Annotated in this window: 62 protein-coding genes and 1 other annotated feature (2 of these 63 only partly in view); of the genes, 8 read left to right on the top strand and 54 right to left on the bottom strand. The window is 42.8% G+C overall.

What is annotated here, in order from left to right; all coding sequences use genetic code 11:
- Together AC6IZR_RS04915 and AC6IZR_RS04910 are read right to left on the bottom strand one after the other, a co-directional pair.
- Positions 1-191, bottom strand: partial view of a pyridoxal phosphate-dependent aminotransferase gene (locus AC6IZR_RS04915; RefSeq protein WP_254726764.1) — the start only. The gene continues 988 nt to the left of window position 1, outside the view; only the first 191 of its 1,179 coding nucleotides appear in the window; it begins with the start codon at positions 189-191; the stop codon falls past the left edge of the window.
- A gap of 16 nt (positions 192-207) precedes the next feature.
- Positions 208-621, bottom strand: a complete 414-nt coding sequence (locus tag AC6IZR_RS04910) for a cell wall elongation regulator TseB-like domain-containing protein (RefSeq protein ID WP_368397512.1) — start codon at positions 619-621, stop codon at positions 208-210.
- 291 nt (positions 622-912) lie between these two features.
- Here AC6IZR_RS04910 and AC6IZR_RS04905 point away from each other — a divergent pair, with 291 nt between their 5' ends.
- On the top strand, positions 913-1,359 hold the full coding sequence (locus AC6IZR_RS04905; RefSeq protein ID WP_497848911.1) for a MarR family winged helix-turn-helix transcriptional regulator: 447 nt from the start codon (positions 913-915) through the stop codon (positions 1,357-1,359).
- Positions 1,360-1,477: 118 nt separating this feature from the next.
- On the opposite strand, the gene yaaA is transcribed toward AC6IZR_RS04905, so the two are convergent.
- Positions 1,478-2,203, bottom strand: a complete 726-nt coding sequence (gene yaaA, locus AC6IZR_RS04900) for a peroxide stress protein YaaA (RefSeq protein WP_497848910.1) — start codon at positions 2,201-2,203, stop codon at positions 1,478-1,480.
- Positions 2,204-2,269: 66 nt separating this feature from the next.
- Between yaaA and AC6IZR_RS04895 the strand changes: the two genes are divergently transcribed.
- The 3 genes from AC6IZR_RS04895 to AC6IZR_RS04885 all read left to right on the top strand — a co-directional run bounded on the left by AC6IZR_RS04895 (position 2,270) and on the right by AC6IZR_RS04885 (position 4,760).
- A complete protein-coding gene (locus tag AC6IZR_RS04895) occupies positions 2,270-2,770 on the top strand; it encodes a DUF1836 domain-containing protein (protein ID WP_013903686.1) in 501 nt (166 codons plus the stop codon).
- Positions 2,745-3,392, top strand: coding sequence for a PAQR family membrane homeostasis protein TrhA (gene trhA, locus AC6IZR_RS04890; protein ID WP_003011253.1), 648 nt, complete (start codon positions 2,745-2,747; stop codon positions 3,390-3,392). Before AC6IZR_RS04895 ends, trhA begins: the two co-directional genes overlap by 26 nt.
- 63 nt (positions 3,393-3,455) lie before the next feature.
- Positions 3,456-4,760: an aminotransferase-like domain-containing protein gene (locus AC6IZR_RS04885; RefSeq protein ID WP_497848909.1), complete on the top strand. Its 1,305-nt coding sequence runs from the start codon at positions 3,456-3,458 to the stop codon at positions 4,758-4,760.
- Between the two features lie 18 nt (positions 4,761-4,778).
- On the opposite strand, the gene AC6IZR_RS04880 is transcribed toward AC6IZR_RS04885, so the two are convergent.
- From AC6IZR_RS04880 to AC6IZR_RS04815, 14 genes are all read right to left on the bottom strand, one after another.
- Positions 4,779-5,027, bottom strand: a complete 249-nt coding sequence (locus tag AC6IZR_RS04880; protein ID WP_003001593.1) for a hypothetical protein — start codon at positions 5,025-5,027, stop codon at positions 4,779-4,781.
- Between the two features lie 91 nt (positions 5,028-5,118).
- Complete coding sequence (locus AC6IZR_RS04875; RefSeq protein ID WP_497848908.1) at positions 5,119-6,873, bottom strand: ABC transporter ATP-binding protein; 1,755 nt, start codon at positions 6,871-6,873, stop codon at positions 5,119-5,121.
- Positions 6,860-8,614, bottom strand: a complete 1,755-nt coding sequence (locus AC6IZR_RS04870) for an ABC transporter ATP-binding protein (protein ID WP_480992898.1) — start codon at positions 8,612-8,614, stop codon at positions 6,860-6,862. The genes AC6IZR_RS04875 and AC6IZR_RS04870 overlap by 14 nt, the downstream gene beginning before the upstream one ends.
- Before the next feature lies 1 nt (position 8,615).
- Positions 8,616-9,281, bottom strand: coding sequence for an MmcQ/YjbR family DNA-binding protein (locus AC6IZR_RS04865; RefSeq protein ID WP_155167682.1), 666 nt, complete (start codon positions 9,279-9,281; stop codon positions 8,616-8,618).
- A gap of 103 nt (positions 9,282-9,384) precedes the next feature.
- Positions 9,385-10,020, bottom strand: coding sequence for a copper homeostasis protein CutC (locus AC6IZR_RS04860; RefSeq protein ID WP_021153351.1), 636 nt, complete (start codon positions 10,018-10,020; stop codon positions 9,385-9,387).
- 21 nt (positions 10,021-10,041) lie between these two features.
- Positions 10,042-10,644 carry a hypothetical protein gene (locus AC6IZR_RS04855; protein ID WP_497848907.1) on the bottom strand — a complete coding sequence of 201 codons (603 nt, stop codon included), beginning with the start codon at positions 10,642-10,644 and terminating at the stop codon, positions 10,042-10,044.
- 275 nt (positions 10,645-10,919) lie between these two features.
- Positions 10,920-11,876, bottom strand: a complete 957-nt coding sequence (locus AC6IZR_RS04850; protein WP_021153355.1) for an ABC transporter permease — start codon at positions 11,874-11,876, stop codon at positions 10,920-10,922.
- Positions 11,876-12,937 carry an ABC transporter permease gene (locus tag AC6IZR_RS04845; protein ID WP_049489017.1) on the bottom strand — a complete coding sequence of 354 codons (1,062 nt, stop codon included), beginning with the start codon at positions 12,935-12,937 and terminating at the stop codon, positions 11,876-11,878. The genes AC6IZR_RS04850 and AC6IZR_RS04845 overlap by 1 nt, the downstream gene beginning before the upstream one ends.
- A complete protein-coding gene (locus AC6IZR_RS04840; protein ID WP_497848906.1) occupies positions 12,930-14,465 on the bottom strand; it encodes an ABC transporter ATP-binding protein in 1,536 nt (511 codons plus the stop codon). Before AC6IZR_RS04840 ends, AC6IZR_RS04845 begins: the two co-directional genes overlap by 8 nt.
- 128 nt (positions 14,466-14,593) lie before the next feature.
- Positions 14,594-15,655, bottom strand: a complete 1,062-nt coding sequence (locus tag AC6IZR_RS04835) for a BMP family lipoprotein (RefSeq protein ID WP_023918305.1) — start codon at positions 15,653-15,655, stop codon at positions 14,594-14,596.
- A 75-nt stretch (positions 15,656-15,730) separates the two neighbouring features.
- Positions 15,731-16,120 (bottom strand): cytidine deaminase, encoded by a 390-nt coding sequence (locus AC6IZR_RS04830; protein ID WP_497848905.1) that lies wholly within the window; start codon positions 16,118-16,120, stop codon positions 15,731-15,733.
- Positions 16,107-16,769 carry a deoxyribose-phosphate aldolase gene (deoC, locus tag AC6IZR_RS04825; protein WP_021153359.1) on the bottom strand — a complete coding sequence of 221 codons (663 nt, stop codon included), beginning with the start codon at positions 16,767-16,769 and terminating at the stop codon, positions 16,107-16,109. The genes AC6IZR_RS04830 and deoC overlap by 14 nt, the downstream gene beginning before the upstream one ends.
- Before the next feature lie 17 nt (positions 16,770-16,786).
- A complete protein-coding gene (locus AC6IZR_RS04820) occupies positions 16,787-18,064 on the bottom strand; it encodes a pyrimidine-nucleoside phosphorylase (RefSeq protein WP_497848904.1) in 1,278 nt (425 codons plus the stop codon).
- A complete protein-coding gene (locus AC6IZR_RS04815; RefSeq protein WP_497848903.1) occupies positions 18,061-18,654 on the bottom strand; it encodes a class I SAM-dependent methyltransferase in 594 nt (197 codons plus the stop codon). The genes AC6IZR_RS04820 and AC6IZR_RS04815 overlap by 4 nt, the downstream gene beginning before the upstream one ends.
- Positions 18,655-18,744: 90 nt before the next feature.
- Here AC6IZR_RS04815 and coaA point away from each other — a divergent pair, with 90 nt between their 5' ends.
- The 3 genes from coaA to AC6IZR_RS04800 all read left to right on the top strand — a co-directional run bounded on the left by coaA (position 18,745) and on the right by AC6IZR_RS04800 (position 20,586).
- Complete coding sequence (gene coaA / locus AC6IZR_RS04810) at positions 18,745-19,665, top strand: type I pantothenate kinase (protein WP_497848902.1); 921 nt, start codon at positions 18,745-18,747, stop codon at positions 19,663-19,665.
- A 96-nt stretch (positions 19,666-19,761) separates the two neighbouring features.
- The gene (rpsT, locus tag AC6IZR_RS04805; protein WP_003007640.1) at positions 19,762-20,010 is read left to right on the top strand and encodes a 30S ribosomal protein S20; all 249 of its coding nucleotides are present in this window, start codon (positions 19,762-19,764) and stop codon (positions 20,008-20,010) included.
- Between the two features lie 66 nt (positions 20,011-20,076).
- Positions 20,077-20,586, top strand: a complete 510-nt coding sequence (locus AC6IZR_RS04800; RefSeq protein ID WP_497848901.1) for a DNA topology modulation protein — start codon at positions 20,077-20,079, stop codon at positions 20,584-20,586.
- A gap of 479 nt (positions 20,587-21,065) precedes the next feature.
- Here AC6IZR_RS04800 and ldcB read toward each other — a convergent pair whose 3' ends face one another.
- The 16 genes from ldcB to hemW form a co-directional block, all read right to left on the bottom strand.
- The gene (ldcB, locus tag AC6IZR_RS04795) at positions 21,066-21,845 is read right to left on the bottom strand and encodes an LD-carboxypeptidase LdcB/DacB (protein ID WP_003001687.1); all 780 of its coding nucleotides are present in this window, start codon (positions 21,843-21,845) and stop codon (positions 21,066-21,068) included.
- Between the two features lie 10 nt (positions 21,846-21,855).
- Positions 21,856-23,643 (bottom strand): TcaA second domain-containing protein, encoded by a 1,788-nt coding sequence (locus AC6IZR_RS04790; RefSeq protein WP_497848900.1) that lies wholly within the window; start codon positions 23,641-23,643, stop codon positions 21,856-21,858.
- 66 nt (positions 23,644-23,709) lie between these two features.
- The gene (locus tag AC6IZR_RS04785; RefSeq protein ID WP_497848899.1) at positions 23,710-24,897 is read right to left on the bottom strand and encodes a DUF6574 domain-containing protein; all 1,188 of its coding nucleotides are present in this window, start codon (positions 24,895-24,897) and stop codon (positions 23,710-23,712) included.
- Positions 24,898-25,288: 391 nt separating this feature from the next.
- Positions 25,289-25,573 carry a rhodanese-like domain-containing protein gene (locus AC6IZR_RS04780; protein WP_497848898.1) on the bottom strand — a complete coding sequence of 95 codons (285 nt, stop codon included), beginning with the start codon at positions 25,571-25,573 and terminating at the stop codon, positions 25,289-25,291.
- Positions 25,574-25,593: 20 nt separating this feature from the next.
- Positions 25,594-26,085, bottom strand: a complete 492-nt coding sequence (locus tag AC6IZR_RS04775; protein ID WP_414323406.1) for a prolyl-tRNA synthetase associated domain-containing protein — start codon at positions 26,083-26,085, stop codon at positions 25,594-25,596.
- Positions 26,086-26,097: 12 nt separating this feature from the next.
- The gene (locus AC6IZR_RS04770; protein WP_045759544.1) at positions 26,098-26,682 is read right to left on the bottom strand and encodes a uracil-DNA glycosylase family protein; all 585 of its coding nucleotides are present in this window, start codon (positions 26,680-26,682) and stop codon (positions 26,098-26,100) included.
- 52 nt (positions 26,683-26,734) lie between these two features.
- Complete coding sequence (gene pepV / locus AC6IZR_RS04765) at positions 26,735-28,141, bottom strand: dipeptidase PepV (RefSeq protein ID WP_031573670.1); 1,407 nt, start codon at positions 28,139-28,141, stop codon at positions 26,735-26,737.
- 34 nt (positions 28,142-28,175) lie between these two features.
- Positions 28,176-28,781: a nitroreductase family protein gene (locus AC6IZR_RS04760; protein WP_003001591.1), complete on the bottom strand. Its 606-nt coding sequence runs from the start codon at positions 28,779-28,781 to the stop codon at positions 28,176-28,178.
- A 149-nt stretch (positions 28,782-28,930) separates the two neighbouring features.
- Entirely contained in the window at positions 28,931-29,773 is an 843-nt protein-coding gene (locus tag AC6IZR_RS04755; protein WP_497848897.1) for a metallophosphoesterase family protein, read from the bottom strand.
- Positions 29,774-29,783: 10 nt separating this feature from the next.
- On the bottom strand, positions 29,784-31,619 hold the full coding sequence (gene uvrC / locus AC6IZR_RS04750; RefSeq protein WP_497848896.1) for an excinuclease ABC subunit UvrC: 1,836 nt from the start codon (positions 31,617-31,619) through the stop codon (positions 29,784-29,786).
- 198 nt (positions 31,620-31,817) lie between these two features.
- Positions 31,818-32,801 carry a CPBP family intramembrane glutamic endopeptidase gene (locus AC6IZR_RS04745; protein WP_497848895.1) on the bottom strand — a complete coding sequence of 328 codons (984 nt, stop codon included), beginning with the start codon at positions 32,799-32,801 and terminating at the stop codon, positions 31,818-31,820.
- A complete protein-coding gene (locus AC6IZR_RS04740; RefSeq protein WP_497848894.1) occupies positions 32,798-33,418 on the bottom strand; it encodes a TIGR01906 family membrane protein in 621 nt (206 codons plus the stop codon). Before AC6IZR_RS04740 ends, AC6IZR_RS04745 begins: the two co-directional genes overlap by 4 nt.
- Positions 33,411-34,181, bottom strand: a complete 771-nt coding sequence (locus tag AC6IZR_RS04735) for a TIGR01457 family HAD-type hydrolase (protein ID WP_497848893.1) — start codon at positions 34,179-34,181, stop codon at positions 33,411-33,413. The genes AC6IZR_RS04740 and AC6IZR_RS04735 overlap by 8 nt, the downstream gene beginning before the upstream one ends.
- Positions 34,182-34,868 (bottom strand): hypothetical protein, encoded by a 687-nt coding sequence (locus AC6IZR_RS04730; protein WP_003007694.1) that lies wholly within the window; start codon positions 34,866-34,868, stop codon positions 34,182-34,184.
- The gene (locus AC6IZR_RS04725) at positions 34,858-35,613 is read right to left on the bottom strand and encodes an acyl-ACP thioesterase domain-containing protein (RefSeq protein ID WP_497848892.1); all 756 of its coding nucleotides are present in this window, start codon (positions 35,611-35,613) and stop codon (positions 34,858-34,860) included. Before AC6IZR_RS04725 ends, AC6IZR_RS04730 begins: the two co-directional genes overlap by 11 nt.
- Before the next feature lie 3 nt (positions 35,614-35,616).
- Positions 35,617-36,747 (bottom strand): radical SAM family heme chaperone HemW, encoded by a 1,131-nt coding sequence (gene hemW / locus AC6IZR_RS04720; protein WP_497848891.1) that lies wholly within the window; start codon positions 36,745-36,747, stop codon positions 35,617-35,619.
- Between the two features lie 319 nt (positions 36,748-37,066).
- Here hemW and AC6IZR_RS04715 point away from each other — a divergent pair, with 319 nt between their 5' ends.
- Positions 37,067-38,590, top strand: coding sequence for an ATP-binding cassette domain-containing protein (locus AC6IZR_RS04715; protein WP_497848890.1), 1,524 nt, complete (start codon positions 37,067-37,069; stop codon positions 38,588-38,590).
- A 36-nt stretch (positions 38,591-38,626) separates the two neighbouring features.
- Here the strand turns inward: AC6IZR_RS04715 and proC are convergent, their stop codons facing one another.
- The 21 genes from proC to rplU form a co-directional block, all read right to left on the bottom strand.
- Positions 38,627-39,442 carry a pyrroline-5-carboxylate reductase gene (gene proC / locus AC6IZR_RS04710; protein WP_497848889.1) on the bottom strand — a complete coding sequence of 272 codons (816 nt, stop codon included), beginning with the start codon at positions 39,440-39,442 and terminating at the stop codon, positions 38,627-38,629.
- A 3-nt stretch (positions 39,443-39,445) separates the two neighbouring features.
- A complete protein-coding gene (locus AC6IZR_RS04705; RefSeq protein WP_497848888.1) occupies positions 39,446-40,693 on the bottom strand; it encodes a glutamate-5-semialdehyde dehydrogenase in 1,248 nt (415 codons plus the stop codon).
- 10 nt (positions 40,694-40,703) lie between these two features.
- The gene (proB, locus tag AC6IZR_RS04700) at positions 40,704-41,813 is read right to left on the bottom strand and encodes a glutamate 5-kinase (RefSeq protein WP_497848887.1); all 1,110 of its coding nucleotides are present in this window, start codon (positions 41,811-41,813) and stop codon (positions 40,704-40,706) included.
- Between the two features lie 74 nt (positions 41,814-41,887).
- Entirely contained in the window at positions 41,888-42,778 is an 891-nt protein-coding gene (locus tag AC6IZR_RS04695; protein ID WP_003001835.1) for an RluA family pseudouridine synthase, read from the bottom strand.
- Positions 42,768-43,229, bottom strand: coding sequence for a signal peptidase II (gene lspA, locus AC6IZR_RS04690; RefSeq protein WP_003001852.1), 462 nt, complete (start codon positions 43,227-43,229; stop codon positions 42,768-42,770). Before lspA ends, AC6IZR_RS04695 begins: the two co-directional genes overlap by 11 nt.
- Positions 43,230-43,232: 3 nt before the next feature.
- Positions 43,233-44,135 (bottom strand): LysR family transcriptional regulator, encoded by a 903-nt coding sequence (locus AC6IZR_RS04685; RefSeq protein ID WP_003001728.1) that lies wholly within the window; start codon positions 44,133-44,135, stop codon positions 43,233-43,235.
- Positions 44,136-44,262: 127 nt separating this feature from the next.
- A complete protein-coding gene (lacG, locus tag AC6IZR_RS04680) occupies positions 44,263-45,669 on the bottom strand; it encodes a 6-phospho-beta-galactosidase (protein WP_485783348.1) in 1,407 nt (468 codons plus the stop codon).
- A 213-nt stretch (positions 45,670-45,882) separates the two neighbouring features.
- Positions 45,883-47,583 (bottom strand): lactose-specific PTS transporter subunit EIIC, encoded by a 1,701-nt coding sequence (locus AC6IZR_RS04675; protein ID WP_485783347.1) that lies wholly within the window; start codon positions 47,581-47,583, stop codon positions 45,883-45,885.
- The gene (locus tag AC6IZR_RS04670; protein ID WP_003007713.1) at positions 47,583-47,900 is read right to left on the bottom strand and encodes a PTS lactose/cellobiose transporter subunit IIA; all 318 of its coding nucleotides are present in this window, start codon (positions 47,898-47,900) and stop codon (positions 47,583-47,585) included. The genes AC6IZR_RS04675 and AC6IZR_RS04670 overlap by 1 nt, the downstream gene beginning before the upstream one ends.
- 34 nt (positions 47,901-47,934) lie before the next feature.
- On the bottom strand, positions 47,935-48,768 hold the full coding sequence (locus tag AC6IZR_RS04665) for a PRD domain-containing protein (RefSeq protein ID WP_070506210.1): 834 nt from the start codon (positions 48,766-48,768) through the stop codon (positions 47,935-47,937).
- Between the two features lie 451 nt (positions 48,769-49,219).
- Positions 49,220-50,200 (bottom strand): tagatose-bisphosphate aldolase, encoded by a 981-nt coding sequence (gene lacD / locus AC6IZR_RS04660; RefSeq protein ID WP_070506214.1) that lies wholly within the window; start codon positions 50,198-50,200, stop codon positions 49,220-49,222.
- A 1-nt stretch (position 50,201) separates the two neighbouring features.
- Complete coding sequence (locus AC6IZR_RS04655; RefSeq protein WP_061455172.1) at positions 50,202-51,131, bottom strand: tagatose-6-phosphate kinase; 930 nt, start codon at positions 51,129-51,131, stop codon at positions 50,202-50,204.
- A gap of 10 nt (positions 51,132-51,141) precedes the next feature.
- Complete coding sequence (gene lacB / locus AC6IZR_RS04650) at positions 51,142-51,657, bottom strand: galactose-6-phosphate isomerase subunit LacB (protein WP_003002763.1); 516 nt, start codon at positions 51,655-51,657, stop codon at positions 51,142-51,144.
- A 16-nt stretch (positions 51,658-51,673) separates the two neighbouring features.
- Entirely contained in the window at positions 51,674-52,099 is a 426-nt protein-coding gene (lacA, locus tag AC6IZR_RS04645; protein WP_003007724.1) for a galactose-6-phosphate isomerase subunit LacA, read from the bottom strand.
- Positions 52,100-52,301: 202 nt separating this feature from the next.
- Positions 52,302-53,777, bottom strand: coding sequence for a PTS galactitol transporter subunit IIC (locus AC6IZR_RS04640; RefSeq protein WP_049498245.1), 1,476 nt, complete (start codon positions 53,775-53,777; stop codon positions 52,302-52,304).
- Positions 53,778-53,875: 98 nt separating this feature from the next.
- Positions 53,876-54,181: a PTS sugar transporter subunit IIB gene (locus AC6IZR_RS04635; protein WP_003002828.1), complete on the bottom strand. Its 306-nt coding sequence runs from the start codon at positions 54,179-54,181 to the stop codon at positions 53,876-53,878.
- Positions 54,182-54,216: 35 nt separating this feature from the next.
- The gene (locus tag AC6IZR_RS04630; protein ID WP_023918370.1) at positions 54,217-54,693 is read right to left on the bottom strand and encodes a PTS sugar transporter subunit IIA; all 477 of its coding nucleotides are present in this window, start codon (positions 54,691-54,693) and stop codon (positions 54,217-54,219) included.
- A 342-nt stretch (positions 54,694-55,035) separates the two neighbouring features.
- Positions 55,036-55,782 (bottom strand): DeoR/GlpR family DNA-binding transcription regulator, encoded by a 747-nt coding sequence (locus AC6IZR_RS04625; protein WP_371610871.1) that lies wholly within the window; start codon positions 55,780-55,782, stop codon positions 55,036-55,038.
- A gap of 213 nt (positions 55,783-55,995) precedes the next feature.
- Positions 55,996-56,289: a 50S ribosomal protein L27 gene (rpmA, locus tag AC6IZR_RS04620; RefSeq protein WP_003002805.1), complete on the bottom strand. Its 294-nt coding sequence runs from the start codon at positions 56,287-56,289 to the stop codon at positions 55,996-55,998.
- Positions 56,290-56,306: 17 nt separating this feature from the next.
- A complete protein-coding gene (locus AC6IZR_RS04615) occupies positions 56,307-56,651 on the bottom strand; it encodes a ribosomal-processing cysteine protease Prp (protein WP_003002581.1) in 345 nt (114 codons plus the stop codon).
- 15 nt (positions 56,652-56,666) lie between these two features.
- A complete protein-coding gene (gene rplU, locus AC6IZR_RS04610; protein WP_003007734.1) occupies positions 56,667-56,981 on the bottom strand; it encodes a 50S ribosomal protein L21 in 315 nt (104 codons plus the stop codon).
- A 34-nt stretch (positions 56,982-57,015) separates the two neighbouring features.
- Positions 57,016-57,049 (bottom strand) — a sequence feature (ribosomal protein L21 leader region); it runs 54 nt beyond the window's last position.

Below are 57,049 nucleotides of genomic sequence, written 5' to 3'. Positions count from 1 at the left end.
TAAAAGCTAGCACGGCCATCCTCGATGGATGCGACTGCTGCTTCTTGAATATTTTTTGGAGTCGCAAAGTCAGGTTGACCAAGGGTCAAACTTAAGATATCACGACCTTCTGCCGCCAAAGCTTTGGCACGCGCATTTGCAGCCAAGGTCACACTTTCTTCCATTTCCAATACACGATTTGATAATTTCATATTTCCTCCTCAAATCTTAAAAAACACCGGTGACTTTCCCAGTCTTGAAATCCACCACATAATAGGAACTCCCGGCCTTGACTTCCCAGATCGGTTTTCCTTTAAAGCGTCCAAAAGTGACACGATCAATCGCGTCCTGACTCTTCTCTTTGACGACAGAAGCTGCCTCTTTGGAACTAACTCCTTCTTTCAAAGGGTAAGTATAGACTGCATCATCCGCCTGCGCCACCAAGACCGCTAATTCTTGTCCTTCTTGGTCCTTGCCAATAAAGGAAAGATAGGCTTCTTTGCCATGATAGAAACTCTCCGACTCAATAGTAGCAATAGAAGAGTGAGACAGAGCTATTTTTCTTGCTTGCGCCATTTGATCCTGCAAGCGATCAGAAGTTTTTTCAGCAAGAAATAGCCAAGAAAAAAGGATCGTCAACACTAAGATACAGATTCCTATTATATGTTGCCATATGATAAAAAGATAATTTTTCTGTTTCACTCCCTCATTATACACCAAAGCCACCTAGAATTCTATAGATTTTCAAGAAAGAATTGTTACTAATATTTCATACCTGTTACAATGTTTTAGTATAAAATTGTTTGATAACCAAAGTAAAATTAACATCTATGCTATCATTTGTTCATAGTTTAATAAATTTGTCACAATTTTGTAACTAATTTGAAAATAAAATTAAACGACAGAAATACTATTTATTGATAAAATATAGATATGGAAAATTTAAAGAGATTATTCAAAGATGCAAACGTAGATTTAAAAACCATGATCGTCTTCCACAAGGCAGAACGATTGATCCGTGCCTCTGAGGCTCATATCTTTAAAAAGCACCAGTTGACACCAACTCAATTCTCTGTACTTGAAACCTTGTACAGTAAAGGCGATCTTCGCATTCAAGATCTGATTGACAGCATTCTTGCGACCTCTGGAAATATGACTGTGGTTATTCGCAATATGGTCCGCGATGGTTGGATTACACGCGAAACCGATCCAGAAGACCGCCGTGCTTATCTTGTATCTATTACAGATGCCGGTCGTAAAAAGATCGAAGAAGCTCTTCCAGATCATATCAAGAATATTCAACGCTTGATGCAAGTCTTTAATAGTGGCGAGCAAGCTGAGTTGACAGAACTCTTGAAGAAATTCAAACATATCGCCTAAGCCTACTGCTCAAGACGATTCTGACTCCAAAATCCTCCATTTTGGAGTTTTCATCGTGCATTCTCTTTATCTAACAGATCAAAAAAATATTCCTGACGCTTCTCAGGAATATTTTTATTTATTCTTTCACAAAGACCCATTCCTTCTCTTGCGATAAATCCCCACGATAAAAGAAACCTGCTACTTCTAATGATTTCAGATCTTCTAGATGGATGATTTCTTCCTTCATCATAGCTGTCACCATGGCCCCACGTGCTTTCTTTGAAATCGTCGAGTGAATCTTTAGGGTTCCACCACGATTCTCCATGAATTTGATCCGAATCATTCGCTCACGAATGGCTTTTGAAAAGACCTGTTCAAACTCAGAGGACAAAAGGGATAAGATCTGCTCCTCACCTTCTACTGCCTGATCATAGTCCTCTTTCCAGAGTACCTTTAGAGATTTTCCAGCTGGTTTTAACTTCATCATAAAATCCAAGCGATGGGGAGCAATCCCTTCATAGGCAGGTAGTACACCGTATAAAGCAGTCGTGATCAACAAATGCTCCTGCAGATAAGCCTGCTCTTTTTCGGATAAGTCTTGACGCTCGATACTACGGTACATAAGGCCATCAAACAGTTCCAAAGCAGGATAGGTTTTAGCACTCCCAGCTAACAAAGCCTCAATTCTTTCTTTTTCTACTTGAGCTCTTTCCTCTGAGATCCCATAAAAGGTCGCTAATTCTTCTAGGGAGAATGCCTTCAAAGCTTGGAGGATGGTTTTTGTGTTCTCTGACAAGGGTTGGGGCTCGACGATACGAGCCTGTTCGTTCAGTTCTTTGGCGGATGGAATTAATAGTTTCATAGGTCTATTGTACCATATTTTTCAAATTTTCTTGACAGGAGTTTTTATTAATGTTATTATCTAGTTATGAAAACTAGATTAAAGAAAGGTGAAGATTTAGTGTCCACTTTTTCCTATCCAACGTGGGAGCAACTGCCTGAGCTAGACCTCTATCTCGATCAGGTCCTTCTTTATGTCAATAAAACCTGTGCACCTGTTCTCTCTTCTTCAGACAAGGGCTTGACGGCTGCCATGATCAACAATTACGTAAAACATGGCTATGTCGAAAAACCAGATAAGAAGAAATACCAGCGTAGACAGGTAGCTCGCTTGATCGCTATTACAACCTTAAAAACGGTCTTTTCTATTCAGGAGATCGCTTCTACCTTAAATTTCTTGCAGGACCAGGCGAGTTCAGATCTTCTCTATAATAGCTTTGTCGCTTATCTCAATGAGCAAAAAGAGCCGATCGCTCCCATCATTCGCTCTGCCTGTCAGACAGTTCAACTTTATCTTGAAACCCTATCTTATATTCAACCAGTAAAAACGGAGGAAGAAACTGATGAATTACACCATGAAACTAAGTAAAAAATTATCCTTTGGAGAAGAGATCGCCAATAGCGTAACCCACGCTGTTGGAGCCCTCCTCATGTTGATTTTACTTCCGATCTCAGCAGTCTATAGCTTTGAGCAACACGGTCTGCTTAGTGCTTTTGGAACTTCTATCTTTGTGATCAGTCTATTTTTGATGTTTCTGTCTTCGACCGTCTACCATGCTATGTCTTACGATTCACCTCAAAAGTATGTGCTTCGTATTATCGACCATTCCATGATCTACATTGCGATCGCAGGTAGTTACACACCAGTTGTCCTCACCTTGATGAACAACTGGATGGGCTACAGCATTATCTTGATCCAATGGGGGACCACCATCTTTGGTATTCTCTACAAAATCTTTGCCAAAAAAGTCAATGAAAAGTTCAGTCTCGCTCTTTACTTGATCATGGGCTGGTTGGTTATCTTTATTATTCCCCAAATCGTCAGCCAAACCAATCCGATCTTCTGGGGTCTCATGCTCATGGGCGGCCTGTGCTACACGGTTGGAGCTGGCTTTTATGCTAAGAAAAAACCTTACTTCCACATGATTTGGCACCTCTTCATCCTAGCAGCTTCTGCTCTTCAGTATTTAGCCATCGTTTACTTTATGTGATACGCTCACCACTCTTGGGAGTGGTTTTTTTGTGATTTTTTCTGTACAATAGTAAAAAACTGTATGGGGACAGTCAGGATGAAGACAAGCAAATACAAAGAAATCATTCATGTACTAAAAAAAGCCATTCAAGATGGAGAACTGGAAACCGGAGAGAAAATTCCCTCTGTTCGTCAATTAGCCAGTCAATTTTCTTGTAGTAAGGACACGGTGCAACGAGCCTTGCTGGACTTGACTTACCAGCACTTCCTCTATGCTAAGCCTCAAAGTGGCTACTATGTTTTGGAGCAAGCACCTGATCAACATGAAGATCTTCCACTAAAATTAGAGAAAGACCGCAACCAGGCTTTCGAGGACTTCCGGACCTGTATCAATGAAACCTTGATTGGACGGGAGAATTATCTCTTCAATAACTTTTCGGACCAAGCAGGCTTACTAGAAGTACGCCAATCCATTCAAGGCTTATTGAAGGAAGAAGGGATTTATACGACTTCAGATCAGATTGTTTTGACTGCTGGTACCCAGCAGGCGCTCAATATCCTCAGCCAGATTGACTTTCCCAATAAAAAGTCTCAGATCTTGATCGAGCAACCGACTTATCATCGGATGAACCAACTCTTAGATTCGCAGCATCTTGCTTACCGTACCATTCAACGTAATTTAACGGGGATTGATCTCGAAGAACTTGAAGAGATTTTCAAAAGTGGCCATATCAAATTCTTCTACACGATCCCTCGTTTTCACTATCCGCTTGGTCATAGCTATTCGACCAAGCAGAAAGAAGCGATCTTGCAACTAGCTGACCAATATGATGTATACCTTGTTGAGGACGACTATTTGGGAGATCTTGATAGCAGCAATGCTCCATCTTTTCATTATTTGGATCAAAAGGACCGGGTTATCTACATCAAATCTTTTTCGACCAATCTCTTTTCTGCTCTTCGCATCACTTCCATGATTCTTCCCCAAGACCTTCTAAAGCCAGTCTTGACCTATAAGACGATTCTGGACTATGATAGCAATCTCATCATGCAAAAGGCCTTGAGTCTCTACATTGATAATGGTATGTATCTGACCAATAAAAAACGACTCCTAGCCAGAAAAAAAGAGGAAGAAGAAAGATTGAAGACCTTGATGGATCAGTCTTCTCTTCTCCCTCATCTGACCCTGACCCACGATGGGATCCTTTTAGAACTCAGCCAAGTTCAATCTCTTGCTGCCTTAAAACACAGTGGACTCCCGCTTGATTTCTTTGAAGCAGCCTACATTACTTCTTGTCCTTATCAACTCGTTAAGATCAAATCGGCAGATGTGGCCAATGTTTTACCAAAGCTGACGACTTTTTTTGAAAGAGAAACCCTCGTATAGACTATACGAGGGTCTTTCTTATTTCTTCAATTGCTCATAGATCAGTTTGGCATTTTGAAGGCCGATCCGATAATCGAGACGAATCAGGCGAATCGCTTCCATCTCTGGTTCTTTGAGGTACTTCTCTCTTTGTTCCTTGGAAATACTACCTGGTTTTAGAAGATAGTGGGTGAATTGATTTCTGACTTTATTAAGCTCGACTTGAAGAGTGAAATAGAGTCCAAATAAGACAATGACAACTCCCATCAGGATCAGATCGTTTGACATGGTGTATGCTCCCTTTTTCTGTTCTTTTCTTTATTTTACAGCTTTCAAGAAAGAAAAACAAGGTTAAATTTGCATTTAGATCTTGTTTTCCTTATTTCATCATACCGGCCTGAAGGTCATACATTTTCTTATACGTTCCTCCTAGAGCAATGAGTTGGTCGTGATTGCCCGATTCGATGATTTTTCCTTTATCGAGAACATAGATGCAATCGGCATCTTGGATGGTAGAAAGGCGATGGGCAATGGCAATGGTTGTCCGCCCTTGGCGCATCTTCTTCAGAGAATTTTGGATCATCTCTTCCGTCTCTTGGTCGATATTGGCAGTGGCCTCATCCAAAATGAGGATCTTAGGCTGGGCAGCAATGGTTCGGGCAAAAGCCAGAAGCTGACGCTGACCGGTCGACAAGGTAGAACCCCGCTCTGTTACCGGATGATCATAGCCACCAGGTAGACTCTCAATAAAGTCTGCTACATCCACAAATGCGGCTGCTTGTCGGATTTCCTCATCTGTCAGTTCTTCATGGTACATTCGGATATTAGAAGCAATGGTTCCATGATAGAGGAAGGGTTCCTGCAACACTAAACCGATGGACTTGCGCAAGGCTTCCTGGCTATAGTCCTTGATATCCTGTCCATCAATCAAGATCCGGCCACGATCAAATTCATAAAAGCGCATGAAGAGATTGATAATAGAGGATTTACCAGACCCAGTATGGCCAACAAAAGCGATGGTTTGTCCGTTTTTGACCTCAAAGGAGATCTCTTTTAGGACATCCCGTTTGCCATCATAAGAAAAAGATACATGGTCAAAGCGAATATCCCCCCGCTCAATTTCTTTCAGGCTACCAGCTTGCTTGGGCTCATAGTCGTCTCGATCCATCATTTCAAAGACACGACCTGCAGAAATGGTTGAGGTCTGCAAGGTTGCAAAATTTTGAGTGACATCAATCAAGGGCTGGAAAAGCTGGCTAACATACTGGATAAAGGCATAGATAAGACCTGCTGTAAAGCCAGAGGACTGCCAATTTAGGCCGAAAAAGGTTAGAATAACCGCATAAGCCAGAACCTGTAACAGGGTCATAGCTGGCCTCAAAAAGAGGGAATTGACATCCACAGATCGGTTGGCGTAATCCAAATGTTCCCCATTAATCTGTTCGAATTCATCCGTCAAGCGTTTTTCTTGACGAAAGGCCTGGACGATCCGCATTCCTTCAATGGATTCCGATAATTTCACATTGATATCTGATAATTTTTGTCGGGTCATCTTGACCAAGCGATTGGATAACTTGCGATAGAGACGGATGGAAAACCAAATGATGGGAAGAAAAGGCAGGATCCAAATGGTCAAATGCCAGTCCAAGCTAAACATAGTTACTAGAGTGACTAAAAAGAGTAAAAAGGATGAAACCAGGCTTGAAAAGACAGTAGAAAACATATCTGCGACTGCCTGGGTATCATTGGTCACCCGCGAAACAATCGAACCTGCTGCTGTCTGGTCATAAAAGGACATGCCCAGCCTTTGTAGATTTTTGAAAATATCTAGACGAATGTCTCTTACGATAGAATTGGATACACGCGCAAAGGTTAATTGGCTCAGGTAGGTCGCCAGCACGCGCCCAATGAATAACCCATAGTAGAGAATGAGAAACTGAAAAGCTGTCAGAACTGGAGAGCCTGCTTCTGTTGGATCCACTAGGTGGTCAATATACCAGCGAGCTGCAAGAGGGATCGCCGTCAATAAAAGACTCGTCAGGAAGGTAAAGGCCAAGGCTAGAGCTGTTAACCATTTATAACGCCACATGTAAGTTAAGAGCCGCTTCATCACATGAGCTTCAGATGTTTTCATTCAGCTTTCCCTCCATTTCATCTGATAATTGTTGGGCTTGGTAGGTTTCATAGTACCAACCTTTTTGAGCCATTAATTCCTCGTGATTTCCTCGCTCCTTGATCTGTCCATTCTCCATTACCAGAATCAAATCCGCATGAACGATCGCTGATAGGCGATGGGCTGTGATGATGGTTGTTTTCCCCTTGCGTTCCTGCTTCATATTTTCAATGATTTGGTGCTCCGTCTTAGCATCTACTGCAGACAGGGAATCATCCAAGATTAAGATCTCAGGATTCATGACCAAAGCACGACTCATGGCAATCCGTTGCTTTTGCCCGCCAGAAAGAGAGACCCCTCGCTCTCCCAGCACTGTCTCCATCTGGTCTGGCATGGCCAGAATATCCTCATAGACTCCACAAGTTCTAAGAGCCTTCATCACCTCTTCTTCCTTGATCTGTGGATCTGAAAAAGCGACATTCTCGCGAATGGTCATGGCAAAGAGGATCTGATCTTGAGGGACATAGCCGATCAAGCTTCGAAGATCTTCTAAACGATAGTCTTTGATAGAGATTCCATTGAGCAAGATATCTCCCTGCTCCAAGTCATGCTCTCTAAGCAAGAGACGCAACAAGGTGGTTTTTCCAGATCCAGTTGGTCCTACAATTCCAAGGGTTTGCCCTTTTTCTAAATGAAAGGCAACCTTTTCAAGGACAGGCTCTTTCTCATAGGCGAATTCTTCAATGTCATATTCCAGATCGCCGTTTTGGATTTCTCTGACTGGTTGACTCGGATCTTGGATATCCGGTGTTTCTGCTAAAAGTGTCTCAATCCGATCATAGGAGACGCTAGCCCGCTGACTAATATTAAACAAGAAGCCCATGGCTTGAAGGGGCCAGACGAGCATATTGAGATAGGTAATAAAGGTTACAATTTGTCCAACCGTCAGGCTCCCTTCCTGAACAAATAGCCCCCCGAAGTAGAGCGTCAAAACATAGGAGAGACCTACAAAAAGAAGAGTGGTCGGATCAAACAAAGCATTGTAACCGGCGGAAGTCATATTTTTTCGAAAGACCATTTGATTGGTTTTTTCAAAAGCCTGAATCTCATCTGCCTGAAAGCCAAAGGATTTGGTCACCTTGACTCCTGATACTGATTCCTGAACAAAGTTGTTCAGCTCTGAGAAGCCTTCTTGGGCCTCTTTGAAGGCTTTGTGGTTTTTGCGGCCAATAGCTGAAGTCACTACCACCATAACCGGTAGGGGCAAAATAGCCAAGAGGGTTAAGCGCCAATCAATCATGAAAAACATGCTGACTAGAGTCACCAAGGCCGTCACGGAAGCATCCACTGCAGACATAACGCCGCCACCAGCAAACATGGTTACCGCATTGATATCATTAGTAGCATGGGCCATGAGATTCCCTGTCCGATAACGCTGATAAAAAGACGGAGACATGAGCGTAAATTGCTTAAACAAACGGTAACGCAAGATCCGAGCCAACTTATTAGCCGTCCCAAAAATATAGCGTCTCCAGACAAAACGAAGACCATACATGGCTAGAGCTGCGAGGACCAAAAGGGCGATATCCACAACTAACTGCCCCAGTGTCAGCCTTCTTTTATCGATCAAATCGATCACAAGTCCCATGATTCTTGGAGGAATGAGGTTTAAAAAACTAACCAAGATCAAGGACCCTATCCCGATCAAGTATCGCTTCTTCTCTAAATTAAAAAACCAAGATAATTTCCTCAACAGATTCATCTTATTTCCCCTTTTTGGTGAGTTGCCAGCTACTATCCACCAGAGCAAACAAGTCCTCATCAGCAATTGTTCCATCTAAGGGGATACTCACCCAATATTTTTTATTCATATGAAAAGCTGGATAAATCCCTTTCTGCTGGATGAAATGGGCTACTTGATCAGACTTAACATTCAAAACTTCTATTTTCCCAGACTTGCCAGCATCCAGTTTTTTCCAATCAATGGTCATAAAGACACCATACCACTTGAGGGTGTCTCGGTGGCGAATAGCGCCGGATTCCGGAGATCTTTCCCACAAATACTCAATCGTTCCCTGATAGTGCAGGGAGATATAGGCCATGAGACGCTTGGCTTGAGGATAGAGAAATTCTTCTACCTCAAAACAAGCTTGGCGGATCCTTGCAAGACTTTCCTGACAAGCTTCTCTGACTTGGCCAACGAAATTTCCTTGTAGCTGTTCCAGATGGATCTGGATATACTCGTCCCCTGTATCCTGATCATAGACCTGAAAAGAAATCTTCCGGTCGCAGACCTGGACATTTAAGAGAAAAGTGTCCGATAAGACGGGACACTGGTACTCATAGCCTGCCCCTTTCTTCTCAAATCCGTAAGCCAATCCCTTTTCTGGCTGAAAGGTGTACCGGTCAAAATAATGCTCTAAAAACATTTCCTCTCCCTTATTCATTTTTACACTAGAAGAGGCTGGAAACAACGTCCCCAACCTTGATAACGGATCTTCAAAACTACTTCAAGCAGTGATCGTTTCTTTTTTAAAACACAATGCGCGTGCCATGCAGTTGACAAACGCCCAATTGCTCCAAAAAGAGCTGACGATTGTCAAGGGTCACACCTCCACCTGGCAGGATCTGAATCTTTCCCTTAGCCGCATCTAATAAACGATGATAGTGGGCAAAACGTTGCTCTAGTGGGTCACCTGGACTTCCGGCTCGTGTTAAAATGCGGGCTACACCCTGATCAGAAAGCCACTCAATCGCTTCTAGCTGATCTGTATGAGCTAACTCATCAAAGGCCATATGAAAGACCACCTCTGCCTCTCCACAGGCTGCTAGTAAAAGCTGCATGACCTTCTGGTCCAACTTTCGATCGCTCGTCAGCGCACCCAGAACAAAACAAGTAACCCCTATTTCTTTCGCAGCACGAATATCCGTCAGCATAGCTTCGACTTCCAGATCAGTGTAGACAAAATCTCCACCACGGGGCCGAATGATCACACATAGATCCACAGACTTCGCTCTTGTCAGTTTGATTGCTTCATTGATCACACCTATACTCGGTGTGGTCCCGCCTACTGCCAGATTGTCGCACAGTTCAATGCGACCTGCCCCAGCAGCAATCGCCTTATCAATATAAGTTAAATTCTCTGCACAAAATTCAAAGACAAGCATGACAACTCCAATTACAAAGACTTAAAACAAGGATATACTAACAGTTACCTTAGCATTGCCATTTTCCACTCTCGCTTTTGAGATACTATAGCCTGCTTGAGGGATCTCAAGGGTGATTTGATCACCATTCACTGTGAAGTCGCCTCCATTTTGATTGGATTGATCCTTCAAATAGTTGAGAACCAAGAATTTTGGAATAGGCATTTTCCCTAATTTAGCACCGGTCACGGTCAAATTCATGACATTGTTTTCGACTTGACCGGTCATGGTTAAATCTAGATAGCTATCAACTGGTCCTAAGGAAACAGGAACTTTGACGTGAAGGTCATTGCCATCCATTCCTAGTGCCATCTTTTGATAGTCAGAATTGTCAAGGGCGGTTCCAGCACTTGTTTTTACGACCTGACTTAATTGTACAGAATTGAGACTTAGCTCAGTTGAGAGCCCTTCAGTGCTCACAGAAGCGTTTGAAACTGCATTTTGAGCCAGCTCAATCAAAGAACTCCCTGCCTGCACATTTCTCAGTTGCTCCCCATCAGGAATAGATCCAGGGACCAACAAGATCACTAATAACATAAATAAAACGATCACCATGCCAATCAGGCGTCTCATCCACTTAAACATCTGCTCCTCCAATACGTGTAAAGTTGTATTCTTATTGTACCCTAAATCTAAAGAAATTGCGACTATGAGGGGCCTTTAGAAAGCAAAAGAGAGCGTGGGACAGAAATCGGTAATTCGTTAGAATTCGATTTCGTCGTCCCACCTCCGCACAGTTGAGTAGGGCTGTAAAAGCTGATAAAATCAGCGTAGTAGAGCCCACTCAACCACTGCGTCTTACTCGACAATCCAAAAACAATTGAGAGGCTAGGACTTTTGTCCCAACCTCTCTCTGTGCATTATTTCGATTTAATATAGTTAACACCATCTGCTTTTGGCGCAACTGCTTGTCCGAAGAAGGCTGCCAAGACAACCATGGTCAAGACGTAAGGCGCAATTTGCAAGTAGATGGATGGGATCCCTTTAAGCAAAGGCAATTGATTCCCGATAACAGCCAAACTTTGTGAAGCTCCAAAGAAGAGACTAGCAAGCATGGCCCCGATTGGGTTCCATTTCCCGAAAATCATAGCCGCAAGGGCGATAAATCCAGGACCTACAATAGTAGTTACCGCGAAGTTAACAGAAACTGACTGAGCGTAAATGGCTCCTCCGATTCCTGCTAGGGCACCTGAGATCATCACTCCTAAGTAGCGCATTCTATATACATTGATTCCCAATGTATCTGCTGCTTGTGGGTGTTCCCCAACTGAACGAAGACGCAATCCAAACTTCGTCTTGAACATGATAAACCAAGCAAAGAATGAAAAGAGAATCGCAACCCAACCGATGATGCTGGCATTGTTGAAGAAAATATCCCCAATCACCGGAATTTTAGATAAGACTGGAATCGATGTTTTCCCGAAGGCAACTTTGATATTATCAGTTTGTCCCTTGTTATACATCGCTTTAACAAGGAAGACGGCCAATGGAGGTGCCATCAAGTTCAATACCGTACCTGAGACGATATGGTCAGCACGGAAATGAATGGTTGCCACCGCGTGAATCAAGGAGAAGAGTACTCCAATCCCTGCAGCAACGATCAAGGACAACCATGGTGTCAAACTTCCTAACTCAGGCTCAAAAGTCAAGTTAAAGATAATACCTGAGAAGGCTCCCATAACCATGATTCCTTCTAGACCAACGTTAACAACCCCAGCGTGTTCTGAGTATGCTCCTCCGATACTTGTGAAGATCAGCGGCGCCGCATACACAATCATAGAGGAAACAAGAATACTTAAAATCGTTACAATACTCATTAGTTTGCTCCTCCTTTTTTAGCTGAACGCATCGAGATCATCTTTTCAATAATGTAGTGGGCACATACGAAGAAGATAATGGATGCTGTCACAATTTGAACGACTTCTTCAGGGATTGCAGCTGGCTTCATACCAACTCCCCCAATTTGAAGTGCTCCAAACAAGAAGGCAGCAAATGGAATACCAATTGGTGAATTCATCGCAAGAAGGGCAACGGCCATTCCGTTAAATCCAACACTCATTGAGCTGGTTTGAACGTAGACATTTGAGTAAATACCTAGACCTTCTGCTACCCCACCGATACCAGCAAGAGCACCAGAAATGATCATAGAAAGGATAATGGTCCGTTTTGCAGACATCCCTGCGTATTCCGCTGCATTCGCATTGAGACCAACGGCACGGATTTCAAAACCGAGTGTTGTTTTCTTCATCAAGAACCAGATGACCACCACTGCGATGATGGCAAAGAAAATCCCGATGTTCATTTGAGATTTATCCGTCAAATTACGCAACCACTCCGTCTGGTAGACAGCATTGGCTCCCACATCAATAGTTGAGTCCTTGTTTTTCATCAAGGAAGCTGGGAAGCTATGGATCAGGGCATTCCCACCATAGAGAACAATGTAGTTCATCATAATGGTGATGATGACCTCACTGGTTCCGAGATAGGCACGAAGGAAACCAGGAATCGCTCCAATAAATCCACCTGCAACAGCCGCAATCAAAACAGTCATCGGAATCATCAGTAAGCGAGGCATATTTGGGAAGGAAAGGGCAAACCAAGTCGCCATGATCCATCCTGCAAAAGCTTGACCAGGAAGTCCAACGTTAAAGAAGCCGGCCCGGCTAGCCACCGAAAATCCAAGAGCAACTAAAATCAGCGGCCCCATAGCACGGGAAATATTACCCCAACTCTTAATCGAACCAAAGGCTTTCTTAAACAGCAATTCATATCCCCAAAGGGCATCATAGCTGAAGGCCCACATAATAATGGCACCCAGGACCAATCCTAAAAGGACAGACACCAATGGAACAGCAATTTGTTTTAAATTCTTATTCATTTGATGCTCCCTCCTTTACTTTTCCTCCTGCCATGAGGATTCCAAGTTCTTGCTTATTCGTCGTTTCTGGGGTTACGATCCCTTGGATCTTCCCATCATGAATAACCGCAATACGGTCAGAAACATTCAAAATTTCATCTAATTCAAAGCTGACAACCAGAACGGCTTTTCCATTATCCCGTTCTTGAATCAAACGTTTGTGGATATATTCAATCGCTCCGACGTCCAAACCACGAGTTGGCTGGCTGACGATCATGAGATCTGGATCGCGATCGATTTCCCGAGCGATAATGGCTTTTTGCTGGTTTCCTCCAGAAAGAGCCTTAGCTGGTACCACTTCACTAGCTGCACGAACGTCAAACTCTTCCATCAACTTCTTGGCATAAGAGGTAATATTTGGATAATTCAAAATACCATTCTTGCTAAGAGGTTCTTTATAGTAAGTTTGAAGAGCAATGTTTTCAGAGATCATCATATCAAGGACCAAACCATCCCGGTGACGGTCTTCAGGGACGTGTCCTACCTTCATTTCTGTGATTTGACGTGGGCGAAGTCCTACAACATCCTTGCCTTTAATCTTGATTGAACCGGATTTTACCTTCCGTAGACCTGTAATGGCTTGGATCAACTCAGATTGACCATTTCCATCAATCCCTGCGATCCCAACGATTTCACCAGCACGAAGTTCTAAGGAAAGATTCTTAACAGCTGGGACTCCCCGATTTTCATTCACGACCAAGTTTTCGATCGATAAGACCACTTCTTTTGGTTGAGAAGGACCTTTTTCAGTCTTAAAGGAAACAGAACGACCGACCATCATTTCGGCCAAATCTTGGTTGGTTGCTCCACCAATCTCGACTGTTTCAATAGATTTCCCACGACGGATAACCGTTACGCGGTCAGAAACAGCACGGATTTCATCCAACTTGTGCGTAATCAAGATGATTGATTTTCCTTCATTCGCCAAGTTCTTCATGATTGTCATCAATTCTTCGATTTCAGCTGGTGTCAACACTGCAGTTGGTTCATCGAAGATTAGGATGTCGGCTCCACGATAAAGCGTCTTTAAGATTTCCACACGTTGTTGCGCACCAACGGAAATATCCTCAACTTTAGCATTTGGATCTACTGCCAAGCCATATTTTTTAGACAATTCAAGGATATCTTGACCGGCTTTTTTAAGGTCCAAAATACCATGCTTCGTGGTTTCAGAACCAAGGATGATATTTTCAGCAACAGTGAAGGCTTCAACCAACATAAAGTGTTGGTGCACCATTCCAATTCCTAAAGAAGCTGCTTTTGAAGGTGAGTCTAGGTTAACAGTATTTCCATTTACCACGATGTCTCCGCTTGTTGGTTCCAACAAACCAGCCAGCATATTCATCAGGGTAGATTTTCCCGCACCATTTTCTCCAAGAAGTGCATGGATTTCACCTTTGCGCAACTGAAGATTAATCTTGTCATTTGCTACAAAGTCACCAAATTTTTTGGTAATCTCACGCATTTCGATGACATATTCATGTGTCATGTAGGTGTTTCCTTTCAAAAATTTTTTATTTCAATAAAATCTGTTAGACAACTAACAGATTTTATTGAGACAAAAATGTCTCACTTTAAAAGAAACGGCCCTTATAGGGAGGGCCGCCCAATCAAATGTTATTTTTCAGGAACTTTAAGTGACCCGTCAAGGATCTTAGCTTTAGCGTCTTCGACAGCTTTTTTAGCTTCTGCAGAAAGATTGTCAGTTGTCAAGTCAACTCCACCATCTTTCAAGCTATAAGTAATCACTTTACCGCCAGGGAATTTACCATCAGCAGTTTTCTTAGCCAAGTCTTTTACAGATTCTCCGACTTTCTTCAAGCTTGAAGCCAATACAAAGTTAGATTTTTTACCATCTTTAGAAGTGTATTCACCTTCAGCTTTTTGGTCACGGTCAACACCAAGAACCCAAACTTTTTCGTCTTCATTTTTCTTCTCGTTCAAGTCTTTAGCTTCAGAGAAGACACCTGCACCAGTACCACCAGCTACTTGGTAGATAACGTCTGCACCTGCAGCATATTGTGCAGCAGCAATTGTTTTACCTTTCGCAGAGTCACCGAATGAACCAGCGTAGTCTACTTGAACTTTGATAGATGGGTCAACAGATTTAACACCAGCTTCAAATCCAGCGCGGAAACGAGTGATAACTTCACTTTCCATACCACCTACAAAACCAACTTGTTTAGTTTTTGTAGTTTTCGCAGCAGCGATACCAGCAAGGTAACCAGCTTCGTTATCGGCATAAACAGCAGATGCTACGTTCTTTTGTCCTTCAATACGGTCATCGATGATGACATAGTTCACATCTTGGTTGTCTTTTGCAGCTTTTTTAACAGAGTCGCTCAAGGCAAAACCAACACCAAAGATCAATTTGTAGTCGTTAGAAACAGCTTCATCAAGGTTTGTCGCATATTGAGATTCATCTGTTGATTGGAAGTAGTCAAATCCGTTCCCTTTAGAAAGACCGTTTTCTTTACCCCAAGCTTGCAAACCTTCCCAAGCAGATTGGTTGAATGATTTGTCATCCACACCACCAGTATCGGTAATGATAGCAGCTTTCAAATCTGTTTTAGATTCTGAGTTTGCGCTATCTTTTTTAGACGCACGATTTCCACATGCTGCAAGTCCGATAGCAGCGACAGTTACTAGACCAAGGCCTAGCCATTGTTTCTTGTTCATTACTGAACCTCCTAAATTATTGTGCAACATTGTTGCGAAGTATTGAAAGGGTCAAAAGACCGCCTCACAGACCTATTAAGTCAGGTCTGTAAAGGAATATGGAAGTAATTCCTTGACCGTCATCACGACCGTCGATTTATCTTTAGATACTAAGGTTACAGGAAGGTCTGGCTCAAAAAATTCAGCCATGACCTGGCGACAAGCACCACATGGAGAGATGGGCTTTTCTGTTTGCCCATAGACAATCAGCTCTTTGAACTCACGAGCTCCTTCAGAAACTGCTTTAAAAATAGCTGTCCGTTCCCCACAGTTGGTTAACCCAAAACTGGCATTTTCGATATTGACACCTGTATAGATCTGGTCATCCTTGGTCACAAGGACTGCACTAACTGGGAAATGAGAATAGGGCACATAAGCCTGCTGGCTCACTTCTACTGCTAAATTGATCAACTCAGTAGTCGCCATGAGCCACTTTTCCTTCCATGATGGCTACACCAGAGGAAGTTCCGATACGGGTCGCACCAGCTTCGATAAATGCAAGAGCATCTTCATAAGAGCGAGCTCCACCAGAAGCTTTAACACCCATGTCTGGTCCAACTGTTTGACGCATTAAGGCTACATCTTCTACCGTCGCTCCTCCAGTTGAGAAACCAGTTGAAGTCTTCACAAAGTCAGCTCCAGCTGACTTAGCAATCTGACAAGCAACGATCTTTTCATCGTCTGTTAAGAGACACGTCTCAATGATGACTTTGACCAGCTTATCACCGCTTGCTTCGACAACAGCTTGGATATCTTCTTCAACTAGTGCTAAATTCTTAGACTTCAAAGCACCGATATTAATGACCATGTCAATTTCATCGGCACCATTTTGAATAGCATTTTTTGTTTCACACGCTTTGACAAAAGGGGTATTTGCTCCCAAAGGAAAACCAATGACGGTACAAACTTTTACATCTGAATCGCGCAAGCCCTCAGCTGCAAAATTCACCCATGTCGGATTCACACAGACACTCGCAAAATCATATGCCTTAGCTTCTTCGATCAATTTTTCGATCTGTTCTTGTTGCGCATCTGGTTTTAAAAGAGTGTGATCGATATATTTATTTAACTTCATACAATCTCCTGAGCTACTTAAGATATTATTTCAATAATTTCTTTAACGCTTTCAGCCCCTTCTAGTATTTTAACATTTTTTTTGAATTCTGTAACGCTTTCTTGTGAATTTTTTTCATTCACGAAAATACGAGCAATGCGTTCCCCTTGTTTAACCTGCTCTCCCACTTTTTTGTCAAATACAATCCCTGTTTCATAATCAAGCGGATCCGATTTGACAGCACGACCAGCACCAAGTCGCATGGCTAACAGGCCAAATTCCATGGCAGGTAAAGCCGCAATGACGCCATCTTGATCTGCTGTTACTTCAAGGACCTGATCTACCTTGACGGGACGATGCAAATCCTCTAAGTCTCCACCTTGTGCCACGACCATTTCTTCAAACTTGGCTAAGGCTTGTCCATTGCTCAAGTGTTCATGAATGGCTTCAATCGATTGATCTAAATTGGCCAATTTCAACATGATTTGTGCTAATTCACAAATAAACTCTGTGACATCAGCACGCCCCTGTCCTTTTAGAATATCCAGGGCTTCCAAAATCTCTAAACGATTGCCAATACTGGTTCCCAAAGGTTGGCTCATATCTGTAATGACAGCGATTGTCTTGCGCCCTACGGCATTACCGAGATCCACCATGGTACGAGCTAGTTCACGCGCCTCTTCAATGGTCTTCATAAAGGCCCCTTCTCCAACGGTGACATCGAGAAGAATGGCATCAGCCCCAGCAGCAATTTTCTTACTCATGACGGAGCTAGCAATCAAAGGAATGGTATCCACTGTCGCCGTCACGTCCCGAAGAGCATACAAGAGTTTATCTGCTTTCACAAGTTGATCAGATTGACCAATAACCGATAAGCCGATCTCCTGCACCTGCTGGATAAATTCCTCTTGAGTCCGCTCAATTTGGAATCCTTTAATCGATTCTAATTTATCAATCGTTCCTCCCGTGTGGCCTAAGCCACGACCGCTCATTTTAGCAACTGGCACTCCGAAACTTGCAACCAGAGGTACCAAGACTAGGGTTACCTTGTCTCCCACACCACCAGTTGAATGTTTGTCCACCTTGATTCTTGGAATTGCTGACAGGTCAAACTGTTGCCCTGTTTGGACCATCTTCATGGTCATATGAGAGATTTCTTCTGTCGTCATCCCTTTAAAATAAACAGCCATAGCAAAAGCAGACATTTGGTAATCTGGAACTGTTCCAGCCACATATCCCTCAATCAGCCATTCAATTTCTTCTTTGTTTAAGGCAAGACCATCTCTTTTTTTCTGAATGATATCTACTGCTCTCATGATTCTTTCTCACTTCTTAAAATATAATAGCCTTTGTCTTTTTTTACGATCTCACAATTGCCAAACGTCTCTTCCATCTTGGCCTTAGCACTTGGAGCCCCTTGCTTTTTCTGAATGACAATGGTCAAGTCTCCACCTGGCTTCAAATGATCAAAACTACCCGTAATCACCTGATGCACCACTTTCTTACCGGCTCGGATCGGCGGATTACTGATCACATGGTCAAAGACCCCTTCAACCACTTCATAGACATCCGAAGAAAAGATCTGAGCTTCCACGCCATTTCGGCTGGCATTTTTCTTAGCCAAGTCTAGCGCCCGCTCATTGACATCCACCATGGTCACGGCGACTCCCTGTGCTTTAGCTAGAGAGAGGCCAATTGGACCATAGCCACAACCGACATCAAGAACGCTTTCCCCTCCTTGGAAATCCAGGGTTGATAAGAGCACCTGGCTTCCATAATCTATCATTTTTTTACTAAAGACGCCCGCATCTGTATAGAAATTCATCTTTTGTCCCAATAAAACAACAGCCAGATCATGAATATCATGGGCTGCATCTGGGTTTATATCGAAATACATTTTACTCATAAGGTTATTTTATCATAATTCATTCGTTTTTTAAATCGTTTACACGACCTCTAAAAATTGGTATACTAAAGACTACAATAGGAGTGACATATGGACAAAGAATTTTTACATTTTGAAAAAATCAATCGGGAAACCTGGCAAAATTTGCATCGCAAAACCACCCCACCTCTCTCTCAAACAGAGCTTAATTCTATTAAAAGCTTTAACGACCGCATCAACCTCCAGGATGTGCGTGACGTCTACCTGCCTTTGACAAACTTGATCGGAATCTACAAGCGTTCCAAAGAAGATTTGGCCTTCTCAAAGGGGATTTTTCTTCAAAAAACCAGTGAACGCCAACCCTTTATCATTGGAGTTTCTGGGAGTGTCGCTGTTGGGAAATCGACTACTAGCCGTCTTCTCCAAATCCTACTTTCGCGGACCTTCGAAGGCAAGACCGTAGAATTGGTGACAACAGATGGCTTTCTCTATCCAAATGCTATCTTAAAAGAACAAGAGCTCCTCAATCGAAAAGGATTTCCTGAAAGCTATGACATGGAATTGCTTCTTGATTTTCTCAATCAAATCAAAAACAACAAAAGTGTAGAAATCCCTGTCTATTCCCACGAAATTTACGATATTGTCCCAGATGAGAAGCAAACGATTTTACCGGCTGATTTTGTCATTGTAGAAGGAATCAATGTCTTTCAAAATCCACAAAATGACAGTCTCTATATGACCGATTTCTTTGATTTTTCAATCTATGTGGATGCCGCAGTCGATGATATCGAATCTTGGTATATCGATCGCTTCCAAAAACTCCTTGCATTAGCTCAGAATGATCCCAATAACTACTACTATCGATTTACAGAGCAACCCCTAGATGAAGTTTTAAGCATGGCCCATCAGGTCTGGGAATCCATTAATTTAGTCAACTTGCAACATTACATTCAACCAACCCGTAACCGAGCTGATCTGATTCTCCATAAGGCAACCAACCATGAAATCGACGAAATTTATCTCAAACGCTAGAGAAAATGGCCTTTTACCGGTACTTTTTTAAGGAAAAGCTATTTTAGGCTTGTCAAATCATAACTTTTCATATATAATGAGATAGTTAGATTATCAATGGAGGTGAATAACTTGGCAAACATTAAATCAGCTATCAAACGCGCTGAATTGAACGTTAAACAAAACGAAAAAAACTCAGCTCAAAAATCAGCTATGCGTACTGCAATCAAAGCTTTTGAAGCAAACCCATCTGAAGAACTTTACCGCGCTGCTAGCTCAGCTATCGATAAAGCAGAAACTAAAGGTTTGATCCACAAGAACAAAGCTAGCCGTGATAAAGCACGTCTTGCAGCGAAACTTGGTTAATCAAGAACAGCATAAAAATCAAGCTCTCCGGAGCTTTTTTTGTTCCTAAATTTTTGAGAGGTGCTTATGAAAATTGTTATTATCGGCTATTCAGGTTCTGGCAAGTCAACTTTGGCTGAAACCTTAGCTCGCTACTACTCCATCCCTAAGCTTCATATGGATACCATCCAATTTCAACCGGGATGGATAGACAGTGACCGGGATTGGATGGAGGGACAGATGAAACAGTTTCTTAGCCAACATAAAGACTGGGTCATTGATGGAAATTATTCATGGTGTTGCTATGAGGAAAGAATGGAGCAAGCAGACCACATTATCTTTCTCAATTTCTCTCGTTGGAACTGCCTCTATAGAGCCTGGAAACGATACCGTCGTTATAAGGGACGCGTTCGTGAGAGTATGGCAGAAGGCTGCCCTGAGCGCTTTGACTGGGAATTCATCCGTTGGATTCTTTGGGACGGACGAACAAAAACTGCCAGAGAAAGGTATCAAAACATCCACTCCACCTATCCCGAAAAATTTATCTCTCTCAAGAATCAAAAAGAGCTGGATGCGTTTCTAAAAAACATACAATAAAAAGGTTGGAGATTTTAACCCAAACCTCAGATTGTAGACAAAGTCATATTAAAAACTTTCCTTAGGTGAGTACGGACGTCAGCGAACTTCTACGAAGTTCCATGACTAAATCAAGATACAAAGGGCGTCTGCGGATAAAGTCAAAATAGGAAGTTTGACGCAGAATCTTTCGATTCTAGGAGAACTTATCTTTTTGACACAATCCGCAGCCCGTATTCAATTTGTATTGAGCCCCCTCGCTCTTTAATTTCTGGGCTCAGGCTAAAACAGTTTCCCAAACTGTTTTACTCTCAATAATTCCGAGTGCCTGAAACTGTATTGTTTCAGGCACTTTTCTCACAGCGGAAAGTTTCAATATTTTCTTAATCCAATCTAAAAATTGGAACTCAATTTTATTTCTTAGCAGGATCGCTTAATTTATTTTACTTTAAAGTAGTTTGTCTACATTTTAAGGTTGGGATATCTATCCCAACCTTTTCTTATTTATCAACGTAATCGCCACCGGTGAAGCCATAGTATTCTTCTAGACTCAAACCTGAGTCCGCGATATCTTGCGCTTCTTTTCCGATATAGCGGAGATGCCAGCTTTCTGGCATGTAGCCTGTTACTTTTTCTTTACCTTCCTGGTAACGAACCACAAAGCCATATTTAGCAGCATTCTTGAGCAACCACTTACTTGGTCCAGGTTCGGTCACCAGATTCCCACTGGTATCGATCAAATCAAAGGTCAAACCTGTCTGGTGTTCACTATAACCCGGTCTTGCAGAATACCGATCGGCGGCTTCCTGACCATCTTGATTGACATAGTTTTGATAGAGGCCAACTTGGGTATCGTAGCTACGAAAACCACTATATTGATCACTGATCGGATAACCTTCTGCCTGCATAGCCGCGATCAATTCATGAAGGGCTGAAACAGCTTCAGGATCTTCACCTGGGTTAAAGTCAGGCGACAAGGGATAATGTTTGTTGGCGATCATGACCTCACCATATTTCCCTTTGACACTATAGTAGGAACCATTATAGCTGACACCAGAGTCCACTTTCACATCTGACTTCCCAGCTTTTGACGACTCTTCTTTTCCTGTCTCTTTTGACGTATCCTTTGCAGAAGACGTTTCTTTGGAAGACTTGGTTTGCGTTTGCTTGGTCTCTTCTTTTGCAGAAGATTTAGAACTAGTGGATTGAGATTGGGAGCAAGCTGTCAGGGTTAACAAGGCAACTGTCACCAAAGTGAATTTGGAAAATCTTGCTTTCATGAGAAATCTCCTATGATTCTTTTGTTACGACAATATCCGTAATCACATAACTTGCACCTACTTTTTTCAAGGTGTAGGTCTTGTACTTGCGGTTTTGTGAATCTGGATGACTATCTGTATAATGCACGGTAAAGTCTTCATAAGTCTTAATCGTCACCACACCATTTTCTTCCGTGACACTTTGAATGTCCAAAGCTCCTGGAGTATAGTAGTCAATTTTTGCCTTTCGAACACCATCACCAGTTGTGAATTCAACCATGTCCTTGTAGGCTTGACTTTGTGTGTCATAGTATTTAGAGTAGGTGTTGTTTCGATTTGAAACTGAGCTAAAGACAGCGTCGCGGTACTCTTTCAAGAATTCTTCCGCCAAGGTCCGATTTTGTTCCTCTTTGGCTGCTTGCGCTTTCTTAGCATCTTGCGCACTCTTGATGCGTTTCAGGGTATCTTTGGCTAGTTTAAGTTCGATCGGATCGTTCTCCCCCTCTTCAATCGTCACCTTAGCCTTCTCAGTTGTATAGGTTTCCCCATTCATGTTGAAGACAGCATGTACTTCAATTTCTTGATAAGGGATGCTATCTACTTCAAAGGTCGTGCTGGTTCCGACTTCTTTGCCGTTAACCACAACCTTCACATCCGTTGGGTTTTCAACTTCATCTGGGAACTCAACTTCTAAATTGCGTTTTTCAGAATTCAACTGCAATTCTAAGTTATTCTTGGTTGCTTTTTTAGGATTGAGATGGATCTTAGAAGTAACATTTCCGACCTCTGTTTTAGCAGTCAATTCCATTTCTTTTGTATTGTAATGGAAAGAACCAAGATCTGTCACTGCATCTTTTTTCAAGGTCACCGTTTTATTGGCAGCCACTTTGAGTTTGGCTTGGTCCAAATTGGTCTTGACCTTCACTTGTACTGGATAGCTGGCTACACGGTATTCTTGGAAGATCCCAAATTTCTTGTCCGCTTTTTCCAAACCAAAGATCTTGTTTCCCGATTTATCCGTATAGCTACCTTCTCCACCATTATCAATGATCTTATTCAACTCTGTGCCGATATCGACCCCTTGATCTTCCATGCTGGTAATAAAGCTTTCGGCTTCATCCTTTGTCCATTTATCGTTATCGGTTGAAAGCAGGTCTGCTGCTTCGCGATAATCCTTGGTGTCCACTGCTTTAATAAATTTATCTGCAGTCACTTCGACACGCGTTGTTGACTGGAAGTAAAAGAAGGCTGCTACCAAAGCGATCACAAGGACTGAAATAGCAGAAATAATCCCAATTTTCTTCTTGGAAAGTTTCTTTTCACCCTTCGTTTTCGGGGCCTTTTGTTTTTTCTGAGCTGGACCTGCTTCTGTGACATTTGGACCAGCAAAGACCTGCGTTTGCTCAGCAGCAAGTGGAGTCGTATACTCTTGAGTCGGCTGTTGAGGCACATATTCCTGTGTTACTTCTGTTGAATCTGGGTTCGCAAATTCTGCTTCAGGCACAGGTCCTACAAAAAACTCGAAGTTTTGACTTTTTGCAGCGGTAAATTCTTCTGCACTTGGCTTGCGGCCATAGGTTTCTTCAAAATGTTGCAACCAAGCCTGACGAGCTGCTAGAAGTGGATCAACATTCTTCACTTCTTCAACTGGTTCAACCACTGGTTCCTCAACAGGAGCGACTTCCTCTGCTGGGGCATTTCCTGCGATAGACTGAATTTGTTTCAAATCAAATCCACAAGCTTTCCCAGCCATAAACTCTTCTGGTGACGGTTTGCGACCGATCACTTTTTCAAATAATTCAACCCATTTCTTTTGCATGGATCTCTTCTCCCTCATTATAAAATAGGGAAAGTGGGTTCCCCCACCTTCCGTTTTGTGATATTGTTAGAATCCAAAGTTAGAGAAATTTGGAGCACTTGGAATAAATCCTACGGCTACTTGTTCTAAAATACGAGCATTCACATAAATGACAAAGATGGCAATGAGAAGCAAGACAACAGATGATGCTACTAGAAGCAAGAATTTATCTGCTTTAAAGCTTGTCTTGTTCAATCCTTGATGAACGACATAGCATGTTCCAACAAAGAACAAGAAGAAAATAAGGAAGTTTACAAAGCCATAAAATTCATAAACTTTTACAAGACCTACTAAGAAAGCAAGAAGGGCAAGTGGCAAAGTGTAAACAGACAAACGTCCAAACTCTTCAAATGAACGACCGTAACTGTATTCCTTATCTTGAAGAACCACACGACGAACAAAGAATCCAGCTACTTGGAAGGCGTAAAGGCTAAAGAATAGGGAAATCAATGTCAACATAAAGGCACGGAAATCCATTCCATAACCACCTGTAGCTCCACTAGCTGTGAAGAATGTCCCCAAGGTCAAGACAAAGGCAGTCAAGACATACTGTAAAATTCCGTTAAGTGCTTTTGGATTTTCTACAGCCGTTGGACGTTTCAAAGCTGAAAGGAACCAATTCCAGTAACCACCAACGGCTACACCAAATTGACTTGGTTGGGCAGGATAAGGTTGTCCTGGTTGACCTTGGTAAGGAGCTTGTTGATAAGCTGCTTGAGTCGGTTGTTGGTAGGCTTGTTGGAAAGCTGGCCCATTCGCTGGAGCAGCTTGAGGAGCCGGTTCTTGAACTGGAGCTGCAACTGGTTCTTCAACAGGTGCAGTTGGTGCTGCGACAAACTCTGGAGCTTGAGGAGCTGCTACTGGTTCTTCTGTAGGGGCAGTTGGTGCTGCGACAAATTCTGGAGCTTGAGGAGCTGAGACTGGTTCTTCAATAGGTGCAGTTGGTGCTGCGACAAACTCTGGAGCTTGAGGAGCTGCTACTGGTTCTTCCACAGGTGCAGTTGGCGCTGCAACAAACTCTGGGGCTTGTGGAGCAGCAACTGGTTCTTCCACAGGTGCAGTTGGTGCTGCGACAAATTCTGGGGCTTGTGGGGTTTCTGGAACCACTACTTCTTCTTGAAATTCTCCTGCAGCCAGTGCTTGAGCAATTTCTTCTGCACTAGCAGAACGACCATTTACGGCTTCGAAATAATCCAGCCAATCTTGTTTTGACATAATGAATCTCCTTAACTATTGTTTATACTAGGGTATTATACAAAATTTCTGAACCATTTTCAATGAAAGACTGGAAAATCCCTGTAATATCTTTTGAAAAACATGCAAATTCTACTCATTTTTAGAAATTAGTAAAGAAAGAGGCTAGGCAAAAACTGTCCAGCCTTTGATGTTTGATAGGAATAAGTGCAAGACGCAGTGGTTGATTGGCATCTTTGTTCGCCTTTTAAGCTCCAAAGATGACCTAATGAGGGAAACAAAGTTTCCTTTATCCACAACCTTCAACAGTCTCCCAGACTGTTGAAGCTATGCGGGGGCGGGAAGATTGAAAAGGTTTGGGGAACCTTTTCAACTTTTTTTATTTTACGGAGTTCTTTCCCACTCCCGTTTCTTAGGATTCAAATGCATCCATGCCACCTTGGACGTTGGTCACATCATAGCCTTGCTCTTCTAGAAATTGGCAAGCTCGTGCTGAGCGTCGACCTGACTTGCAGATGACATAATAGAGATGATCCTTCTCTAATTCCTGGTAGCGATCTGCTAACTCAGATAAGGGAAGAAGACGAACTCCGTCTAAGTGAAGGGCATCATATTCCTCCTGCTCGCGTACATCAAGAACGTGTAAGTCTCCTTTTTGATAAGCTTGGTAAAAGCTTGAAAATGGAATTTCTTTCATGATTTCTCCTATCAGGTATGTTATGGGAGGGTTAGAATTTCATAATGAAAGCCAACAGCCTCTAAAAATCGTAACAAGTCTTGGGTTTTAATAAAGATCGTCTTTTCATTGGTATTGGGATGGAAAGTCATGATCTCCTCTGACACAATGTCTTTATCGAAATAGACTCGAATATCTTTTTCTCCATTGTTCAATAAACCAAATGGAGAAACCGTACCTGCCGGTAATTGCATTTTTTCAGCTAAAGAATCTGCTGAAGCCATGCGGATCCGGTTGGCTTCCACTTGCTCTTTGAAATCCTCCATATCCAATGGTTTCTGGTCGTCCATGATGAGCAGATAGAATTGGGTTTTCTTCTTATTGGTCAAAAACATGGACTTGGTCCGAACACCTTCTAAGCCTTCAATGTAAGAATCGGCCTGCTCAGTTGTGAATGCAGGTGGGTGTTCCACCACGTCAAATGAAATGCCTAACTCGTCTAATTTCTCTTTAACTTGTTGATAAGGATCCATCGTCGCTCTCCTTTATTTTTGAATGATCTCTTGTACTAAGGTTTGCAATTCTGGAACCACCTCTGCCTCAAACCAAGGATTTTTAGCCATCCAGATTTGATTGCGAGGGGAAGGGTGAACGAGTGGAAAATAGGTTGGCAAATAATCTTTAAAATGGTGAACCCGTTCGGTTACCTTGCCACTAACCTTTTCATGAAGGTAGTATGCTTGGGCATATTGTCCAATTAAGAGGGTTAACTCAATATCCGGACACTCCTTGAGAAGTTGAGGGTGCCACTTTTCCGCAAAGCCTTTGCGAGGTGGAAGGTCACCAGATTTCCCATGCCCTGGGAAATAAAAGTCCATGGGGATGACCGCAAACAAACCAGAATTATAAAAGGTGTCTTCGTCAACTCCTAACCATTCGCGCAGGCGGTCACCACTCTTATCCTTCCAGTAAATACCAGCTTCTTCCGTCTTCATCCCTGGAGCTTGTCCGATAATATTGATACGAGCTGTCTTTGGGGCTGCAAAGAGTGGCTCTATCCCTTTCTCTGTATATTCTTTATTTTGAGGATCTGCCATAATGGCTTGTTTAATGCTTTCAATCGTTGACATAAGTCCTCCTTCTATGGAAAAACTCAGCCAGAAAAACTGGCCGAGTAGTGGATTATTTGATTAGTTCATAGATGGCTTCTGCGTAAATAGCTGCTGCACGATAGAGATCTTCAACATCTGCGAACTCATTAGCTTGGTGCATAGTATTGACATAGTCTGGGAACATAGCACCAAAGGCAACGCCACGTTTCAAGAGACGACCAAAGGTACCACCACCGATCACTTGTTCATGTCCTTTGAGGCCAGTTTGTTTTTCGTAAACACGCAAGAGGGTGGATACCAATTCATCATCCATCGGAACATAGTGAGGTGTGTGACCATGGGCTGACAAGCTTACTGTAGCCACTCCTTCGATCTTTTCAAGGATAGCTTTGATAGTTTCAGGATCTGTACCTTGAGGGTAACGGATATTGAGGGCAATAGTGTTGTCTGCTTGGCTGTCATCAAAATGGAAGACACCTGCATTCATACTCAATGGTCCCATTTTGGCATCTGTATGGGCAATTCCTAATTTTTCACCTGCAAAATCTTCGTGAAGAAGTGAAGCTGTCACATGAAGGTAAGCCTTAGCAGCACCACCAAAATCAAATTGGTTCAACAAGAGAGCCAAGTAGGTTGCACCATTGATCCCATCTTCAGGAGTTGATCCATGAGCAGATTTCCCGACAATGGTAACGGTATAGGTTTTTTCGTCAACAGTTGAGATTTCATACTTGAGCTGGTGTTCCTTGGCAAAGGCATCTAAGAGGCCAGCAAGATCTGGTAGTTGTCCAGAAACGACTGCAGTCGCTGACTCTGGTACCATGTTTTCACGAAGGCCGCCTGTAAAGCTATGAAGATGGGCACTTCCTGTGTTGTCATTTCCAAAATGAAGGTACTCAGTGATGTTTCCTTTTTCCCCATTGATGATTGGGAATTCCGCATCTGGTGAGAAGCCAAAATCTGGCTCAGGAAGTCCGACGTGTTTGAAATAGTAATCCATGTCGCCCCAGCCTGATTCTTCATCCGTACCGACAACAAAGCGCACGCGCTTAGAAACAGGGAGTCCTAGGTCTTTAATGATCTTCAAACCATAGTAGCAGGCCATTGTAGGCCCTTTATCATCAGACGAACCACGCGCATAGAGCTTGCCATCGATAATTTCTGGTTTGTAGGGATCCGTCTTCCAACCACTACCTGCAGGCACGACGTCCATATGAGCAAAGATCCCAAGCTCTTCTTCTCCTTCACCAAAGGTAAAGTGACCGGCATAATTATCGACATTCTTGGTTTCATAGCCATCACGTTTGGCAATTTCCAAGAATTTTTCAAGAGCTTTTACAGGACCAGGTCCAAAAGGATGCTCTGCATCTGCCTTGCTGTCATCGCGTTCAGAATTGATTTCCAAGAGGCTGTATAAGTCAGCCATCATCTCATCGCGACGTTTTTCTACTTCTGCTTTAAAGTCAACTGTTGTCATGAATTCCTCCTCGATCTTCTATTTGCTAATTGGCTTAGCGTTTATCAATGATTTCGTCTACTGGTAAGCGATAGCTTGGCTCTACTTTTTCAGCCGCATAGCCAACCGTAATCAAGACTTCCGGACGGAAACGCTCTTCGATATCCAAGACTTCATTGATTTTCGATTTATCAAATCCCAAGATAATATTGGTTCCAATGCCTTGGTCTGTCAAAGCAAGTACCAAGTTCATGGCCACAAGACCAGCATTCAAAGCCAAGTAATCACTTGTTTGTTGGGCATCATAGCGCGCAAATTCAGCAGGAAGATTTTGCATAAAGTATTGCAACTGTTCGTCTGTGAAGTTTTTCACCCCACCGACACGCGCAATCTTGCGAGCCCGTTTTTGCAAATCAGTATCTGTAAAGAGGGCGATGGTCACAGGTGCTTCCATGACTTGATCGTAGTTTGCACCATAGGCTAATTTTGCCAATTCAGCATTTTTTTGACGAACGACCACAAATTTCCAAGGCTGGCTATTGTGGGCACTAGGGGCCAAGGTTGCGATCTCAATAGCAGTCCGTACATCCTTTGGATCGACCGGTTGGTCAGTGAAATGCTTGATCGCATGGCGTTTTTTATTGAGCTCTAGAAATTTCATAAGCTTCTTCCTTTTCTATTTCTGTTACCTCTATTTTAACACAAAATGAAAGAGCTTGCAGGGTTTTACAGCTGGAGATTGTGAAAAAAGAAGCGGACATTTTTAACATCCGCCTCTTTTGGGATAGGTTGAATACACAAGAGATCCACCTATGATTCATTGGAGAGATTGAAATAGGCAGCTACTTCTTTGGTATAGCCGTATTTCTCAATTAAGGTAGTTAGCAACTCGATGTTATGGCCCCGATAGTTATCCTCGCGTCTCAATTCTTCGTACATCTCAATAAAGGGAAGGCCCTTGTCCTTGGCATCTTGGAGCTCTGCTTCATAGTCATAGGCCACCTTACGAAATTGCAGGTTGGTCACTCCATCTTCTTCGACATCGATCAGCGCATACTGAGCTCTGTGGTTTTGAATTTGTTCCCAGTCGAAATATGGCATGCCAATAGTCCCTGGATTGAGAATCTGCTGGCCCTGGTTGCCATAGCGAAGCAACTGCTTGTGAACATGACCGTAGATGGCCATATCCGTCTGGTCATCCAGCAGTTGGTCAAAGTTCTCCGTCACATTAGCTGGACGCAAGTCACCACCATAATTCTTTTCTGGCAAGTTGTGGGTCAGTGAAAAGCGAATGCCATTGACCTCCTTCTTCTCTACCAATGGAAGGGATCGAAGCCAATCAATTCGCTTAGGATCCAGTCCTTCCATAAGGTACTGAGTGAGGCGAAGGAGTTGGATCTCCTGCGGATCCTCAAGTCCGTACTCGCCATCCAAGGCTTCTAAGAGACAATCGTCCCAATTTCCCCGAACAGCCGCTGTGATCGGAATCGCATCCAGCAATTCAAAAAGGTCCTCTCTTCCAGGCCCCGGTAGCAAAATATCTCCCAAAAGCCAGTATTCCGTTGCGCCTAGAGCACGCGCATCCGCAATCACTGCCTCCAGGGCTGTCGTATCTCCGTGGATATCAGATAAAATAGCGATTCGATGGTTCATTTTAAACTCCTTATGATTGGTATGATTCAGAATCCTCCGCAACTTCCATCAAGAGACTTGCTTCTTCTTGCTTTCCTTGATGGAGCTTAGCTTGCACCGCTTCAGCCACTGCTCGTGGGATGCCAACTGTGACGATCTCATCTACAGTAGCTTCTTTGATTTTGGTCAGTGACTTGAAGTGTTTCATCAGCAACTGCTTGCGTTTTGGTCCCAAGCCTTCGATGCCGTCCAGCTGGGAAGAGAAGGAATTCTTAGAACGAAGCTGGCGGTGGAAGGTGATGGCAAAACGGTGGACTTCATCCTGGATCCGTTGCAGGAGGAAAAATTCCTGCGAGGTCCGAGAGAGTTCAATGACTTGGAGAGGATCACCAAAGAGCAATTCATGGGTTTGGTGCTTGTCATTTTTTTGTAGGCCTGCAATGGGAATATCCAGCCCTAACTCCTCTTGAATGACTTGCTTAGCGATATTAACCTGGCCCTGACCACCATCGATAACGATCAGATCAGGTGGCGTCAGGCCATCCCGCATGACACGGCTGTAGCGTCTGCGAATGACCTCCCGCATGCTGGCATAGTCATCTGGTCCGACAACGGTCTTGATCTTGTACTTGCGATAGTCCTTTTTGCTTGGCTTCCCATTGACAAAGACCACCATGGCTGAAACTGGACTGGTCCCCATGATGTTGGAGTTGTCAAAGGACTCAATGCGCACAGGAGTTGGAATTTGCAGGAGTTTTCCAAGATTTTCAATGGCACCTTGGGTCTTTTCCATCGATTTTTCAAGGAGATTGAACTTCTGCTCCAGACTGACACGTGCATTCTTAATGGCCAGATTGACCAACTGCTTCTTCTCCCCACGCTGGGGCTTGAGGACCTTGGTATCTACTAAGGCCTTGACTGCTTCCTCGTCGATATCCTGAGGAATCAGGATTTCATTAGGAATCAGGTGAGATTTCTCCTGGTAAAACTGCCCCACATAGGTCAAGAAATCCTCGTCTGGATCATTGTAGTATGGAAAGAGATTGACATCACGCTCAATCAGCTTGCCCTGACGGACAAAGAATACCTGCACACACATCCAGCCCTTGTCCACGTAGTAGCCAAAGACATCCCGGTTCTGCAAATCCTTGGCCATGACCCGCTGTTTGGTCCGCAGGGTCCCGATGGCCTGGATCAGATCCCGATACTCGGCTGCCCGCTCAAATTCCATGTTTTGCGCAGCGGTATTCATTTTGAGCTTGAGCTCATCGATAATCTTATCATCCTGCCCCTTGAGGAAATCAGAAACCTCCTGTGCCATGCCCCTGAAATAGGCCTCGTTTTTATGGCAGACCGTGTGGGCCATACATTGCCCTAAATGGTAGTAAAAGCAGACCTTGGAAGGCGGATTGGTACACTTTCGGAATGGGAAAATTCGATCCAAGAGTCGCTTGATCTCATTGGCCGCTCCTACATCTGGATAGGGGCCGAAATAGAGACCACCATCCTTTTTGACCTGGCGCGTAATGATGAGGCGTGGATAGCGCTCATTGGTAATCTTGATGAAGGGATAGGACTTATCATCCTTGAGCATGATATTGTATTTTGGCTTGTTCTCCTTGATGAGGTTGATCTCAAGAAGCAAGGCCTCAATATTGGACTCAGTGACGATAAATTCAAAATCCACAATCTCAGATACCAGCGCTTCCGTCTTGGTATCGTGGCTCCCTCTGAAATAGGACCGCACCCGGTTGCGAAGATTCTTGGCCTTCCCCACATAGATGATGGTACCGTTCTTGTCTTTGTGAATGTAACAGCCCGGACTCGTCGGCAAGAGCTCGAGCTTGGATTTAATCAAGTTATTCATACTCTCTATTATAGCAAAAAAGGGAGGGGTTAGCCTCTCTCTAATATGTTTGTATTATTATCCACCTTCACCAAGTTAAAAATAATTTTTAAATTATATATCAGACCCTCATCCTCAATCCTTTATCTTCACTTGCCCTTTTTCATAGCAAAAAAGAGAGATCTAAAAGGATCCCCCTTTACTAGCAATCGATAATCTTTATCCTTTGAGATTAGCCATCTGGAAGAGCGGAATCACATAAGGAACAATAGACATCAGGATAGTGAATAGCACGAAGAACCAGAACCAGAAGGAAGCGAGGGCACGCTGGAAAACTCCTGGCTGTGGTTTATTGGCCTGAATATAAGCCTTGATAGCTGGCCATTTGGTCGCAAGAACCACTATCATGACAATGGAACCAATGGCTAAAACACCGATTTGGAGCCAATTCGCTAGTCCCTCGTCCACATGATAAGCTACATAATGCAAGCCTTGGGAAATGACAAAGTTATTGAAAATGTGATAGAAAATTGCCCACCAGATATTGTATTCAAAGGCAATGTAGCCGAATCCTAGACCAATGATACCTGCGAAAAAGAGCTGGTCAAAATTAGCATGGAAGAGGCCGAATAAAATAGCCGTCATGACAATGGCAAAGATTTTGCCATACCGTTCCAAGCCTCGCAAGCCTGCCCCACGGAAGAAGAATTCCTCTGTGATAGGACCAAAAAATCCAGCATACAAGAGCATGGTCCATGATCGCTCAATCGTATCACCTAGATCGGGTGTTGGAGAATGAAGGCCAATGGTCTCAAACATGCGCTCAATCACTTGTGTCATCACAGATGAAAAGACTTGAGAAAAGCCAAGAAAGGCGAGAAGAATAAAGAAGACTGAAAGAGTCATCTTACGTCCCTTGTGCTTAAGATCATATTTATAAAGGGCCTTCTTGCGATAGGCATTAAAGAGAAAGAGTCCAATGGAAATAGAGATAAGATAGGGAATACCTGCCCAAACATTCAGGGCATTGAGTTTCTCCGTTACTTGACTTGGATCTTTTCTGATAGAGCCTGCTAGGGTTAAGCCTAAGAGGACTTCCCACAGGACGGTTACCAAGGTCATTACCAAGAGATAAATGGCAAGTGTCCCGGAATACCTTCCTATATCTTTTTTAGGGTCTAATAATCGGTTGTATTGGTTCATTTCTTCCTCCTAGAAAATAGATAAAAACTCGCACATATTCCTTCGTATAAGACAAAGAAAATCAAAAAGGCATGCATAAAGTAGTCTTCTGGTAATGCAAGAATAATCGAATCCACGCGCGGATCAAAGAGCCAAGTATTGTCCCCAGCAAATAAGACCTGATGAAAGAGCGTAAAGAATTGATCAAAGCCAATCATAACAGCCACCACTGCAATCACCACTGGTAAAACCATCATCCAAAAGAAGAGACTACGGTACAAGGTAAGGTAGCCTTTTTTGACAACTGTCCGCATAAACTGGATAAAACCAGGGAGTGTGACCACAAAAACGACCGTCACTAAGTGAAATAGATACTTGACGGCCTCAAAATGGTGCAAGCCATTTTTTGAAGAGGGGAATTGAGGCATCTTCAACACCCATTGAAAAGGATTGGTCAAGTAGTTCATCAAGACATTAAAATTCTTCATGATGACTGAAGCCGAAAAACCAGTTCGGCTTTGAATCCCCAACCAATGAATCTCCATGGGATAGAGGACCCAAGCCAGAGAAATGGTGAGAAGGATCGTAGCTGACAAGATAAAGAAAAATTGGTTGATTGATTTCAGACTTTTAAGCATCAAAATCCCACTCCGCTAGACTGGCAACAACATGTGTCGGTGCAATTGGTAAGGTCGGCACTTCTTCTGGTTTGGTAAAACCTGTCGTCACCAAAAGGGTTGGAATCCCATTGTCAATACCTGCACGTATATCTGTTAGATAATTGTCCCCGACCATAACGACTTCTTCTCTTTCAAGACCCAAATGTTCAATAGCCTTATCCATGATGATGGCCTTTGGTTTTCCAATGATGACAGGCTCGACCCGTGTCGCTGCTTCGACAAGGGCAATCAGGGATCCCGCTCCTGGCATCAAGCCACGCTCTGTTGGAATGTTCAGGTCCGGATTGGTTCCAATAAAGTGCGCTCCCTTTTGAATCGCCAAGGTCGCAAGAGCAAACTTCTCATAATCCACTTGCCAATCCAGTCCAATCACCACATAATCAGGTGCTTCTTCATTCATGATATAGCCAGCTTCTTCAATAGCATCTTTGAGCCCCGCTTCTCCGATCACATAGACCTTTTTGCCCAAATTTTGGTCATTCATGTAGTCAATGGTCGCAAGGGTAGCTGTATAGATAGTCGAAACTGGGGTTTCAATATTGAAATGAGTGGCCAGCATATCCCGAACAGTCTCTGGTGTGCGGGTTGTATTGTTGGTCACAAAGAGATAGGGAATCTCACGCGCCTGCAGTTCATGAACAAAAGCTTCTCCTGCAGGAATTCGTGATTTTCCTTTGTAAATAGTGCCATCCAAATCAATCAAATAGCCCTTATAGTGCATTTATTCTTCCCTTTCTGTGTCAGCTTCTTCATGAAACTTCTCTGCATCGACTCGTCCACCAGAACCATATAAGAGCAATGCTCCAGCATAGAGGACAAATTGTAACACCAAACCTGTAAAATTAATCCCTTGACTTCCCGATTGGGTGAACAAGAAGGATGCTACCATGAGGATCACAATGGTCAATAACAAGCCTATCACGGTTGCCTGATCCACACTGATTTGATAAACCGTGCGTTTAGTGCTCCGATTTTTCCCGTCAGACTTAGTTTCTGGTTGCAAATTCTCCACAAAATCCGTCACCAAGGTCGCAGCGAGGCTGACTGTCGTGCTAAAGAGCACGCCTTGGGACAAGCGGTGATAGAAATTGGACCAGAAGGATCCTGATTGGCTAGTAATCCCAATCGAGAAGATCATGACCGGTAAAAGAAAGGCCAAGGTGAAATGGATCCAGACCCGGTACCAGCGTATATCTTCTCTTAAAAAGCGACTAAAACTATCTAAATTCAAGCGATAGCGGAAAAATTTATAAATTTCCTCTACCAGGATGATGCCCAAAGCACAAAGAGTCAAGAGCCAATCTCCCAACATGTACAAAGGGTTCTTTTGACGCTTGGCATAGGCCACAACCCGTTTTTGATAGCTTTCAAGTTCCTGTTTTTTATTTTTTAATCTTCTACTTTCCATAAGTCCAACCCTTTTCTTCTACTTCTTCCCACTCAATTTCAGCTTGGGCATTGATCTGACCATCTGAAGTAATTTGGTGCTGGGTCTTCAAGCCCTCTTGTTCATATTGAGAGGTGATGAGACCTCCTGCTAGCACTTCTTTGACATATTTTAGATGAACTTTTTTAGGGACATGATGGGTCAAGAAGTCTGCTCCCATCACCTCAAAAACCCAGTCCAAGTACTTGCTATTGTTGACATGTCCGTTCATATCCAAGTCGTAAAACCGAACTCGGTATTCTTGTTCCACGCCACCTTCTAATTCTTTGAAACGGGGACCACGGAGCATGGTTTTTGAAAATTCAGAGTCAAAGGCATCCGTGATTTCGCTCATAACTGGATGGACCTTGCGCGTATCACGATCCATCAAGACAAAGGTCGCGACCATCTCAATGATAGTATTTCCTGCTTCATCCTTGATATTAAAGGCCCGGTAGCAGAAAAGTCGATTGTGACTCTTGGCATAGGTTTCGATAGTGATTTTCTCATCAAAAACAGGGAGACGCTCGATCTTCATATTGTAATCCGTGATAATCCAGACTAGATTGTAGTTCTCTAAAATGTACATATCACTCATACCCAGCTCAATCGATTGCATGCCCGATACCTGTAAAGACAGCAAGATCAATTGGGGAATCTTAATATAACTATTGACATCGCTCATATCAAACGGAATTTTCATGCTGTATTCAAATGTTTTTGCCATTTTCTACTCCAAAATAAACTTCTCTGCTACAGTGTCTCCTAAAAAGAGACCTTTCTTGGTCATTCGTACAATGTCCTTGTCAGGTACCAAAAGGCCCTGCTGGATCAATTTCTCAACCACTGATCCATATTGTTGGTCAAAATTCACACCAAACTTTTCTTCAAAACGCTTCTTGGAAACGCCTGTTTTCTTACGTAGTCCTAGAAACATCTCTTCCTCCATCATTTCTGTCTGAGTCAGATGCTCTTCTTGGACACGCGCATTTCCCTCTTCGACAGCCTGCATATAGTGACGAATGGGGCCATAATTCTTGTAGCGAATCCCATCGACATAGCCGGATGCTCCAGCTCCCAAACCATAATACTCGGCATTGTCCCAATACATGAGATTGTGCCGACTTTCAAAACCAGGCTTGGAGAAATTAGAAATTTCGTAATGCTCAAAGCCCGCACGCTCCATCTCCTGAATGATGTATTCAAACATCTCCGCTTCTAACTCCTCTTTTGGTAGAGGAAGCTTGCCCCGTCTCATGCGATTCATAAAGACCGTGTGATTCTCCAGAATCAAGCTATAGAGGCTCATATGAGGAATGTCGAGGGCAAGAGCCTTAGCGACATTTTCCTGGACCTGCTCCATGGTTTGCGTCGGAAGGGCATAGATGAGGTCGATCGAAATATTGTCAAAACCAGCCAGCTTTAGACGATCGATATTGTCATAGATATCCTGCTCCTGATGGCTCCGACCAATCTTTTTGAGCAAGCGATTATCAAAGGTCTGTACGCCTAAAGAAACCCGATTAACCGGTGAATCCTTTAAGACAGCAATCTTATCCGGATCCAAATCACCAGGATTGGCCTCGATGGTCAACTCCTCCATCTGAGAAAGATCAAGTGACTTGGTCAGCTCCTTGAGCAGATACTCTAGCTGATCCGCATTTAAGGCTGTCGGTGTCCCACCCCCAATATAGAGAGTCCGTAAATTTGTGATTTCTTCCCGACGAAATTCTTGGATCAAATGATCCAAATAAGCATCGACCGGTTGGTTCTTAATAAAAACCTTCGAAAAATCACAATAAAAACAAATCTGGGTACAAAATGGGATGTGGACATAAGCGGACGTTGGTTTTGTATGCATACCTTTAATTATACCATAAAATTCCCCTAAGTCCGAGAAGAAAAGGGTGGATGACGCAAGGATTTCCTTGACAAGAAGGAATGAAAGAAATAGAATAAAGCTAATCACATTCGGAGGTAAGGAGATATGAACAACTAAGTTTCGTTAAATAAAATACTTTATTTAGTGGACTGCTTGTTCTATCTCTTTTTGTGTACCCTCTTGCCTATTCTCCAACTTTTTGTTGGCTTAATAAGGTCTTTTTCTGCCTGGGTTCCACCTGAATACAGCTCTACTAAATAGGTAGAGCTGTTTTTTTGCCCCAGTAGAAAGGAATCTTATGCTAAAACTATCCCACCTCACCATCCGCCATACAAAAGATTTACGCGATTTGGTTCGCGATCTGTCCCTAACTATTCATGAAGGGGAAAAAGTTGCCATTATTGGCGAAGAAGGAAATGGAAAGTCTTCTTTGCTTCATGTCCTCATGGCCCCAAAATCCCTACCAGATTATCTGACTATAGAAGGAGAAATCACCACTTCTTTTCACTCCTATGCCTATATTCCCCAGTCTTTGCCGGAAGCCTTGAAAGGAAAAACCTTGGAAGAATATTTTTTTGGAGAAGACGAGTTAGACTATGCCACCCTCTACAGACTGGCTGATCAATTGCAATTTGATAGCGCCCGCTTTGCAAGCGACCAAGCTATTGGAAGTCTATCTGGAGGAGAAGCCCTTAAAGTCCAACTGCTTCACGAACTTTGCCGTCCTCATGAATTGTTATTTTTAGATGAACCTTCAAATGATCTGGATTTGGAAACCCTGGACTGGCTCCAGCAGATGATCCAAACGAGCCCCCAAACCATTCTATTTATTTCCCATCATGAGGATTTTTTGACGCAGACGGCGGATACGATCATCCATCTAAGACAGATCAAACACCGCAAGGAGGCTGAAACCATTGTAGAGCACCTAGGCTATCAAGACTACAGTAGCCAGAGGGAGCAACAATTCAAGCAGCAGTCCCAGCAAGCTGCCAACGATCAACGAACCTACAAGAAAACAATGGAGAAGCATCGCCGCGTCCGTCAGCAAGTTGAAACATCCTTACGAAACACTAAGGATAGCACTGCTGGACGTCTCCTGGCAAAGAAAATGAAGTCCCTCCTCTCACAAGAAAAGCGCTACGAGCGAGAATTCCAATCCATGACTCCCCAACCCTATGATGAGGAAGTCATCAATCTGCATTTCCCTCCCCTCACTCCCTTGTCTCCTCAAAAACGAGTCCTTCTATTAGATCAGGAAGAACTCGCAATTGGTGACCGATTCCTGGTCAAGAACCTCTCCCTCACTCTTCAAGGCCAGGATAAGATAGGGATTATCGGTTCTAACGGTGTAGGGAAATCCACTTTCCTAAAAATGATATGGAAAAGTCTACAGAAGAATGAAAGTATCCGCACTGCCTATATGCCACAAGATTACACTGAACTTCTCCCTTTGACTCAGACACCCGTTCAATTTCTACAGCATTCAGGCGATCGCGAAGAAATCAACACCATTCAATTGCATTTAGCCTCCCTCAACTTTACCTATTCTGAAATGCACCATCCGATCTCTGAACTTTCTGGTGGCCAGCAAGGAAAACTCTATCTCCTTCAACTAGTGCTCACAAGTCCCCAATTTCTACTCTTGGACGAGCCTACTCGCAATTTTTCCCCCACTTCCCAACCAGAAATTCGACGCCTATTCGCAGACTACCCAGGTGGACTAGTCACGGTCTCCCACGACCGGACCTTCCTCAAAGAAGTCTGCCAAAAAATCTATCGCCTGACCGAAAATGGTTTGGTAGAAATAGAGTCGCTCTAATGCAAAAAAAAGATTGGCGAAAACCAATCTTTTCTTCTATTCCTTCGCTGCCTCTTGTCCTAATTCTTGAGTGCGTTTGTAGGCTGCTTCCACTCCTGCAATGATGTCGCCCCGTAAGCCGACTTGCTCTAAACGGTTGACTCCTGCGATGGTAGAGCCACCCGGGCTACAAACTGCATCTCGCAAGCGGGCTGGATGCTCGCCTGTCTCTAGGACCATTTGACTAGCTCCTTGGAAGGTCTGGGCAGCCATCTGCAAGGCTTGCTCTCGTGTAAGTCCTAATCCTACTCCTGCATCTGCCATGGCTTCAATCATCTGATAGACAAAGGCTGGCCCACAGCCTGCGACAGCCGTTGCAGGATCCATTAATTTTTCCTCGATCTCGTAGAGAGCCCCCGGTCCTGCTAAGAGCTGCTTGACCTGGGCTATCTGCTGGTCTGTCACTGCTTGGGAGCGGGCCAGACTAATAACACCTTGACCAATGGCCACAGGCGTATTGGGCATGATGCGAACGAGACCCACCTGGTCGTTCTGGATCACGTCAGCCATCTTTTCTAATTCCAGGCCTGCGGCCATGGACACTAGCAGGAGATTAGAGTGTTGAGCCAAGATTCCTTGATACTCTTCTAAGAGAGGACAAATCTGATAAGGTTTGACCCCTAAAAAGATTACTTCAGCCTCTTGAAAGACTTGTTCAAGATCAGACGCCGTTCCCCCATACTGGCTGATAAACTCTTGCACCTTTTGAGGAGAACGATTGACCAAGAGCAGGTCTTGCGCGTCTAATTCTTTTGCTACTGCTTTGGCTAAACTAGCCCCCATGTTTCCAAGACCGATAAATGCAACTTTCATTTCTTACCTCACTTGACCATTTCCACTGACGATATATTTATAACTGGTCATTTCCCGGAGTCCCATGGGTCCACGCGCATGGAGTTTTTGGGTCGAGATCCCCATTTCACAACCTAGGCCAAATTGACCCCCATCTGTAAAGCGTGTAGAAGCATTGACATAAACCGCTGCTGAATCTACTTGCTGGGTGAAATAAGCGGCTGTCTCAGGATTTTCAGTCACAATAGCATCCGAATGATGGGTGCTATGAGCTTCAATGTGGTCCACCGCTTCCTCGACTCCATCAACGACCTTGACTGCTAAAATATAATCTAAAAATTCGGTATCAAAATCCTGTTCCTGTGCCGCTGTCCCAGAAATGATTGCTTGTGCTTGCTCATCTAGGCGCAACTCAACGGATCTTTCCCGATCATCCACTAAACGCTCTTTGACCAAAGGCAAGAAGTCAGACGCGATCGCTCGATCGACCAACAAGACCTCCATGGCATTGCAGACGGATGGGCGACTGGTCTTAGCATTTTCAATAATGGCGAGGGCTTTCTGGAAGTCAGCCTTCTTGTCCACATAGACATGGACGATCCCAGTTCCCGTCTCTATCACAGGGACAATGGCATTTTCAACTACTGCTTGGATCAATCCAGCACCACCCCGTGGAATGAGCAAATCTAAATAGCCCTTAGCCTTCATCATTGCTAGGCTAGAAGCACGACTTGTATCTTGGATCAGTTGGAGAAGATCTGGATTGAGTCCAGCTTCTTCCAAACCAACTTTGAGGGCTGTCACGATCGCTTGGGCAGAATGAAAGGCATCCTTTCCAGTACGAAGGACCACTGCATTTCCACTCTTGATGGCAAGGGCTGCAGCATCAGACGTCACATTTGGCCGGCTTTCATAAATGATGCCAATGACACCCATGGCGACTCGGACTTTCTGAATTTCAAGACCATTTTCCAAGACTTCAGTATCCAGCAACTCCCCAATCGGATCTGGCAGGTCTATTAAAGCACGAATTCCTTGTGCCATCCCTGCAATCCGTTCTTGATCAAGAAAGAGGCGATCCAGCATGACGTCAGAGATCTTCCCGCGTGCCGCTTCCATATCGATTTGATTGGCTGCTAAAATGACTTCCGTCGCTTTCAAAAGCTGGCTGGCCATGGCTTCCAAGGCCTGATTTTTAAGAGCTGTACTGGCTGTATTGATACTTTTCTTAGCTGATCTCGCTAAGCTTAATTGTTCTTGTGTTGTTCCCATACGTTTTCCTCTAGAATTCTGTAAAGAGTAGGTCAATTTCAGGAGTTACTGAGATCCAATCATCCCGGTGGATAAGGATTCCCTTAGCTTTTTTAGATTGGAGTAGATCGCGCACAGCTGATTGGCCCAGACGGACCTTACCTTTTCCTAATAATTGACCAGTCTCTTGATGATAGACGCTGACGATGTCGTGATAAGAAAAATCGCCTTCTGCCTTGGTCACACCAGAAATCAATAGACTTTTTCCATGATCCAACAGCGCTTCCGCTGCTCCAGCATCCACCCAAACAGCACCTTTGCTTGCTGCGTAAAAGGCTAGCCATTTCTTCTGGGTTTTTAAGCCCTTATCCTCTGCAAGGAAGTAACTGCCATCCGCTTGCTCTTCTGCTGCTTCGATCAAGGCATCAGACTTAAGAGACGAGCATATATAGACAGGAACCCCTGACTCGGTCGCAAGGGTGGCTGCCTTGAGTTTGGTCAGCATTCCACCAGTTCCGTTGCTACTGCCAGCACCACCCGCCATCTCGATCATCTCACGAGAAATGTGTTCGATTCGATCCAAGCGCTTAGCTGTTGGATCCTGAGAAGGATTGGCTGTATAGAGACCATCGACATCTGTTAAAAGCACCAAAAGATCAGCTTGAACCATGGCTGCAACCTGCGCACTCAAGGTATCATTGTCTCCTACTTTTAACTCAGCAATCGAGACTGTATCGTTTTCATTGATAATCGGGATGGCCCCACGATTAAGCAAGACAGAAAGGGCCTGGTGGGCATTCTTATAGCGGCGCTGATCCGCAAAGTCATCCTGGGTCAACAAAATCTGCGCAGAAACAATGTTGCGCAAGAGCAGGTTAGCTGTGTATTCTTCCATCAGTAAGCCTTGCCCAACTGCCGCAGAAGCTTGCTTGTCTGCCACCTTGGTCGGCCGTTTCTTAAAACCAAGGGCACCAAATCCAGCAGCAACCGCCCCTGATGAGACCAAGATCAACTCATGGCCCGATTCGTGTAAGAGAGCCAACTGCTGCGTAATGACCTTGACCTTCTGTCTGGAGAGACTCCCATCGGGATTGGTCAAAGACGAGGTCCCTACTTTAAAGACGATTCGTTTTGCTTTCATCGCTATGATTCTTTCTAATACTATTTATTTCGTATCTAATGAAAGTGACTGAATCTCCATTCAGCCATTCTTCATTATCCTTTTCGAAGGTCTTCCAGCGTTTTCTCAAAAATCGCTGGTACTTCTGCTGTAAATTCCAGGGTCTCGCCTGTACGGGGATGGGTAAAGCCGAGTGTCCGCGCATGAAGAAACTGTCCTTGTCCTTTAAGTGTCTTCTTAGGACCATAAGCAGGATCTCCAGCCACGGGATGGCCAATATAGGCCATGTGGACCCGAATTTGGTGGGTCCGACCAGTCTCCAGTTGCAACTCTACCAAGGTGTAATTCCCAAAACGTTCCAAAACTTGAAAACGGGTCACTGCAGGTTTTCCTTTAGCCGTCACCGCCTGTTTTTTCCGGTCCTTTTCACTACGACCAATTGGTGCTTCAATCATGCCCCGATCGTTGGGAAGGTTGCCATGGACAATAGCCCAATACTTCCGTAGTGATTTTTTGTCTTTTAGTTCTTCTGCTAAGGCGACGTGAGCTTGGTCATTTTTTGCGACCATCAAGAGGCCTGACGTGTCTTTATCGATCCGATGAACGATCCCTGGACGCAATTCCCCATTGATCCCCGAAAGGTCCTTAACATGGTATAAGAGCGCATTGACCAAGGTCCCACTAGTATGACCCGCACTTGGGTGAACAACCATGCCTTGAGGTTTATTGACCACCACAACATCTTGGTCCTCATAAACGATGTCTAAGGGCAAATCTTCTGCTTCATAACTGACCTCTTCCACTTCTGGGACTTCATACTGGATGATGTCCCCTTCTTTGACCGTGTACTTGGCTTTTTTCACAGTCCCATTGACCAGAACTTTTCCTTCTTTGATCTGCTCATTGGCCACAGCTCGTGACAAGGGAGTCAAATCCGCCAAAGCCTTATCCAGTCGCGCACCGGCTACTTCAATTTTAATTTCCATGCGTTTCCTCTTTCAACATCAGGATCAGGAGCAAGAAAACTCCAACTGTCAAATAGCTATCTGCTACATTAAAAATGGCAAAATTCATAAAGTCCAAGTGGAACATATCGACCACGAAGCCCTGACGCAGGCGATCGATAAAATTCCCCAACCCACCTGCAATAACCAAGGTCAAGCCTGTCACCATCCAAAGCGACCCCTTGAGATGCTTATAGAGATAGTAAAAGGCCCCCACCATCACGACTAGAGTGATGAGGGTAAAGAACCATTGCTGATTTTCAAGAAGCGAAAAAGCTGCACCTGTGTTTTGAAGATAAGTCAGACTGACCACATGGGGGATAAAAGACTTGACGACACCCAGTGGAATGTTCTTCACCACATACCATTTGACCAGCTGATCTAGTAGGACCAAAAGGACGATCGCTACTGGGACCATTGTTTTTCTCTTCATTTCTTACCTCTTTTGATCAAAATATTCTACCATGACCTCGACAAACTTCTCTGCTACAGGAGAGAGATCCATCTCTTCGCGTTTGACATAGACCATTTTATTGTCTAAGTTATCTTCTAAAGGAATCACGGTAATGCCATTCACTGACTGGCTATCTAAAAAGCCTGATCCTGTCGCATAAGCATCCGTCCTCTCCAAGATTCCATTCAAGGTAGCCCGGTCGGTCACATTGAACATTTGGGAGCTCGAACTGGTATCGACAAAGTTCTCTGAATAATAGAGGTACTCATCTTTTTCTTGGGTAAAGCGAACAGTTGGCAACTGAGCTAGATCTTCCATAACCAGTTTTTTCTTCTTAGCCAAAGGGTGTCCCTTACGAAGGTAAATATGAGTCTGAAAAGGAATCAAATCCACTACTTCAAGCCCTAATTTATCAACCCGTTGCATAATCCCCTTGGTATTTTGACGGTTGAGATAAATAATCCCCAACTCACTATGCCCTTGAGCCACTTCATCTAAAATTTGGACCGTCGTTGACTCAAAGATGCGGAAGTTTTTATTTTCCGGATAGCGGATCGAGAATTCCGTCATCAAAGGCGGCAAGAAGTCATAGTGTTGACTAGAAATAGAGAATTCTTTCTTCTCTTCTTCAGGACTGGCATATTGATTTTGAAAAATATCAAACCCTTTGACCACATCCTGCGCTTTTTCATAAAATTCCATTCCCCGACGGGTCAAAAAAGTCCCCGAACTGGTCCGACGAAAAATCTTAAAGCCCAGTTCCTTTTCCAGATCGCGTACTGAAATAGACAGGCTCGGCTGACTCACATACATTTTTTCAGCAGCCTCACGAAAAGTACCACTATTGGCAATCGCCACTACATATCGTAATTGTTGTATATTCATTCTATTTTCCTTATTACAGTATCGATCTATTATACCATAAATTAGGGGCTGAAAGAAGAGATGCGTTTAAGAGACCTTCATCAAGTGAAAATAAAAAAACTGGAACTAAAACAGTTCCAGTTGATCCTTATTCAATCACTTGAGTTTCAGCTACTTTCTTGTACCAATGAGCCGATTTCTTCGGATAGCGCTCTTGGGTTTCAAAGTCTACATAGAAGAGACCATAACGTTTTTCATAACCATTAGACCATGAGAAGACGTCCATCAATGACCAGATGAAGTATCCTTTGACGTTTGCACCATCGGCAATCGCATCCGACAAGACTTCCAAGTGTTGTTTCACATAATCGATCCGGCCATCATCGTAAACAGTGTTGTCCACAAATTCATCTTTGTATCCCAGTCCGTTTTCAGTGATGTAGATCTTCTTGTAGTTTGGATAATCTTTCTTGACACGCATGATTTGATCATACAAACCTTGAGGGTAGATGATCCAATCCCAATCCGTCCGAGGGACATAGTCAGGAGCTACACGACGTCCAACACCTTTGATTTGGTATTTAGAGCTTCCTTTCTCCCCTTTACCATTGTGGATGATTTCAGTTTCGCCATCAAAGGCTTCCATCCAGTCACTCATGTAGTAATTAATTCCAAGGAAGTCGTTTAGGTCTTTAGCTGCTTCAAGCGCTGCAAAGTCTTCGTCCCGAAGATCCAGACTACCACCATTAACAGACAAAATGTGGTTTACCCCTTCCATGGTTGCATCTGAATAGTGTCCAAGGTAGGTTGCATCCAAGATAAATTTGTTGTGGATGATATCTTCCAACTCAGCAGCACGTACGTCTGCAGGATTTTTAGGATCCAATGGATACTTAGTTGGAAGGGCGTGAACAACCCCGATTTCACCTTTGTAGCCTTTGTCTTTGTACAATTTCACAGCACGTGCATGAGAAACCATCATATTGTGGTGTGATTGGAAGACTTTGGCAAGGTCATATTGAATACCTGGTGGGAATTTACCTACTAAGTATTGACCATCACCGATTGGGCCAATTTCATTGAAGGTTGTCCAGTAGTTGACTTCTGGGAACTCTTCAAAACAGAAGGCAGCATAATCTACGAAGTGTTCGATATTTTCACGATTCAAGAAGTCTCCGTTTGAGTGAAGAGCTTCAGGAGTATCAAAGTGGTGAAGGGTTACAAAAGGTTCAACGTGGCGCTTGTGGCATTCCGCAAATAAGTTATGGTAGAACTCAACGCCTTTAGGATTCACTTCTCCATACCCAGTCGGGAAGATTCGAGACCAAGCAATGGAAATACGGATACCATTGACACCGTATTCCTCAGCTAATTGAAGATCTACTGGATATTTATGGTAAAAATCACTAGCTGGTTCAGCTGTGTACCAATAGTTATCTGCTAGGTATTTGTCCCAGGCAACAGGACCTTTACCATCTGTATGGGTAGCTCCTTCTGCTTGATAAGCAGCTGTTGCGCCACCAAAAATAAAATCTTTAGGAAGTGTTTTTGTCATTTTTTCACCTATTTCTTGATTGGATAAAATGAAAAGTGAGGGGAGAGGAGTTAGTGAGCCATCCATCTCCATCTCACTTCTTGTTCCAAGCCACCGAATTGTGACATGAGGAGGTAAAAACGATATATTTTTACCGACGAATTAACAAGTCGATTAGGAAAATCGCCATAGCGATTTCCGTTACGATAGGAGACTGTTTCACAGTCCCTATCGTTAATCGAATTGTTCTTGAACGAATGCAAGAGCGCCTTTACCATCACGAGTCAACTTGATGTATTGAGCTCCTTCAGTCTTAGCCAATTTGATTCCAAGTTTATCTGTTTCAGCCTTCATATCTTCATAGTTTGAAGCTACTTGAGGAGCAAGAATAACAAGGTCAAATTCTGGCAACATTTCACGGTGAGCACCGTAACCACCAGCAGCAGCCTTCACAGGAACATTGTATTCTGCAGCAGCTTTATTCAAAGCGTTGGCAAGAAGTCCACTAGTTCCACCACCGGCACAAAGAACCAATACGTTTGTTTCTTTTGTGATATTGTTTTGAACTGGTTCACCTTCAACACCAGCTTTTTCAAGAATAGCATCTGCTTTTGCAGTGTTAAAGTTTGCAGCAACTTTTTCTTTCAAGCTATCGTTTGATTTACCTGAACGTTCTTCTTCAAGAATTTGTTCATCGTAAACTTTAAGGAATGGGTAGTAAATAACTACGTCCACTACGATAAGTAATGCAGCAAGGATGAATGAAAGTACTTGGAAGTTCGTACCAAGAACAATACCCAGAGGTCCAGGAGTTGTCCATGGTAGGTTAGAAGTAAATGAGTTCATTCCCAAGGTATCAACAAAGAATTTGAAGATCCATACGTTTGCAATTGGAGCAAAGATAAATGGAATGAAGAAGATAGGGTTCAATACAATTGGAGCACCGAACAAGATTGGTTCGTTAACACCAAAGAATGTAGGAACAACAGAAGCACGTCCAATGGCACGGTTACGTTTTGATTTCGTTAACCACATGAACATGAATGGAACGACAAGAGTCGCACCAGTACCACCCAAAGTAACGATAAACATTTGAGTACCTGAAGTAAGGATCTTATCTGCGTGCATTCCTTGTTGAATCAACTTCAAGTTTACTTCAGCATTTGCATAAGTAATCGCTGCGATAGCTGGTTCTACGATTGAAGGACCATGGATACCTATAAACCAGAAGAAGGCATAAGCACCAAAGATGAAGGTAATACCAAGGTATCCGTCTGCAGCTGAGAAGAGTGGAGCAAGAAGAGTACCGATTGATTCAGCAACCGTTACATGAAGGCCTGCTTTAACAACTAATTCAAGTGCATACAAGAGTACAACTGATAATGTAAATGGAATCAAGTCTTTAAATACTTGTGAAATATTTGGTGGAACCTCGTCCGGCATGCGGATGGTCACATTGTTTTTCACACAGACTTTGTAAACATTAACAGTAATGAATGCAGCAATAAAGGCTGTTAACAACCCTTTAGTCCCCATGAAGGCTGTTAAGAATCCACCTTCTTTAGCAGGTTCAGCAGCCATGAGCAAGAAGCCAACCATAGAAGCCAACATTGTTGAAATGTAGTTGATTTGGTTGGTTGCTGGGAGGTCACGGTTCATTGAATCTGTCAAACCCTTAGCCGTTGTCCCAGCAACGAAGAAGGCCAAGATGCCCATAGAATAGCTATATGGAGTCATCAAGAAAGTTTCAATATCTTTAGACCAATGGAATCCCCATGCGTTTGGTACATACGCAATTAGGATGAAGATAGATGAGAATAAGATTACAGGCATCCCTGCAATGAAACCATCACGAATCGCTCGCAAATATTTGTTTCGAGAAATCTTTTCAAAGAAAGGTTTCCCTTTTTCAATCAGTTCAATCAGTTTATTCATTATTTCGCTCCTCTTTTATATAGTTCAATCAGATGGTGAATCACGTCTTTTAATAGGATCGTTGTCATGAGATGGTCTTGACCATGCATCATGGTAATGCTATAGGGGATTTCTTCTCCTGCTGCTTCATGCGCTAGCATGGTCGTTTGAGATTTGTGAGCCTCAGCGATACAGGACCCTGCTTCTTCTACTAAGGATTCTGCTTTAGCAAAATCACCATTTTCAGCAGCTTTTAAGGCTTCCACTAATTTTGATCGAGCGTCACCGGCATAAGCGACAATTTCAAAGCCAAGTAATTGGACTTCTTCTTTATTCATGTTGGTTCCTCCTTATGATACCTTTTGAAAATTTTTATAATAGACGTTGAATATGAAGGGCTAAATAGACTTTTTCATTAGGAGATATTTTGGCTCCTGTCTGTTCAGCGATGGTTTGGTAGATTTGATGACTAATCTCATAAGCCTTTGGATAACTTAGCTGAATCAGTTGTTCCATCTCGCTCAAACCTTCTGGATCTTCTCTTCCCTTATCTAGCGAATCTAGGAAATAATTGAGATGGATCATAAAGCGATCATAGAAATGACTGTTTTCTTCTTTCCGTTTCAAGCCATTTTGAGCTAGTTTTTCTTCTACAGCTTTCAAAATAACTTGTCGGTCCTGGACATCTGGATCTTGCTCATGAATCATTTCCCCTTGTGCATTAATGAAATGATAAGCGATACGATTCACTTCATCGTCAGGAAGTTGATCCAAGAGCCGCTTTCGAAAGATCTCAATCGCTTCTTTTGCGATTTTATAGGGAATCGGGTGCATAGCAGACGCATCAGGAAGGTCACTGTGTTTGTATCTTCCCTGTTGAACTGCCTGGTAAGAACAAAAGATGTGATCTGTTAATGTCACATAGATATATTCTTGAACAGGATAGGCATATTTCTTAGACAAGGTATCAATCACTTCATAAGTGGTTGTAATGAAATCAAGAGGAACATCCTTTAGAAGGGCCATAAAGTTTTCTCTTGACTCATCCGTGTTTAAACGAAATACTTTTTCGACCTTATCATCAGCTACTAGATCATTTTTCTTTTTCCCAAAAGCAATCCCACTCCCAATAACAATCAACTCTTGTTGTAGTTCATTTTGAACCAAAGCAACATTATTGTTCATTGGATGGATAATACGATACATGAGGCTCTCCTTTGTAAAATTTGTTAAAAGCAAATAAAAATGACCACGAAGCAACTGAAAAAACTAGCCTACACTAATTGTTCAGTCTACTTGTGGTCACGCCTAATCTAACTTAGTAACGCTCACTGCTATTCAACTTATAAACTTATTCTATCATAAGTTTTTTGTTTTGTAAACCCTTACAGCAAAAATTTTTAAACATTTTTTTATAAAAAATAAACAAGACCTTAAAATAATGAAGAGGCTGGGATATAAGTCCTAGCCTCTCAATCATCTTTGGATTGTCGAGCAAGACGCAGTGGTTGAGTGGGCTCTATTACGCTGATTTCATCAGCTTTTACAGCCCTACTCAACTGTGCGGAGGTGGGACGACGAAATCGAATTCTAACGAATGACCGATTTCTGTCCCACTCTCTAACTGTTGCTTTAGGAGGCAATCATCATTTGAATCTTATACGCGTTCTGTCCAAGGTGTTGCTACTTTAGCCAAGACTGCGTTCAATTCTTCAATATTTTGTCGACCTTCTTTACGAAGCCATTCACGAGCAGCTGCTTCTCCATCTTTGATGTAAGCTTCTACTGAACCTGCCCATGTTGCACGTCCACAAAGAACACCGTTGAAGTTTGCACCAGATGCATGAGCAAATTCCAAGGTTTCTTGGAAGAGCTTAGCTGATACACCTGCACTGAGGTAGATGTATGGAAGGTTGGTTGCTTCTTCTTGTTCTTTGAAGAAAGCAGCTGCTTCTTCACGACTATAGACAACTTCTCCTTCTCCAAATCCTTCCACGAAGTTCACATTAACTGGAACTTCCACTTTCAAGACATCGATATTGAAACGAGGATCTGAGAAGACTTTCATAGCCTCAATCACCTTACGAGGTTTCACTTTCGCATATTCAGCAGAGGTTGCATCTGCAATTCCTTCATCATAAGCCAAGATTTCAAGGAAGAATGGAATATCTTCAGCAGCGCATTCAGAACCGATGCGTTCGATATAAGCTTGTTTTTCTTGGTTGAGTTCATCTGCACTGTCTACATCATAGTAGAGCAAGAATTTCACAGCATCTGCGCCTTGTTCTTTGATGCGTTTTGCTGACCAAAGGTTCAAGCAGTCTGGCAAGCGCTTGGTGCTTGATGTATCGTAACCTGTTTTTTCATAGGCAAGTAAGAGACCAGCATCTTTGTCCAAGGCTTTTGTAGCAGGTAGACCATATTCTGGGTCCAATAACATAGATGAAGCATATTTTGTCAATTCATCAGCTACAAGGACTTTTAATTCTTCCATTTGTGCTACTGTTGGTTCTGTGTCTTGGTATTTGGCCATCAAGCGTTTCAAAGCCCCACGTTGGTCGAAAGCCAAAGCTGAAATAACACCGTCTTTTGTACTAAGACGTTCCAAATAGTTGCGTTTTTGTTCTGTTAATACCATTTTATACCTCTTTTACGATTAATTGTTGATACAAGGCATCATAGTGCCCCATGTTGACATGTCCTGTTTGTGCTTCTTGCGCATTTAACATTCCAAGAACATTTGCTTTCTTGAGCAAGTCTGCGTCACTCTCATGATGATAGAGACCAGATGCAATCCCTGCAACAGTCGAATCACCAGATCCGACTGGATTGACGACATCGATCTTAGGAATATCTACCTTATAGAAGACATCCCCATGCTTAGCGAAAGCGCCATTTGCACCAAGGGAGACAATCACCCATTCGATGCCATCAAAGAGAGAATCCTGAAGAACTTCTTTTAAATCTTCCACATTCTTACTCACTTCTTTTCCTAACAACTGTGATAATTCTTCATTGTTTGGTTTAATGACCGTAGGCTTGACAGCTGCTTGAATGGCAGCTTCTAAAGAAGCTCCCGAGCAATCAAGTACGACTGGTTTCCCAGCTTCCCTTGCAATCTTGACAAGGCTAGCATAGTAGTCCACTGGTAAACCAGCAGGAAGACTTCCAGAGATGGCAACAACCTCTACTTGTTCAACCAAGTGACGATAATGGTCGAGAAAGTCTTGGCCTTCTTTCTCAGAAATGGTTGGACCTTTTTCTAAGATTTCTGTTTGCTTGCCTTCGTGAAGGATGGCGATACAATTACGTGTATCACCAGCAATTTCAAAGAAACGTTCCTCTATCCCTTCTCCTAAATGATCGAGAATGAATTGCCCCGTTCGACCACCAAGTAGGCCAGTCGCTGCCACTGGATCCTTTATCTCAGAAAGTACACGAGTAACGTTAAGACCTTTCCCACCAGCTGTCTTACTCACCTCAGCCACACGATTGACAGTATCCAACTGGAGTACATCCAAAGGATAAGAAATATCAATCGAAGGGTTCATCGTGACCGTTAATATCATACGTCACCTCTTAGTCGTGGTATTCACCACGGTCCCATTTTTCAAGGAATTCTGTAAAGAAATCAGCATCCGCTTGATGAGCATTATGGGTTTCCACATGTTGGATCTTAGCGATCAATTTTTTATTTTCTTCAGTTGGTTTGTATTCAGCGTGGATGAATGCTTCAATGATATCGCACATGAGCAATTCACCAGTAATTTTACCACCAAATCCGATGACATTTGCGTTCAATTCTTCTTTAGCATAGAGAGCAGTTGTCATATCGCGTACCAAGGCAGAACGGATACCAGGTACTTTGTTAACCGCATTGTTAATCCCAACACCAGTACCACAGATACAAACACCAAGATCTGCTTGGCCACTTGCTACGGCTTCACCGACTTTCTTACCAAAGATTGGATAGTGGGTACGTGTATGGTCATAAGTCCCAAAGTCGAGCACTTCGTATCCTTTTGATTTCAAAAAATCAGAAACAGCCATTTTTTCATTTGTCACAATGTGATCACAACCAATTGCAATTCTCATTTGAATTCTCCTCTCATTAGCACATCTTATTCAACATATCAACACGGATTTGGTGACGGCCGCCGTCGTATTTACCATTGACGAAGCCTTTGGCAATGTTTTTCGCCAATTCATCTCCAACAATTTCAGCTCCCATGGTAATCATTCGAGAATTGTTGTGTCCACGTGTCATATAAGCAGAACGTTCATCTGAAACTTCTGCTGCCACCATTCCTTTGATTTTAGTCGCAACCATAAATGGACCAGCTCCATAAGCATCAATCACGATTCCAAGATTTTGATCGTTTTTGTTCACTTCGCTCGCAACTGCAAGTGTCACATCTACAAAATCTTGACCTTCAGCGGTTACATCTACAACATCGAAGTTTTCTTTTACAAGAAACTCTTTCACGAGATCTTTTAATCTTAATCCTGCAGCATCTGCACCAATTACAATAGACATGTCCTGTCCTCCTTTTGTTTGTTTCAGCAAATATTCCTGTTGTTAATTTTTCACAAAGAAACATTTTCTTACTTTTGATATTATATTACACCTATTTTGAACGAAAGTCAACATTAAATTGTTTATTTTCGAACATTTTTTAAAAATAAAAACACCATATCTAGAAAAGATATGGTGTCAGTTTTCAAACTACATGCAACGATTATTTTGCATTTGCAGCATATTCTTCGTTACGTTTGATCATTTGTTTTCTGTACCAAGCGAAGATTCCGATATAGAATGCCAAGAAGACAACTACACCAAGGATAGCTTTGATATCACCAGTTGTTGCGTTACCGATTGTCCAACCGAGCAATTTTTCAACTGGTCCTTCAAGAGTTGAGTGAGTGATCAATTGAGTAGAAGCTACCCCTTTAGGGAAGGCATCAACACTCTTAGCCAATTGAGTTGCAAATGGTGCAATCAATGTACCTGAAAGAAGGAAGAGTGGCAAGAGAAGGCTTCCGAAGATGATCATACGGATCAATTTACCGCGTGTTACAACCAACAAGGCTGGAGTTACACCCATAGCGATGATACCAGCAAGTGGCAAGATACCATTTCCGACTTTAGAAAGAAGCACTGCTTCGATCAACATGATTGGTGCAAGTACGTTGGCACAAGCCCAGATTTCAGCACGACCAGCGATAAATGGCCAGTCCAAACCGATGTTGAATTTACGTCCTTGAAGACGTTTCGTAGCAACGTTTGTAATACCTTGTGACAATGGTTCTACCGCTGCGATGAACCAAGAACCGATCAATGAGAACAATTCCAAGCAGACACCGGCAGTCAAACCAAGGCTCAACCAACCTTTAATAACTAATTCCCATTTGTCAGCATCTTGCACACCAGCAACTGGATGTGGAGTACCCATGATACCGATGACGATACCAAGAAGGAAACCGATGAAGAATTTAGATCCCCAGAAACCGATCTTCTTGTTCAATTTAGCAGCGTCGAAGTCGTATTTGTCAAGACCTGGGAAGAATTTGTCAAAGATTTTATCCAAGACCATGATGATTGGGTTCATCATGTAGTTCATGTGAGTAGATGTCATAGGTGATGAACTTGGTGCATTCAACAAATCATCAAATGTTGGTTTCATCAAGTCTGAGTTGATGATTTTCATAACCCCTACAAGGACAACGGCAAGAGTTGCAACGAAAAGTGAAACTCCTTGGCTGACACCGTTATTGTCAGCATACCATTTGATCAAAAGACCAGTGATAGACAAGTGCCAGATATCGAAGATATCGACGTCAAGTGTATCCGTTTTCTTGATCGCAAGCATGATAACGTTGACGATCAACATAATCAACAAGAAGTAAAGTGTCCAGGCAGACCCCCAAGTAATGGTCGCAAGAGGCGCCCAACCAACGTCTGTGATATTCAATTGAATACCAGTATTCTCAACGAATTTTGCAAGAGATGCTGAGAAAGCTCCATTCAACATACCGATGATAGCACCGATACCAGTAAGGGCGATGGCAAGTTTAATACCACCTTCAAGGGCTTTAGAGAATTTCACTCCAAATAAGAGAGCCAATAAAGTCAAGACGATCAACATGATGATCGGAGCACCCATGTCTAGGATGGGTTTGAAAAATTTATTGGCAAAATCAATAATGCCATTCATAATAAATCCTCCCGATTTATGAATTTTTTGTAATTTACAGCAGAAAGTGTTCCCAATTTTATAATTGGATAACGCTTACAATCACGTTTAAAAAAATATTAACTTAATCCATGTTCTTTAATGGCAGCTTCGATGTTATCGAAGACTGGCGCACTCATCGCTGGAATACGGAACAAGATTGGTCCTGCTTCTACCACTGGAATACCAGGATCGAATCCCAAATCAGTTGCAGCAATTGGAGTAAAGATGTCATAACCAGAAATCAAATCTTCATTGACGTCTTTGACCATGACAGCGTCACAACGCACATCATAACCACGGTTTGACAACTCTTCTTCCAACGCATTCTTAATTTGGTGGCTAGAGTTAACGCCTGCACCACAGGCAGCTAAAATTTTAATCATTTGGATGTCCTCCATTATAAATATTTACGAATGTTTTAGGAAATAGTTTCCGTAATGTATTGATAAAGCTTATCTTCACTATCTAATTTCGATAGAGCTTCGAGATTTCCATTGGATGTAAAGAAATCCATCAGCTGGGCCAAAATATTGGTTTGGCTTGAGCTCGTATTATTGATAATAAAGAATAAGAGTGAAACTTGAACTTCCTTATCTGGAGCAATCATATTATGGAAAGTTACGGGTTGATCCAAACGAACCACGACCACATTCTCAGTGAGATTATGGACAATGTCTGTATGCGGGATCGCCACATTTGGTAAGTCCTTACCAAGAAATTCCATGTCTAATCCAGTCGGGAAAGACTTTTCACGCTCAATCAAAGCGGAACGATAGGTTGGTGTCACAATCTGTCGCTCTTCCAATAAGCTTGCTACCTGCTCAAAGAGATCTGTTTGATCCTTGGCATGTAGGCAAAATACAAGATCTTTGTTAAAGAGTTGATTTAATCCCATTGTTGCCACCTCCTTATCTAACTATTTATTTTATAGCTTCAGTATATCACTATATTGATTGAGTGTCAATCATTTTTTGTCTAAATTTGTTTAATTTTGTTTGTATATCGCTCTAAAGCGCTTTCTATCCGTCATTTTCCAACATCATTAAATCAGTAAAAAGAGAGTGGGACAGAAATCGGTAATTCGTTAGAATTCGATTTCGTCGTCCCACCTCCGCACAGTTGAGTAGGGCTGTAAAAGCTGATGAAATCAGCGTAGTAGAGCCCACTCAACCACTGCGTCTTGCTCGACAATCCAAATACAATTGAGAGGCTAGGACTTTTGTCCCAGCCTCTCATTTTATATGATTTTCGTATACAAGGCATATTTGTCTTTGATCTTCTTTGGAATACTATCATCAGTAATAATGGCATTCAGGTCTTCCACTCGATAGAAACTATAGAAAGAATAGCTATCAAACTTACTGTTATCAGCAACCACATATTTCTCAATTGCGTTGTTTAGAATAATAGCATTACCATTTCCCTCTTCTTCATTGGCTGTGGAAACATGATGCCCATCGATGCCATTGACCCCGATGAAAGCTTTAGAAACCTTGATTTCTTTCAAGAGTTTATTGGCAAATTGACCGACAAAAGTTTGTGTCTTCACCCGGTAGCGACCTCCAACTAAGATCAAGTCATAATTTGGAAAATCTTTTAGCTTTTCAAAAATGGGGAGGGAATTGGTGACAATACTGATTTCCTTTCCTTCTAAATAGTCGCCGATAAAATCTGTTGTCGTACCAGACCCAATAAAGACGGTATCCCCATTTTCGATCAAGTCTGCACATTTTTTTGCAATGGTTCGTTTCTCATCAATATTGATGAGATTTTTCTCACTGTGAGAAGCCTCTAACAAGCTATCTTTTACCTTTTTGTGGGCTCCACCATGTACACGAACTAAAAGACCTTGTTTTTCAAGATCGATCAGATCACGACGAATGGTCATGTCTGTCACCCCAAAGAGTTCCTTGAGTTCTTTGACTGATACCACACTTTTTCGATCCAGTTCCTGAAGAATTTCAACATGTCTGCTATCTTTCATGGTACTACTTCCATTCCTACTATATTTGTCTCTATTATACTATATTTTTCAAAAAACACAAATTCAAACATTATATTAACAAGGGTAAACATGATATTTTTAAATAAATAAAAGAAAAAAGCCTTCTGATAAATCAGAAAGCTTTAATTTTGCTATTTCTAGCTTCCTCACCTTTGGATCAAGGCTCGGGACAAAAAGGTTTAGAAAACCTTTTTATTTTGCGATTGGGTAAACAGAAACTTGTTTTTTATCGCGACCTTTACGTTCGAAGCGTACTACGCCTTCAACTTTTGCGAACAAAGTATCGTCTCCACCACGTCCAACGTTCACACCTGGGTAGATGTGTGTTCCGCGTTGACGGTAAAGGATAGATCCACCTGTTACAGTTTGTCCATCAGCTGCTTTAGCTCCAAGACGTTTTGCTTGTGAATCACGTCCGTTTGATGTAGAACCTCCACCTTTTTTGTGGGCGAAAAGTTGCAAGTTAGCAAGATTCAATTTCAACATAATTGTTTTCCTCCATGTTAGTTTTCTGTGATAACTCTTGTTTGGACGAACTCTGAAGAGTTCTCCGATAAGTTTGCCATCCCTAAGAAAAATGATTCAAAGAATAGTTGGGTCATTTCTCTTTGATGTGGTGGAATATCTGTCGGGATTGTGACCCGAAGGAAGCCACCTTCTTCTTCGTTTAATTCTAGATCCGGTTCGTAGCCTGCAAATTTCTCAACAGAGTTGACAAAGTTAATGGCTAGAGTCGAAACCGATGCACACACGACATCAAAGCCATATTCACCGCTTCCAGCGTGCCCAGTGATTTCTGCACTCCTCAGCTCGCCATCTTCGGCTCGTTCAAAGACTGCTTGTATCATGTGTTCTCCTAAAAATTAAGCGTTGATAGCGTTGATGACAACTTTAGTGTAAGGTTGACGGTGACCTTGTTTACGGTGGCTACCTTTTTTAGGTTTGTACTTGTAAGTAACAACTTTCTTTTGTTTTCCTTGTTTTTCAACAGTTCCAACAACAGTAGCTCCTGAAACAAGTGGAGTTCCGACAACAGTGTTTTCACCACCAACAAGAACAACTTCGTTAAATGTAACTTCTTGACCAGCTTCAACGTTCAATTTTTCAACGTAGACTGCTTGACCAACTTCAACTTTAACTTGTTTTCCGCCAGTTTTAATGATTGCGTATGTGCTCATTATGCACCTCCTATGTATTTTTGGGTTTCCCCGTATTTTTGTGAAGACTCGCCTAGCATCGTGGGACG

This window comes from Streptococcus mobilis (genome assembly GCF_059727625.1).
This window is presented reverse-complemented; position numbering and strand designations above follow the sequence as displayed.

Coding starts and splice junctions, on each gene's coding strand:
- AC6IZR_RS04875 (WP_497848908.1), bottom strand. CDS start 6,873: ATGAAAACATCTGAAGCTCATGTGATGAAGCGGCTCTTAACTTACATG.
- AC6IZR_RS04885 (WP_497848909.1), top strand. CDS start 3,456: ATGGGGACAGTCAGGATGAAGACAAGCAAATACAAAGAAATCATTCAT.
- pepV (WP_031573670.1), bottom strand. CDS start 28,141: ATGACAACAGTTGACTTTAAAGCAGAAGTAGAAAAACGTCGCGATGAG.
- AC6IZR_RS04655 (WP_061455172.1), bottom strand. CDS start 51,131: ATGATATTAACGGTCACGATGAACCCTTCGATTGATATTTCTTATCCT.
- AC6IZR_RS04630 (WP_023918370.1), bottom strand. CDS start 54,693: ATGGGATTAAATCAACTCTTTAACAAAGATCTTGTATTTTGCCTACAT.
- AC6IZR_RS04640 (WP_049498245.1), bottom strand. CDS start 53,777: ATGAATGGCATTATTGATTTTGCCAATAAATTTTTCAAACCCATCCTA.
- AC6IZR_RS04850 (WP_021153355.1), bottom strand. CDS start 11,876: ATGAGTATTGTAACGATTTTAAGTATTCTTGTTTCCTCTATGATTGTG.
- AC6IZR_RS04670 (WP_003007713.1), bottom strand. CDS start 47,900: ATGAATAAAGAAGAAGTCCAATTACTTGGCTTTGAAATTGTCGCTTAT.
- coaA (WP_497848902.1), top strand. CDS start 18,745: ATGGACAAAGAATTTTTACATTTTGAAAAAATCAATCGGGAAACCTGG.
- rplU (WP_003007734.1), bottom strand. CDS start 56,981: ATGAGCACATACGCAATCATTAAAACTGGCGGAAAACAAGTTAAAGTT.
- AC6IZR_RS04860 (WP_021153351.1), bottom strand. CDS start 10,020: ATGCTTGTCTTTGAATTTTGTGCAGAGAATTTAACTTATATTGATAAG.
- AC6IZR_RS04755 (WP_497848897.1), bottom strand. CDS start 29,773: ATGAACCATCGAATCGCTATTTTATCTGATATCCACGGAGATACGACA.
- AC6IZR_RS04715 (WP_497848890.1), top strand. CDS start 37,067: ATGCTAAAACTATCCCACCTCACCATCCGCCATACAAAAGATTTACGC.
- ldcB (WP_003001687.1), bottom strand. CDS start 21,845: ATGAAAGCAAGATTTTCCAAATTCACTTTGGTGACAGTTGCCTTGTTA.
- AC6IZR_RS04775 (WP_414323406.1), bottom strand. CDS start 26,085: ATGGATCCTTATCAACAAGTTAAAGAGAAATTAGACGAGTTAGGCATT.
- lspA (WP_003001852.1), bottom strand. CDS start 43,229: ATGAAGAGAAAAACAATGGTCCCAGTAGCGATCGTCCTTTTGGTCCTA.
- yaaA (WP_497848910.1), bottom strand. CDS start 2,203: ATGAAACTATTAATTCCATCCGCCAAAGAACTGAACGAACAGGCTCGT.
- AC6IZR_RS04635 (WP_003002828.1), bottom strand. CDS start 54,181: ATGATTAAAATTTTAGCTGCCTGTGGTGCAGGCGTTAACTCTAGCCAC.
- AC6IZR_RS04895 (WP_013903686.1), top strand. CDS start 2,270: ATGAAAACTAGATTAAAGAAAGGTGAAGATTTAGTGTCCACTTTTTCC.
- AC6IZR_RS04785 (WP_497848899.1), bottom strand. CDS start 24,897: ATGTCAAAACAAGATTGGCTGGATTATTTCGAAGCCGTAAATGGTCGT.
- deoC (WP_021153359.1), bottom strand. CDS start 16,769: ATGAAGTTAAATAAATATATCGATCACACTCTTTTAAAACCAGATGCG.
- proC (WP_497848889.1), bottom strand. CDS start 39,442: ATGAAAGTTGCATTTATCGGTCTTGGAAACATGGGGGCTAGTTTAGCC.
- rpsT (WP_003007640.1), top strand. CDS start 19,762: ATGGAGGTGAATAACTTGGCAAACATTAAATCAGCTATCAAACGCGCT.
- AC6IZR_RS04855 (WP_497848907.1), bottom strand. CDS start 10,644: ATGTTTAAGTGGATGAGACGCCTGATTGGCATGGTGATCGTTTTATTT.
- AC6IZR_RS04695 (WP_003001835.1), bottom strand. CDS start 42,778: ATGGAAATTAAAATTGAAGTAGCCGGTGCGCGACTGGATAAGGCTTTG.
- AC6IZR_RS04735 (WP_497848893.1), bottom strand. CDS start 34,181: ATGCACTATAAGGGCTATTTGATTGATTTGGATGGCACTATTTACAAA.
- AC6IZR_RS04820 (WP_497848904.1), bottom strand. CDS start 18,064: ATGAGAGCAGTAGATATCATTCAGAAAAAAAGAGATGGTCTTGCCTTA.
- AC6IZR_RS04845 (WP_049489017.1), bottom strand. CDS start 12,937: ATGAATAAGAATTTAAAACAAATTGCTGTTCCATTGGTGTCTGTCCTT.
- AC6IZR_RS04705 (WP_497848888.1), bottom strand. CDS start 40,693: ATGGGAACAACACAAGAACAATTAAGCTTAGCGAGATCAGCTAAGAAA.
- AC6IZR_RS04840 (WP_497848906.1), bottom strand. CDS start 14,465: ATGACACATGAATATGTCATCGAAATGCGTGAGATTACCAAAAAATTT.
- AC6IZR_RS04725 (WP_497848892.1), bottom strand. CDS start 35,613: ATGGCAAAAACATTTGAATACAGCATGAAAATTCCGTTTGATATGAGC.
- AC6IZR_RS04675 (WP_485783347.1), bottom strand. CDS start 47,583: ATGAATAAACTGATTGAACTGATTGAAAAAGGGAAACCTTTCTTTGAA.
- AC6IZR_RS04865 (WP_155167682.1), bottom strand. CDS start 9,281: ATGTTTTTAGAGCATTATTTTGACCGGTACACCTTTCAGCCAGAAAAG.
- AC6IZR_RS04625 (WP_371610871.1), bottom strand. CDS start 55,782: ATGAAAGATAGCAGACATGTTGAAATTCTTCAGGAACTGGATCGAAAA.
- lacB (WP_003002763.1), bottom strand. CDS start 51,657: ATGAGAATTGCAATTGGTTGTGATCACATTGTGACAAATGAAAAAATG.
- lacD (WP_070506214.1), bottom strand. CDS start 50,200: ATGGTATTAACAGAACAAAAACGCAACTATTTGGAACGTCTTAGTACA.
- AC6IZR_RS04835 (WP_023918305.1), bottom strand. CDS start 15,655: ATGAACAAGAAACAATGGCTAGGCCTTGGTCTAGTAACTGTCGCTGCT.
- AC6IZR_RS04880 (WP_003001593.1), bottom strand. CDS start 5,027: ATGTCAAACGATCTGATCCTGATGGGAGTTGTCATTGTCTTATTTGGA.
- AC6IZR_RS04780 (WP_497848898.1), bottom strand. CDS start 25,573: ATGAAAGAAATTCCATTTTCAAGCTTTTACCAAGCTTATCAAAAAGGA.
- AC6IZR_RS04740 (WP_497848894.1), bottom strand. CDS start 33,418: ATGCTTAAAAGTCTGAAATCAATCAACCAATTTTTCTTTATCTTGTCA.
- AC6IZR_RS04770 (WP_045759544.1), bottom strand. CDS start 26,682: ATGTCAACGATTGAAAGCATTAAACAAGCCATTATGGCAGATCCTCAA.
- uvrC (WP_497848896.1), bottom strand. CDS start 31,619: ATGAATAACTTGATTAAATCCAAGCTCGAGCTCTTGCCGACGAGTCCG.
- AC6IZR_RS04830 (WP_497848905.1), bottom strand. CDS start 16,120: ATGGCGACTACTGAGTTGATCAATTTAGCAGTAGAAGTGAGCCAGCAG.
- AC6IZR_RS04760 (WP_003001591.1), bottom strand. CDS start 28,781: ATGAAATTTCTAGAGCTCAATAAAAAACGCCATGCGATCAAGCATTTC.
- AC6IZR_RS04615 (WP_003002581.1), bottom strand. CDS start 56,651: ATGATACAAGCAGTCTTTGAACGAGCCGAAGATGGCGAGCTGAGGAGT.
- AC6IZR_RS04905 (WP_497848911.1), top strand. CDS start 913: ATGGAAAATTTAAAGAGATTATTCAAAGATGCAAACGTAGATTTAAAA.
- AC6IZR_RS04730 (WP_003007694.1), bottom strand. CDS start 34,868: ATGGAAAGTAGAAGATTAAAAAATAAAAAACAGGAACTTGAAAGCTAT.
- AC6IZR_RS04790 (WP_497848900.1), bottom strand. CDS start 23,643: ATGCAAAAGAAATGGGTTGAATTATTTGAAAAAGTGATCGGTCGCAAA.
- AC6IZR_RS04745 (WP_497848895.1), bottom strand. CDS start 32,801: ATGAACCAATACAACCGATTATTAGACCCTAAAAAAGATATAGGAAGG.
- proB (WP_497848887.1), bottom strand. CDS start 41,813: ATGAAAGCAAAACGAATCGTCTTTAAAGTAGGGACCTCGTCTTTGACC.
- AC6IZR_RS04685 (WP_003001728.1), bottom strand. CDS start 44,135: ATGAATATACAACAATTACGATATGTAGTGGCGATTGCCAATAGTGGT.
- hemW (WP_497848891.1), bottom strand. CDS start 36,747: ATGCATACAAAACCAACGTCCGCTTATGTCCACATCCCATTTTGTACC.
- rpmA (WP_003002805.1), bottom strand. CDS start 56,289: ATGTTGAAATTGAATCTTGCTAACTTGCAACTTTTCGCCCACAAAAAA.
- AC6IZR_RS04815 (WP_497848903.1), bottom strand. CDS start 18,654: ATGAGTAAAATGTATTTCGATATAAACCCAGATGCAGCCCATGATATT.
- AC6IZR_RS04870 (WP_480992898.1), bottom strand. CDS start 8,614: ATGAATCTGTTGAGGAAATTATCTTGGTTTTTTAATTTAGAGAAGAAG.
- AC6IZR_RS04800 (WP_497848901.1), top strand. CDS start 20,077: ATGAAAATTGTTATTATCGGCTATTCAGGTTCTGGCAAGTCAACTTTG.
- lacA (WP_003007724.1), bottom strand. CDS start 52,099: ATGTCTATTGTAATTGGTGCAGATGCTGCAGGATTAAGATTAAAAGAT.
- lacG (WP_485783348.1), bottom strand. CDS start 45,669: ATGACAAAAACACTTCCTAAAGATTTTATTTTTGGTGGCGCAACAGCT.
- trhA (WP_003011253.1), top strand. CDS start 2,745: ATGAATTACACCATGAAACTAAGTAAAAAATTATCCTTTGGAGAAGAG.
- AC6IZR_RS04665 (WP_070506210.1), bottom strand. CDS start 48,768: ATGTATCGTATTATCCATCCAATGAACAATAATGTTGCTTTGGTTCAA.